Consider the following 57,671-nt stretch of genomic DNA (forward strand, 5'->3'; position numbering starts at 1 on the left):
GTCATTGAATTTTGGCGAGGGCTCTGTTCAATTAACCGAGCAGTGGCAACCACGCTAACGACAAATTTCGCGACATGTACGGACTAACCATAGGGTTCTTAAACAAGATACGTTTAACTGCACAAGGTTTAGCGCTTCCATGCAGCTTTGCCGAAGACATTACTAACAACAATGCCGGGCCAAAGCACTGCAATCTCGCTTTTAGGAGAGCATAAAAATGACTTTAAAAACACGTTTCTCGGAGATGGTAGGTATCGAATACCCTATCGTTCAAGGTGGCATGATGTGGGTGGGCCGGGCCGAATTGGCTGCGGCGGTTTCCAACGCCGGGGGCTTAGGCATCATCACAGCCCTGACCCAACCCAGCCCAGATGATTTGCGCAAAGAAATTGAGCGCTGCCGAACCATGACGGACAAACCGTTTGGTGTAAACCTAACCATTCTGCCATCGGTGACCCCACCGCCCTACGCCGAGTACCGCAAGGCCATCATCGACATGGGCATCACGGTGGTGGAAACCGCCGGTCACAACCCGCAGGAGCATGTAGAAGATTTTAAAGCCCACGGGGTCAAAGTGATTCACAAATGTACCGCGGTAAGGCACGCACTTTCGGCGGAGCGCATGGGCGCGGATGCTATATCCATTGATGGTTTTGAGTGTGCAGGCCACCCCGGCGAAGACGACATCCCAGGCTTAATATTGATTCCGGCGGCCGCCAATAAAGTAAAAATCCCCATGATTGCTTCCGGCGGATTTGGCGACGGCCGTGGCTTGGTGGCGGCGCTGGCATTGGGGGCCGAGGGCATCAATATGGGTACGCGTTTTTGCGCCACCAAAGAAGCCCCCATTCACGACAACATCAAACAGTTGTTGGTTGACCACGACGAACGCGATACCAATTTAATCTTCCGTTCCCTACGCAACACCGGCCGAGTGGCGAAGACCGAGCGCTCGGATGAAGTGGTCGAAATTTTGAAAAACCCGGAAGCCACCTTCCAGGATGTGCATCACCTGGTTAAAGGCGCAGACGGCCGTACGGCGTTAGAAACAGGCGATGCAAAAGCGGGCTTAGTGTGGGCTGGACAAGTGCAAGGCCTGATTAACGACATTCCAAGCTGCGATGAATTAATCTCTCGCATTGTAGAAGAAGCCGAAGCAATTATCGCCGACCGGCTGCCAAGCTTTACTCGCTAACAAACCAGTACCAATAAAAAAACCCACCGTGTTTGGTGGGTTTTTTTACGTCTGGCAGGGCTTGCTTATTGTTAGAGTCTGAGTTTAATCGTACTCAAAGTTTTCAATATCGTTTAGCAACCCGTCTTCACCGGGTGCTAACCGACTTACTGGCTTTTTTCCGGCAGCGACTTGCTGTACCTCTTTGTTGGTGGTTGATTTTTTAGTGCTGCTGGTTTCGATGTCTTCTTCGGGCTCCAGTATCGCCCCTTCGCCGGCACGGATACCGACGTGAAATGCGGCAAAGCCCGGTTGCACCACCTGATTAACCGCCATGCCAATGACTCGGCCATCGTGGGGTGAGACAATTTTGGTTTTGCGGTTAGTAATTGGGTCTCGCACTTCGCCCAACAAATCGCCGGCATCAACTTTATCGCCCAAAACAACACTGCTAAATAAAATACCGCCTCGTTCGGCCCGCACCCACACCGATTGGTAATACACGGGCTCCGGGTCGCCCCACAAACTGAAGCGTTTCACCATGCCCATGTGATCCATCAAGGTATGAATGCCCTTAACACCATGGGCTACCGAACGCTCCTGTAAACGCATAGACTCGCCGGCCTCCAGGGTTACCGCCGGGATTCCTGCCTCCACCGCCGCTCGGCGCAAAGTTCCCTCTGCACCTGCACTTTGCAGCACCATGGTAGCGCCAAACCCTTGGGTAAGTTTAACCACAGCGGGGTTACTGATATCGGCCCGCAATTGAGGAATATTGGTGCGATAAAAAGACCCGGTGTGTAAATCCACCAGCGCATCGCAGTGGCTGATGACTTGCGTAAAAAACGAATAGGCCAACCGAGACGCAGAACTGCCTTCCGGGTTACCAGGGAAGTAGCGGTTTAAGTCACGCCGGTCGACCAAGTAGCGCGAGCTGCGGCGAAACCCCTGTAGGTTAACAATGGGAACACCAATAACGGTACCGGATAATTCGGTAGGGTCGATGTTATAGAGCACCCGGCGCACCACTTCGATACCGTTCAGTTCATCACCGTGCAAGGCGGCGGTTAAACACAGTACCGGTCCGGGCTTAACGCCGTGGGCAATCAGCACCGGCGTAGGTGTAGAGATCATTTCGAAGGACTGCTCTGGCGACCAAGACAAGCGCGTGGTTGTGGACGGCGGCACTTCGGTGTTGAGAATAACCAGTGCTTTAGCAGCGGATACTTTATCGCTAGCCGGCGCCGGCTTAGGTGCAGTAGCGGTACTGTTGCTTGGCTCAGACTTTGGTTCTGCTACTGCAGGCTCCGGGGCTGATTTGGGGTTGAGTACAACCTCTTTTACCTCCACCGGCTCGGCCAATTGAATGCTTTCAGCCCTGGGCAGATTTTCGTTGGCAAGTTTATCCGCCAATTCAGCGTCTTTGGCGTCCGTTTCTGCCGCTTGTTGCTGGGCTTTCGCTGCCTCGGGCTTTGGCTCACTGCTCGTGGTGGGCTTAGCTTCGGCGCTGGCCTGTTCCGCTTTTGGCTCCTGGGCCTCGCTAGCAATAACCTCGGTACGGCCGTAACACCAAATACTCTGCGCCAGTAACAACGCTCCCACGGCCCATTTGGCGCGGTAAATCTGCTTTTGGGTCATAAAATCTTGTCTCAACTTCTGCAACATGCTGACTATCTTAAAGATCGCAGCTTGAACACCACATAAACCACCTTTTACCGCAGTTATTTCGGTTTGCATAACAAAATCCGTTGTGCAAAGCAAAAAACCTGCGAATATTGTGGATCAGTAATACAAGTTTAGAAGAGAAGCGGTAAAAGCCTAGTAAAACAAGTTGTAGGCGAAGAAACTCAGCATTATCCCTACTATTTTCAGGCCTATTATTTTTGGCGACAATGCCGGCGGAGGAAGAGTGACAGTGTCTAGGATTTTTGACCGGGCTTAAGGCCCCAATAATAGAAGCTCACCAGGCTGACAATGGCTAAACAAACCCAAGCTAATTTATCGCCCCAGCCTCCATCAGAAAACAGCGCGCTGGTCAGCCCTATGATAGTGAGCACAGCCAGCAAGATTGGCGCGCTCCAGATTGCCGTCGAAGTTAATTTCTGTCTCATGGGTTGGCCACCCTGGCAGCGCCACTGGCTACCACAGTGCCGGCCACCGAGCTGCCGGCATCAGATTCGCTGTCGTTCAACTTCAATCGATCTACGATGGAAACCTTGCGTTTTTTCCACCACAAATACACACCGCTGAGTAACACAATAATGGCCAGCACGTCCAAGATGGCCCATAAAATTTTCAGCGGCATGCCGGCGTAATCACCAAAATGCAGTGGCTGTGATAACAACAAGGTAGTGACATACCAAGGCATTTGGCCTACGGCAGAAACGGTACCGGTGCCGGCATCCACCAGCACCGGCGTCAGCAGTTTGGAGGTTAGAGGCGTATTACCCATCATAAAAAAGGTAAAGTGGTCTGGCGTACTGAATGGGTTTTTAGGAAACGCCACAAAACTGACTTCGCCCTGGGGAACCTCGTCACTCACCGCATTCAGAGCCTGCTGAAAACTGGCCGGGTTGGCTACCTCAGATAGAGGCTGCGCCGCCTTGGCCGACTGAGCCAATGCGGCTAGCTCTGTACTTTGCCAATGGTTAAATACTAAGAGCGATAAGGTATTGATGGTACCGGTTAAGCCAACCACCAGCACCCACGTTAGCGTAACAATGCCCAGTAGATTGTGGAGGTCCAACCATTTTACCCGGCTGGACTTATTCGCCCGCACGGTGCCAAATTTTAATTTCGACATAAATGGCCCGTACACCACAACACCGGAGACCAGCGACGCGGCCAACAGCAATCCCATGGCCCCTAAAAACAACATACCACTGAGCCCGGCGAACATGTCTAAATGCAGGCGGAAGAGAAAGTACATTATGCCTTGGCGCACGGGATATTCGTGGAGCAACTCACCGGTGCGAACATCGTACATATAAAACGCGGAGCCCTCGGGAGCATCAATGGCTTCGGCCATGGTTACGTGCCAAGCTTCCGGTTCGTCCGGGTCGCGGAAGAGATATTGCACTACGTCCTGGGGACGTTTTGCCTGAGCCGATTGAATAATGCTATCCACGCTCACCTGCGTAGTTACTCCCGGTAGCTCCGGCGGCTCTACAGCGTTGCCCAGGGCGTGTTCGATTTCATGGTAAAAAATTAACGGCAGGCCGGTTAGGCACAACATTAATAAAAAAAGCGTGGAGATTAGACTGGTCCATTTGTGAACTAGGTACCAGTTCTTCAGTGTTTTTGTTTGCATGCTAATTCGGTTTAATTGACGCCGCTCTAAACAAGGCGGCGTTATATGATTGAGGTTGAACGTTGGTTAATGACACTGCGACGGGGCTTACCCGCCATGGGTGATCTTCCCAATCTAAAGTCACGATTAAAAATTCAATTGGTAACTTAACTCGTAGGTGCGCGGAGCGGCATAGTAACCAATCTCGTACAGGCTGGTAATGTACTTTTCGTTGGCCAGGTTTTTCACGTTTAACTTCACCCGCGATTGACTGTTGACGTCCCAATGGGCAAAAACATCAAATACCGCGTAGGCGCCCTGTTTCACATTACCACCGGTGTAACTGTCCACTCGGCTGGTGTCATCCTGCCATCGGCCAGACAAGCCCAGGGCGACATCCGGCTGCGAGGGTAACTGCGCACTCAGGGAGAACTTAGCCGAGGTTTCCGGCACCCATTGGTAGGTGGTTTCACCCTGCTGGTTTTCAATATCCAATCGGGTTAGGCTGCCGGAGACTTGAACGTAGTCGTTGATTTGACCACTGATTTCTAACTCTACACCCTCAGAGACAATATCCTCTCCGGTGTAAAAGTACTGCCCCGTATTAGGGTTAAACCCAGCGTAAACACCCAACCCTTGCTGATCTGCTTTGAATACCGCGAGGTTGCTGATTAGGCGATCATCCAGCCAGGTGGCTTTCACCCCCAGTTCGTAGTTTTCCCCCTTGGTTGGCGCCAGGTAGTTATCGTTGGCGTTGAGGTAATCCTGTGGTTGGTAAATGTCGGAGTAGCTAACGTAGCCCATTACACGATCGGTTAAATCCACCGTAATGCCTAAATAGGGGCTTACTTCGGACTCTTTCAAATTGTTACCCAACGCGGTTGCCTCTCGGGTGAAATCGATGGCATTGACACCGGCAATGACGTTGGCAAGCCCCACACTTAACTGTAGTGCGGCGTAGGCGCGATCTAAGCTGTCATCCGTGGCGCTGCTGAACACTCGGCCCTGCCACTGCGGCCGGGGAATCGCATTTAAAGCATAGGGAAACGCCGGCAGCGGGCCGTAGGCGGGCTCGGTTAGGGCGAAGGGGTATTGGTATTGCACATTTTCGGTTTTAGCCTGGCTAAAGCCCGCGATTAACTGGTGATCCTGGCCCCAGGCGCTGAAGCCACCGCTCAGTTTAATCTCTAAGATATCGGCTTCATCTTCACTGGGCCATTTGCCCGGCCAGCCCACCAGCCCCTCGCCGGTGGTCGGGTCTAAACCGGTAGTGGTGTAGGCAAAAAACAGTTCACTGTCGGAGCTTAGTGCGCGGTAGTCGTAACTCAGCTTTAGGTTCCAGTCCTTGGGCAGGTGGTAGGTGTATTCAATAAAACCGGTTTCGTTGGTGTTGTCCCAGTAGGTCCAGTTTTGTGCCGTGGTTGCGCTGCGGCTCCATTCCGCCTGGGTACCATCGCTGTTGGTAAACACCAAGCCGCCCCACATGTTGCCCTCGGAATTTGCCTCTTGATAAGAATAACCAAAGGCTAAGGTACCATTGTCGCCCACTTGGCCATCCACCACGGCGTACACAAAGGCGCGGTCATCTAGCTTGCCGTCGATGTAAGAGCCAGACTCTTCCACAGCCAATACCACTCGGCCAGCCCAACTGGCGGAGGCGTTAAAGGGCGTTGAATAATCGGCCTGCAGGCGATAGTTATCGTAGGAACCCGCCTGCACACCCACCTCTCCTTGGGCTGAATTTAAAGGCCGCTTGCGCACATAGTTGATCGTGCCGGAGGCATTACCCACGCCGGTTAGCAGGCCATTTGCACCGCGAATAACTTCCACTTTTTCATAGCCATAGGAGTCAATTTCACCCTCCACCAAGCCCCAACTATTAGGCATGCCCACGCCATCCACTTGGGTGCTTTTGATCTCAAAACCACGAGAAAGATAATTGGTGCGGTTGGTTTCCCAGCGCTCAACACTCAGGCCCGGGGCCAAATCCAAGGCCTCGTTGATGCTGGCTGCACCGTAGTTGTCCATCATTTCACGGCTAACGACGCTGATAGACTGCGGCGTACTTTGGATATCCAGAGCCAAGCCCGTGGCACCTTCGCTGATGCGATTATCCCGCACGCCAAGTATGAACACTTCTTCTATGGCCTCCGCTTGAGCCACCGCCAGGGCAGAGAATCCACAGGAAGAGATAACGGAAGTAAGCAAAAACGCCTGTTTTAGGCTGACCTGTTTAAGGCTGAATGGGGACATGGTGGTACTCGGTTACATGGTAAGTTGCGGGTAGGAAAGCCGCAAACATACAGGTAGTGACCACCTCTGTAAATGATAATTATTATTGTTTTTATTTATGACCATTTTGTACAGGATTGTTCGGTTCCCCTCCCCGTCACTGCACTCAGACGCGTCTCACACGGCCCTAGCCGCATCCCTATTAAGGAAATGGGCTTCCGAAGCACATAAATCACAGCTGTGAGTTCGCACTAATACTTGACCTGCACTCGGAATAGGATCGTCAACTGTTCCAACCTTAATTCTACTTTCGTAAATATACGCCGCCTTCATATCTATCCCAGTCATTCTCTGTTATGCGGTAGGATCCTGCCAAACTTCTGCATAAGACGGATCAGAACTGTCACGTGCCCCGCCATACTTTTGGGTGATCGGAGTTACTGGCCTAATTTCATCTAAGTCACGAATTGCTATACGCTTGTTTAACAACCATCGCCCATGTTCTTTGGTCCAACTGTCTATATAACGGCTCCAAACCGTCATCTGCATAATTTGATTGTTTTTATTTATTCTCAATGTAGCCGTTACGTAGGATTCGCTGGCCGCTGTGTCGCCCTGGACTTCAAGCAGAATATTCGACATTTGATGGCTGTGCGTTAAAAGCTGCTTATGCTGGCTACAAATTAAATCTATGACACCTGGCCCATTACCCTGATAAAAATCGCCATAATCCGCGACCGAATTAGAGCTCCAAATAGAATATCCTAACTCTGGATCTAATCTGTCGACGCAACGGCAATACCGATACAGATTGTCTGTGATATCACTTTTGTCTAACAATTTTTGAATATGTTTAGACATGCTAATTTCTCTTTAACAATTTAAATCTCGAGCTTCAAATCTGACGTCCTACCTATTCAGAACTTTTGCTAACCTTTGCTAACCTTTGCTAACCTTTGCTAACCTCAGCCATCAACTCCTCTAGTTTAGTAATCATAGAGTGGCACAAAGCGGTGTAGACATGAGCACGCTTAGACAATGCGTCCATAGCTTCACTATCCTCAGCTATATTCTCCGCACAGTTTCGCAGTAGATTACCTACAGAGCCGATCAATTGAGCTTGCTGAACAAGCACCGCCGAATAATCGCTGGATGGCGAGTATAAAACCTTCTTGGTTCCACTAAGTGTGGTACTTCGTATATGACCAAACGCTTCCAAACCTTTCGCTGAATTCCAAGCACCGACACGGCTCATCTTCAACGCCCCGGCTATTTCATCAACGGATACCGGTTTCTGTTTCAAAAACAAAAAACCCAAAACTTTGCCTGTTGCCGGCGCCAATCCCCATGGCGCAAGCAAAGCACTAAACGCATTAACGAACTGCATTTCTGCTTCATTCAAATTGTCATTGGACATTTTCAGACACCACGTATTAACTATATTAATAATATATTGAATATTGTTAATAAAAACCAGTACTATTTACTCTTGTTACTCTTGGCTTCAAAGCAACATTAAACCAACTTATATAAAAGGGGAGTCTCAGCAGATGACAATGTATGAAAAGTATGGCCCTTGGGCCGTTATAGCCGGTGCATCGGAAGGCACCGGGCGAGCCTTCGCATCCAGGGTTGCCGCGCAAGGTATCAACTGCATATTACTAGCAAGACGGGAAGAGCCGCTGCAAGCCCTATCGATAGAAATCACACAGCGCCACGGCGTTGAGTGTGTCACGGCAAGTGTCGATCTATCTGCTCCCGACGCGACCGCATCTGTCATCGCCGCCATTGATAACCGTGAAGTAGGCTTATTTATCGCTAACGCCGGCGCTGACAGCGTAAATTCTCGATTTCTTGACGCACCGTATGAACAGTGGCAAAGCCTAATACATCGTAACGTATTAACGGTAACAAGCTGCTGTCACCATCTCGGCCAACTAATGCGACAGCGACAGAGAGGGGGAATTATTTTAGTGGGTTCGGGCGCATGCTATGGCGGCTCAAGCCATATGGCGGTTTATTCTGGCACCAAAGCATTCGATCTATGCTTTGGCGAAGGTTTATGGACAGAATTACGTCCGCATGGTGTTGATGTGCTAAATCTCATTTTGGGTCAAACAGATACTCCCGCATTTAGAGCGACTTTAGCCAAGGTGGGATTACCACTACCTCCCAACCTCGCCACCCCGGACGAAGTCGCAAAATTAGCCTTAGAGAGATTGCCACACGGGCCTGTTTGTAACTGGGGTATCGATGATAATGTAGTGGGATACGCACCCAACTCGGCTGCGCAAAGGCGGGATAGAGTCCTTCAAATTGATAAAGCCACAAGCAGCTTATTTGATCAAGGCTGATGCTTTTATGTGATGTATTCCAAACCGCAAAAGATGCTTATATATTGCACCGGAAAACATCTTGCCCTATCAAATTAACATTCACCGCGTACACCCCAGTCATTTGCCATGGGCTTGGGGCTATTTTTGAACTGGTCTCGAAATTTAGTTGGCGACTCGCCTTCCATTTTTTTGAAAAATCGAGTGAAATACGAGGGATCGGAAAACCCTAAGCGATAGCCAATTTGCTCAACACTCTTGGCCGTGAAGATAAGATCTTTTTTTGCCTCCATTAATCGGCGCTCTTCAAGCATTTCTTTCGGCGACTTATCCTCTACCGCCTCGCAGGCGGAGCGTAACTGAAAAGCCGACAAATTCAGCTGTTCGGCGTAGTTGGGAATTTTCACGTTATCAAACAAATATTGTTCAATAAGCGCTTTAAAGTTGGTGACTATTTGCCGTTGTTTGTTGCTGTAGCTGTTGAGTACCTTGCTAGCATTTTGGCTGGCGCGCTCCAATTCAACCAGGATAGACACCAAATCGGATTCGATAATCACCTCGTAGGAGGTCCCGCGCAGGGTAAGCTCGCGCTGAATATTTTCAATTCGTTTAACTAACATATCCGGTGAGCAGAACTCGTCGGATATGGGAATTACGCCTGGCGTACTGAGCAACTGCCCTAGCTGTGGTAGACGATTAACCGTCTGCTGTAAGCAATAATCGGCCAACGTTAACACCCAGCCGTCGGTGTCTAATTCGTAGTGAAAGCCGTGAATGGCGTTGTCCGGCACGATGAGCGCGCAAGGGCTGGTAAATCGAACCGACTCCTGCCCCAACATCATGGTGCCATCACCGGCCAGCACAATCATAATTTGAGCAAAATTAGGGTGGCTGTGCAGGTCGATTTTCCAGCCGCGCTCTTTGCAGCGCTTAGCCAGAATTTCGATGTTTAAAAACCAATCCACCGGCCCCTCAGAGGGCTGGCCGTAGAGCAAATAGTTTGGCACCTTCATAACACGCTACAACACTCGCTTAGTTGATTGCCCGCTGAGCAAAGCTCTAGCGGGATACTCAATTGGGCTAATCTTCGCCTGACTTTTTTTCTAAATCGTTGTCTGAATTGCTGTCTGTATCTTGGTTTTCACTGCCTGATACAGAATAGTTTATGGCAACCTGGCGCGTTTGTTGGAATTCCGCCAAGGTTTTCCCACTCATTTGCGCATAGACATCTAAATTACTTAAGCCTAATACCGCGGCCAGTTTTTCCAAACTAAAGAATATGACGCCATAGTGTATCAAACCAATCCAATCACGGGCTTGCAGCAAGTCTTGCTCCGCTTGGGTTAAGGCAAATTCTTGGTAAAGCGACTCAGGCTCGCTGATAAACCGGTGACGATGGTTAGGCTCTATCAACCGATGTAAAAAGTCGTTTATTCGATAGGCCTTATGAGCGCGCTCCAGAGTGAACGGATGGGTACCGGGAATTTCATCTACCCCCGCCAATTGCCGTTCAATAAATTGCCGGTGTTGCTGCGACGTGTCCGCCAGTGGGCTAGGTTGGTTCTCGTAAATAACCGTGGCGATATTGGTCATTGATGGCAAGTGGGTTTGCCGGTGCACACAGGCCACTTGAGACGACAAAGCACCGCGCATTATCAGCCACATTATGATCTCAGCGCCTTCCATGCCGGCCAGCTCTGCGTATTCGGCGTGGGTGTATTGCGTCAGTGCTTCAGGGTCGTGTTGCAAGGCATCCAAAAACTGCTCGTCCCATTGCGGATTGTTAAAACCGCAACGCTCACCGTGCACCTGGTGCGATAGTCCGCCGGTGGCTACCAAGGCCACGCTGATATCCTCCGGAAAACTTTCTATGGCTCGGCGCAACGCCTTACCCAATTTAAAGCAGCGTTTGGCGGTGGGAATGGGAAACTGCAACACGCCCACCTGCAATGGCACTATGGCACCAGACCAAGTATTGCCACGATCAGTCATCATCGATAATGGCGAAAACAAGCCGTGATCGATGGGCTTTTTTTGGTAAAACGAGATATCGAATTCGTCGGCAAACAGCGACTTGCCGATGTGCCGAGACAATTCCGCATGGCCTGATACCGGGGGATGCTGCCGCGCACCGCCGCCCTCATCTGCGGTCACGTATTCATCGTCCACCCCCAGCACAAAGGGCGAGTAGTGGTCGAGAAAGAACGACGTAATATGATCGTTATAAATAAAAAATAATACGTCGGGCTGTTTTTTTGCTAACCAATCGTTGATCGGCTGAAACATTTTGAAAACCTCAGCCCAGGCTGGGTCCTCGATGGTTTTGGTATCTTTTGCAAAACCAATGGTGGGCGTGTGAGAGGCAGCGATACCACCTATAATCTTTGCCATTAGTGCTTACTCAATTATTGGATGGATGAATTAGAAAATTGCGAAACAGCCAAGGCCGCTACCACCAGGGGCACAGCAAATATTACAAAGGTCCAGCCTACGGATAACCCCGTGGCCAAAATAAAGCCCGCTGCGGTGGGGCCAACAATGGCGCCAACACGGCCTGCCCCAATAGCCCAACCAACGCCGGTGGTGCGAATTTCTGTGGGGTACAAGCGCGCAGCCACGGCGTATAAACCTGTGAATCCGCCCTGCACAAAAAACATCAGAAAAAAGATTAAAACTAGAATCGAAACAACCGAAACCGAGGCATTGCCATAGGCCACACTCATAACCGCGCCGGCTATAAAGAAGGCAAATATCAGTCGTTTTAAGCCGAGCTTTTCCGATAAATAACCAAGGCTTACAGAGCCAAAAAAAGCCCCTAAATTAAGTGCAATGCCGGCGTACATCGCTTTCTCTAGCGGTAGGCCCGCCTCCACTGCCAACTTAACCACCCAACTGAACAGAAAATAGAGCGTGGCAAAGCTCATCATAAACGCCAGCCACAACACCGCCGTGGCGGATTTTAGCTCACCCACAAACAGCGCTTTAAGGCCGCTACTGGCTTGTGCAGCCTGGGACTTTTGTGGCAGTGTCTGCCAGGGTGGCCGGCCAAGCTCAAGTAAAATGCGATTGATTTTTACCAAGGCGTTGGCGGGCTGTTTACCCAACAAAAACGCCAGGGATTCAGGCAGAGCAAAAAACACCAGGGGCACAGCCACCAGGGAAATAACTCCAGCAAATATAAATAAAGGACGCCAGCCGTAAACCGGCAGCATCCATGCGGCAACAAAACCCGCAATAATTGCACCGATTGGGTAAGCAGCATGCAAGGTTAAAATTGCAATGTTGCGGTGTTTCTCCGGTGCATACTCTGAAACCATAGCCGTGAGGCTGGCCAGCATTGAACCAATGCCGATGCCGGCAATAAGCCGAATGGTGGCCAACTCATACACGCTGTCAACCAGCGCCGTGGCGAGCATACCAACAGCGATCACTGCGATACTCGCTAAAATCATTTTGCGCCGGCCAATTTTATCGGTGTAAGGCGAAATAAAAACCGCCCCAATGGCCATACCAACCAGGGCGGAACTGAAAATAATGCCCAGTCCCTGCGGGGTTATGGACCAATCCTGGGCAATCACTGGAGCGGCGAAAGAGATGGCTAAAACATCGATGCCATCTAACATATTCAATAAAAAGCAGATAATCAGCACCCGCCACTGCAGGGCAGAGAAAGACGTATTATCCAGCGGCGAATCTTGAGACATCACGCATTACTCAACATTGTCTTAGTAAAAAGAGCGGCCCATTACAGGCCGCTAAGAGAGTCAAAAGTGGTAAGTAAAGTTGGCGAAGATTACGCGGGGACGAGCGTAGGCCACCTCGGCGTAACCCGAACCCGAACTCAGCGAAGAGTTACCGGAGGTGATGTATTCTTCATCGGTGGCGTTATTCACTCCAAACACCATTTTCCAATCGGCATCGTAGTTTTCCAACGCAACCGACAAATCTAAGGTGGTGTAGCTGTCTAACTGCGCAATGGACGAGGTATTGGCGGCATCAAAGTAGACGGCATCGCTGTAAGTAATATCCACCCGCGGAGACACCAGATAAGACCCCAACTCGAGGTTGTAACCAATACCGAGGTTACCTTGCAATTCTGGCGCGAAGGGCAATTGGTTACCCTGGGCAACACCGCTGGACACGGGCCGACCTGGCACTTCAATGGCCACGGCTTCATCCACACTGGTATCCAGATAACCCAAGCCACCTTCCACAATCCAAGAATCCGATGGAATCCAAGTGAACTCCAGCTCGGCACCGTCAATGGAGGCTTTACCGGCGTTGAAGAACCACGGCGCAATAAATACCCGGTAGGTGAATTGCAGGTCGGTGTAATCTGAACTAAACACCGCACCATTAATGCGGAAATTACTGCTGACATCGGATTTAAAGCCCAGCTCGTAACTGGTGACCTCTTCCTGATTGAACAGGTGGCCGGCCTCTAGGTCTGATTCGGTGAGCGCAAAGTTAAAGGTGGAATTCCAGCCGCCACCTTTGAAGCCTTCGGAATAGCTGGCGTAGACCATAGTAAAGTCATTGACGTCATAGCTAAGATTGGCAGAGACCGTAGTAGCCGAGAAATCGGCTTCATAGCGCTGTACCGGCAGGTACTTTGCCGTTGGGTCGGCGTAATCGAATTGATCTGGTATCGATGCTTTGGTTTCTGAGGTGTAACGCACACCCAGGGTACCGCTTAGGGCATGGTTAAAGTCGTAGGTTACCTGGCCAAAGGCTGCGTAGGATTGGTTATCGGTAATATTGTTGTCGCTGTCCAAATGGCAGCGGTTGGTGCCTTCACCACAACTGAAGCCATCGCCTTTGTCGCCCACTTGCACGCTGAGAATATCGGTGACTTCTTCCTCGTAGTAGTACAAACCCGCCACGGCTTTCAGGGAATCGCCCTGGAAGTTAAGTTGCAACTCCTGGCTGAATTGGTCGCCATCGGAGGCGAAATCGGTGTGCAAAATGGTAAATGGCGTATTGTCGGCGTCTCGCTTACCGGTCCAGGACAACTCGCGGTAGGAGGTGATGGACTTTAAGACAATACTGTCAGTGACATCCCACTCAAACTTGGCCGCAACCCCCCAGTTTTCCAACGAACTTTCGATTTCGTAGGTGCCATTGGTCTCGTAGGGGCCCGCTGCCCACTGATTGTTAATACAACTGGTATCGGTATTTTCCGCTACATAACCCCGTGGGCCACCGCCATCGGTGAGCAGACCACTGATATCCAGGCCAGAGCCTACAGCAGTATCCACCGGTCGGCCGGGAGGCCCAGGCAGCGCAATCCAAGCGTCGCTACAGCCGGCGCCCACACTTTGGTTGGCGCCAAACCAACCGGGGTTGGCAGCCTGGCCGGTCTGGTTAACATCGGTATTGTTGTTATAGCCCGCAAATACCATGGGCGAGCCGTTTTCATCGGCTTCAGTGTAATCAAAGCTCAGCTTGGCGCTGAATGTATCCGTGGGGAAGAAATTTACCTTACCGGTAAACGTATAGTTGTCGGTATCGCCTAGGTCGGTGCCATCGGAAACCCGCTCCACATAGCCATCCTGTTGCTTAGCACCCAGTGAAAAGCGCGTTTTAACGCTGTCGGATACCGGTAAATCCACGGCACCAAATACCTGGCGCAGGTTGTCCTCGCCCAGGCCTGCTTTAAGTGTGCCGCCAAATTCATCGCCGGGCTCGGTGGTACTTAAAAGCACGGCGCCACCAATAGTGTTGCGGCCAAATAAAGTGCCCTGGGGGCCGCGCAATACCTGCACACCGGCGATATCACGCATCTCCATGGATCCACCCACAGACTGCCCCATGTACACGTCATCTATGTACAGACCAACGCCGGGGTCAGTATTGGCTCGCGCGCTCACCTGGCCTACACCACGAATAAACACTACAGAGGAATTGTTATTGCCGGCGAGGGGCGCATTGTTGGTGAACTGCAGGTTGGGCGTAACTTTACCGATATCGGCGGTGCTGTTGATTTGACGACGCTCCAGTCCCTCTGCGGTAAACGCAGACACCGATACCGGCACATCCTGCATGTTTTCCTCAACCTTACGGGCGGTAACAGTGACCTCCTCTAAGGTGAAACTCGACCGGCTGGCCTCCTGGCTGGCTGCCTGATGGCTAAAAGCAATCGCGGCGGATAATGCACTGACAACTGACACAAAGTAAGTGGATTTATTGGTATCCATGAATAACCCCATTTTTGTCATTTATTGTGGGTGGTGGTATCAGGAGTAGAGACTGTAAACACTGCCGGCTAGTGTGGCGGTGCGCCCTACCCCCCTTGCTGTTGAGGCCTGCACTATGGTGTAAGCACCCGCTAAGGGCCATTCACTTTTTTCAGCTTCACTGGTACTTTTTTAAAACGCCTACTGGGGTCGCTCTGGCATAAATCGACATTTATCCCGGCCAGTACCCGCGCTTACATGCTGCCCCATAGCCGCTGCCACGGGCTCACTCCTTCCAAAGTAGGATGTTTTAAAACCCGAAAACTCCCTAGAGTCACAGGCATCCGAATAACAAAAAACCTTGTGGCACTACCATGAAATTCTGCAATCTCGCATGGGCCGTGGCAGTAGCACTGTTGCCGTACCCTACCCTGGCTGAGAAAACCACCGAGATCACCGGTAACGAGTTAAGCTACGACTCTATGATCGGTAGCGATAAGCGAATGAAATGCCTGTACGGTTACGTTGCCTCCAAAAGCGGTGACCACGGCGCCGCCATCGCCATCTTTGAAGATTGCATTGACCGCTGGGACGATGTTTATTCCATGATTTGGCTAGCCCAAATGCACGAGAGCGGCACCGGCGTGCCGCAATCCGACGCCAAAGCGTTTGAACTGGTCAAACGTGGCGCACAAATCGACGATGAAGCGGGTTACGGCAAGTGGGCGCGCTACCATTACGGCAAGGCTTTGTATCAGGGCCGAGGCACCACTGCAGATCCCCAAGCGGCCCTGGAACCGCTGAAAAAAGCGGCCAAGGAAGGGGTGAAAGATGCCTGCGATTTCTTAACAGCCCACGGCTACACCTGCGATTAGAACCTCCCCCTACATTTGGCCCCACACAAAGATGACCTGTACTGTTCAGGAGCACCCCGCTTGTGGTTGATTTTGCCGCAATAGTTGGTGAGTAAAGCCATTGAGACCAATGTGGGTTGCTGTAGCATCACAGCGATGTGAAATACTACAGCCGGCGCCCATGAACATAGAGCACTTCTCCACCACCTGCGAAGACGGTGTTAGCCTACAAGGCGAGCTATTTATCCCTGAGCGGCCCCGCGCCGTTGTGCAATTCAGTTGCGGCACAGCAACGCCCACCAAAGTGTATCGCCACTTTCTCTCTCACATCGCCCAGGCGGGGTTTATCTGCGCGTTATGGGATTATCGCGGCAGCGAGATTTACCAAGAGAACCTAAGCCAGTGCCAGTACCAATACGCCGATTATGGCCGCCAAGACATGCCAGCGGTAAAGCAGTATTTAAGACAGCGGTTCCCCGAGTTGCCCCTGGTTTTGTTAGGCCACAGCGCCGGCGGCCAACAGTTTGGCTTTATGCCGGATTATTCCGGCGTTGTGGGCGCAATCAGCATCGGCGCTTCGTCGGGTTATACGGGCAATATGCCATTGTCCTACCGGCTAAAAGCCTATTGGTACTTTTACGCTTTTATGCCGGCCAGCGTCGCTTGGCGCGGCTACGTGGCGACAAAGTCACTGGGTATTATGGAGGACTTACCCACCGGCGTGGCAACACAATGGCGCGATTGGTGCAGTAAGCCAGATTATTTTTTTGATCCGCAATTCAGAGGCCAAACGCTACCGGCGGACTTATTTTGTGACATTCATTTCCCTATCCAAGTCTACTACGCCAGTGACGACACCATTGCCACGCCCCAGAATATTGATAATTTTTGGCGCCACGTACACTCCAGCGCCGGGGTAGAGATTCAGCAACTGGATTCCAAAGAGCTTAAGGTAAAACGCATCGATCACTTTGGTTATTTTAGCCGCGCACTAAAGAGCCAGTTCTGGCCGCAAATTATTGCCGACATTAACCGGTTTCTGGATTAACAAGCGCAAATCTGCCAACACCACTTTTAGCTCCCAATTCCCCGATTAACTGCTAAGCTTCGGCCAAGCCATTCATAAAACTGTCACCGTTTTCGTGTTTTATTGCGCCGACAGCGTTAACCTGGGCCGGGAGCCCATAGCCTTGTAATGAGCGTTTCGTACTTTAAGCAGTACCCCAAGCCCTGGGCAATGCTGCTGCGTTTACGCGCCAAAAAAAAGCCTGCCCCACCCCAAAATATTTCACTTTTTTTGCAACACCAATCGCCCGTGGCTCACATTGATGAACGCTATTTGTCGTTCTCAATCGACATCTCTGTGCTGGCCGGTGGCTTTTGGTGGGAAGGTTCACTGGGAATAAAACGCGGCCTGGGTACGTTAAAAATCCCCCCATTGGAACTGGACTTAAAAAAGTTGGACAAACTGGTGCGACTGCTGGCACCGGCCTACCTGCGGATTGGTGGCTCAGAGGCGGATAAAATACATTATTTTAATGCGCCAGATGACGAGCAAGACCCCCTCATTCTGACTCAAAAACAATGGGATAACCTGCACAGCTTTACCAAACGCAACAACCTGCGTTTAATGTTTACCTGCAAATACGGCCTGTTTAAACGCAAGCACCACGGACGCTGGCAGGGCGACGAATTAAGTGAGCTGTTGCGCTACAGCGCCGAACAAGGCTATGCCATTGATGTGTTCGAATTGGGTAACGAACTCAATGCCTATTGGGCATTCCATGGGCTGATGTCTCAACCCAGAGCCATCAATTTGGCCCGAGATTACGACCGTTTCTGTGACTTAATTGCACAGTTCTACCCTAAGGCGCGAATTTGCGGCCCAGGCAGTGCGTTTTGGCCTAAATTAGGGGAAGCCATTCGTCCCATCACCAACATCACTCCCAAGTTTTTATCAAATTTAAAAACCCGCATCGACATCATCGATTGGCATTACTACCCCTTCCAAAGCGAGCGCAGCCCGGTGCGTACCCGTGCCGCCCAGCTACACCGCATGCTAGACCCAGCCTCATTTGAAGATTTTCGCAATTTCAGCCAGCGTTTGTGCCGACTACGTGATCGCTATCAACCCCAGGCGGAGGTGTGGACCGGCGAATCTGGCTCAGCTCAATGCGGCGGCCAACCGGATTTATCCGATCGCTGGGCATCCAGTTTTTGGTGGGCGGATCAGTTGGGCATGGGCGCACGTTGCGGCCAGAGCGCGATGGTGCGGCAATCCTTGGTGGGCGGAGACTACGGCTTGGTAGATCGGTTAACGCTGAAACCCAGGCCAGATTACTGGGTAAGCTGGTTGTGGGGCCAAATGATGGGCCAAGCCGTGTACGCACTGGATAGCCAGGCGCCACATTTACGAGCCTACTTACACAGCTCGAAAAGCGACAACGGTTTGGTGTTACTGTTGATCAATCTACAGGACCGTCCCGTCACGGTGGCTGGCGCATTAACGCAGTTACTGAATATTCAGCACGGATATGTGCTTACCGCTAAAAACTTGTACAGCCGCAAGGTGAGGCTGAACGATCGCAAGCTTCGCTTTAACGGCGGTAAGGTCACCCTGGATGACTTCCCAGCCATCGGCTTTACTGGGGCCATCGCCCCTTTGAGTATCAGTTTTTGGCAGTGCGACAAACCCGAAGACTTAGAGCGGGTTACGTTGCAGTCCCTGGCTCGGCACTAGATCAAAAACAGCACCTGATGACCACAGGCAACGTTACGATCTTATAGCGCGCTTAAGCGAATAGCGCCGCCAAATCTTCTTGGCTAGTGGGCCTCACAACCCGCGCTTGCTCCTGGCCATTACTGAGCAAGATCAGAGTCGGCCACAGTTTTACGCCAAAACTGCGGCCCAAAGGTTTACCCTTACCATCGGCGATTCGTAAATGCTCTACAGGATGAGATGCCAAAGCTTCAGCTATGGCAGGCTGGGCAGCTTGGCAATGGCCACACCAGGGCGCACCAAACTCCAACAACAGTAGCCCGCCGGTGGCGGATACCTGTTCTAAGCTAGGTGCATCTTCTCGGTAATCGATATCCATGGCAAAACACTCCTACGATTTTCTGTTCTTGTTGTCGCTCATTGTTTTTCACTCGTTGTTTTTCACTGGTATTAGGGCCAAGTTTGCACCGCCGCACAAATTTGCCCCACGCCATTAAGGAGGTGTAGATTTAAAACGTTTAAGTAGCACCATAAGACCTACCGCCGGCCGAGTTCAAGAGAGGTACTCGACGGCTAACTGAATGAGAGACGATAACTATGGCAAGCAAACTTGCACGCATAGCAGTACCGGCCCCTGCTCTACTAGCCCCTACACGATTGACTTCGGTTCTGGTATTGGCACTGGCGCTAACGTCACAACCGGTCTGGGCGCACGCTAAAGCGGCGCAACAATCAGAGCCTGAAGAACCTACCGCCCTGTTAGATTACCAAGATACCTTCAATTTAGAATACGCCACACACCCGTTTTTTAGCCCGGACGGCAAACACCTGTATTACCAGCGCCGCTCGGCAGACATCATGCACGATCGTACCCACACTAGCCTGTGGCAGTATAACCTCGATACCAAAGCCACATTACCCGTAATGGCCGCGGATGAATCCATTGCCAGCCCGGTGCTGTCGCCGGATGGTAGCCGGTTGGCGTATATTGCCAAAGGCCAGTTATATGTACGCTATCTCGCCTCCGGCGACACCGCCAAACTGACCAACCTAACGGAAACACCGCAAAATGTGGTGTGGTCCAACGATGGCCAAACCCTGGCTTTTACTCTGTTTACCCCGGCCAAAGCGCCCAGTCTTTTTACAGATATGCCCAGCAAGCCCGAGGGCGCAAAATGGGCCAAAACAGCCAAATACATAGAGCAAACCACCTACCGTTTTGACGGTGCAGGCTATTTGCCCAGCGGCTTTGATCAAGTTTACTTGCTGCCGGCCACCGGCGGCACGCCGCGACAACTTACCCAGGGCAATTATCTCTACGAGGGGCCACTGAGCTTTAGCCCGGACGATCAATCCCTGTATATCACGGCGCTGCTGGAAGAAAACTTTGATTTAAAACCGCTGGAAAAAAATATTTATCGCTTGGCCATCGACACCGGCGAGCTCACCGCAGTGACGGAATCACCAGGGCCTGAGAACGACCCTCAACTCAGCCCTAATGGCAAGTGGCTGGCGTTTTTACACACCAATGATCGCAAGCTGGCCTACCAAAACGATGTGCTTAAGCTTCTTAATTTGGAAACGGGCAAAGAGCGCACACTCACGACGGATTTAGACCGCACCATTGGCGATTTACAATGGCAAGATAACAATAATGGTTTGGTGATTTCTTACCTGGACCACGGCCAGGTGAAATTAGCCCAGGTCAGTACCCAAGGAAAATTCAGCCCCCTGGTAGCTCAACTGGGCGGCACCACTTTGGGCCGGCCCTACACCTCCGGTAACTTTGCGCTGAGTTCCGCCGGCGACATTGCTTACACCGCCTCAACTCCCACACAACCTGCGGATTTGGCATTGCTGCGGGCGAGTAACGGGTTAAAAGGCAAAGGCGAACTGGTTACCCAGCTGAATGCCGATGCTCTTGGCCACAAAACCCTGGCCCAGGTGAAAAAGCTCAGCGTAACCAGCAGTGTCGATCAGCGCCCTATCGACGCCTGGATCGCCTACCCACCCAATTACGAGCCTAAGCAAAAGTACCCATTGGTGCTGGAGATCCACGGCGGCCCACACGCTGCCTATGGTCCACACTTTTCCATGGAAATCCAGCTAATGGCAGCCAAGGGTTACGCCGTGGTTTGGTCTAACCCCCGGGGCAGTTCTTCCTACGGCGAAGACTTTGGCAACTTAATTCACCACAACTACCCTTCGGCGGACTACGATGATTTGATGGATGTGGTAGATGCGGCGGTTGCCCAGGGCTCGGTGGATAGCGACAACCTGTTTATCACCGGCGGCTCCGGCGGTGGCGTGTTAACCGCGTGGAGTATCGGCAAAACCGATCGTTTCAAAGCTGCGGTGGTGGCTAAGCCGGTCATTAACTGGATGAGTTTTGCCTTAACGGCGGACGCCTACCCGTTTTTTACCCAGTACTGGATGCCTGGCATGCCCTGGGATAACGCCGACCACCTTTGGCAGCATTCGCCGTTATCGTTAGTGGGCAACGTGAAAACCCCCACCCTGCTGCTCACCGGTGAAGACGACTACCGCACGCCCATCAGCGAGTCCGAGCAGTTTTACCAGGCCCTGCGTTTACAGGGTGTGGATGCCGCTATGGTTCGTATACCCGGCGCCTCCCACGGCATTGCGTCTCGCCCCTCACGGTTGATTCAAAAGATCGGCAATGTCATCGCCTGGTTCGATCGCTATAAAAGCGCTGACGAAGAGGAACGTAAAGCAAAGGTAGATAAAGCAGTGGAAGGTAAAGCTGAGGAAAGCCAACCACACCAACACGAGAACAAGCAGTAGTTTTATAGCCCCCGCCTTGGGGGCTATAACTGCTTCACTAATCGGCCATCGCAGGCATAGATGGCGGCATAGAGGTTGTCACGGTCTAAGTCGTCTGAAATAACCATGCGGCCGGCCTCGGATGCCTGCACCAACTCATTAAAGCTACGCTCTACGTCGTCGGTTTCAATATCGTAAACCGCCATAAACTGGTAAGGCGCGTTTTGGGCCATGGGGTGTGCCAGGGTAAAACGCTGGGCCGCGATAAAACTGGGCAGTTTAACCACATCGTCCAGATGGGTTTGGCGGTACCAGCGGTCACAGACCTCGTACTTTCCAGGTTTTGGATTACTCAGTACGACCATTTTATAGGCGGCCATGAATCCTCCCAGCCGTGGTTATTATTCTTTTTTCAGCATGGCCGCCACTGCGGCCTGATGATCCGCCTGGCGCATGCTCACTGCCTCATAGGCCAAGCCGGTATCCAGCAAACTGTGCGTTACCCGTTTCAGCTCTTGGTTGAGCAATATTTTAGTCCAACGCACGGCGTTGGTGGAGTTAGCCAGCACTCGGGAACAGTAAGCCTGTACCGCCTCATCTAATTGCTCAGCCGGTAAGCAATGGTTGATTAAGCCAATCTCCGCCGCTTTTTGCGCGCTGAGTAACTCGCCACTCAACAAGTACTCTTTAGCCCGGCACAGGCCCACCAACTGCGGCCAAATAATCGCTCCACCGTCGCCGGCCACTAAACCCACAGCCACGTGTGGGTCGCCAATTTTGGCTCTTTCTGAGGCAAAAATAACATCGCAAAACAGCGCTACGGTTGCCCCCAAACCCACGGCATGGCCATTCATCCGGCATACCAAGGGTTTGTCTAAATCGAGCATGGCAAAAATAATTCGCTTGGCCAAGCGGACTTCTTCATCAAATAAATCGGGGTTATTGGCGTTGTTTTGAATATGCTCTAAATCGCCGCCGGCGGAAAACGCTTTGCCAGCACCGGTTATTACCACCAAATCACTGTGCTTATCGGTGGCGGCAAAGTGAAACACCTCGGCCAACTCTTCATGCAGAGCGAGATTTACAGCGTTAAGGTTATCCGGCCGGTTTAACGTGATGGTTAATACTCTTTCGTTTCGCTCCAATAGAAGCGTGCGATAGGTAGGGCATTCAAAAGAATCTTGGGACATAGCGTGATCTTTATTGAGTTCGTGGTCTTAATTGATTTACTGCCAGCTGCAAAATAAAGCGCAGCCTTGTATGGCTTTTTATAGCGTTGTTATAAAACAATGGCAAAGGGTTGCCAAGGTCAGCAACCCTTTGTTTTTTCTTCGTTACTGCTTTTTTGCTTTAAAAGCCCATATTATGAAAGCCTTGGAATAACTTGCTCCATAATGCGCTCTGCATTGGCGGCGATAGTAAGCGATGGGTTAGCCGCCGCCGTGGATCCAGGCATCAATGCCCCATCTACGACAAATATATTTGGCAGGCCGTTGAGTTGTCCATTCATACCACAGGCTTGCCCCATCACGGTACCGCCTAATGGGTGCCAAATTCCGGCAGAACTACCGATGGCAGAGCCGGGAATAACGCCGTTATCCAGATGCTGCATTTTACTTAGGCTCTGGTAATGGGCCTGGCGATCAATTTCATTGTCGGCGTATGGGTACTGAATAATGGCCCCATCCGTATTGGCATCGTAGCCGATACTGCCCGTGGCATTGGGGGTACTCATAGCCATGTGCAACTGCATTCTAACGCCATCTGGCAACCCCTGGCTGCCATTGGAGGGGGAATGCATAAAACCGACTGGCTTTATACTGTTGTTTAAATCGTGGGCCGCTACACAGGGCGGTCCGCCTTGAATCGCACTGATATCTGGCTGATAGATCAGCCGGCCCATTAACTCATCACCGTTGCCAGCAAAACCTTCGCCAACGGCGTCGTTAAGATTTGATAGATCACCAAGCGCTTTAGATTTTAACAACAGCCGAGTTGTATTAATGGCACCAGCAGCGAGAAAAACATAGCGGCTTACAAACACCTGCTTATACTGTAATTCGCCAAATTCGTTGAGCACATCACAATGGGTGCGAAACAAACGATCCGATACCTGCTCAATAGTTTGCACATTATGCAAAGGATGAACACTGACATTCCCCGTGCTTCTAGCGTTGGCAATGTAGTTTTTATCCAGTGTATTTTTCGCATTGCTATTGCAGCCATACACATATTCGCCGATGGATGCAAAAGGAGAAATCTCGCCATTAATTTCTCGTCTTATGACATTCCAATTAAAACCAACGTCACTTTCGGTAATATCGAAGCCCGCTTGGGCTGCATTATTAATGAACGTTCTTACGGCACCATAGTTAGGGCTTTCCAAAATATCCCGCGGAATTTTACCACCGCTGACCATTGCCAGAACTCGTGGATAATAAACCGAGTCCATCATGTCGTAATCTAACTGCGGGAATACTTCGTTAAAGATATCTCTTCGCGGCTGCAATAACACACCGCCGTACACCAGAGAACCGCCCCCCAAACCTGCACCCACCACAGAGGGAACGGTGTCACCCTGAATGCGCTCCAGCATTCCGGTGTATTTCGAAACCGGATATTGGCCGGTGGCTCCATCCATGTCACCCAACCAAGTGGTTCGGCCATCGGCTTCGGTGGCGGCTGCGGCCACCAACGGAAAGGTATCTTCACCTTGATATTGCCAGCTTTTGCCACGCTCTATTAATGCTGTTGCGATGCCCGCTTCGCCGAGACGAAGTGCTGCCACCGAGCCACCAAAACCCGATCCAATCACCACGCTTCTGCGATAGGTATACAGAGTGGGGGCTAGCCATTGAGCCTTGGCCAAACCTGTACTAAATGCGCTTGCCGCCGCTCCCGCAGCCAAACCCGACTTGACAAACCCGCGCCTGTTCATTTTTTTCATTGTGCGACTCCTAATGTTTTAAATAACTGCAATTACTACCGTGTGTAACGGTGGAAAATGTACAGCCAAACATCAGAAGAAATTGGGCACTATTCGCAAGCTAGATCTTTTACGTGAGATCGATTTCTCACCAACGTAAAGTGTGCCGATTCGTGCAAACCGATTTAATAGACAATTAAACAGTCGAATAATTACTGTTTAAATAACGACAATCAATGTGTCCGAACAAACTATAATTTTTTAGCGGTTAACTCAAAACACTCCAAATACCATCGCAGTTACCGATCACCCGCTCGTTGGTTTGAATAACGCCTCGCACAAATAACAGCTTTTTCTTTTGACTAACGATTTCTGGCTCACAAAAAACAAAATCACCAACTTTAGCAACAGAAACAAACTGTGTATTTAAAGCCGTGGTTACCGCTTTAAAACGCTCCTCCCCCAGGCTGGCCACCACTGAAGAACCTAAGGCCATATCGGCAAAGGTCATCAAAGCGCCGCCGTGAAGCGTACCAATGTGATTATTAGTCTGTGCTTCGGTGACAAAAATGCCCATGGCTATTGGGTGACCTTGCTCATTAAACTTACGCCACAAGGGGCCGACACTTACCGTAAAGCCCGCCAAATTATCGAAGCACTGCCAGCCTTCGGCCAGCAGTTGTTCTTGCGTTATTGTTTTTGTCTCTGCCATTTTATAAAAACTTCACCTTAATGATCGGCCAATTACAACGAGCTAAAACAAGCCTCGCCCACGGCCTGGGCATTGCCCGCTCGGCCGCCTAATTCACTCATCAGCGCTTTCAGACGATAGGTCCAAAGGTGCAAATCCATTTCTAGGGTCATGCCCATGGCACCGCTCATTTGATGCACATCGTAAATTACGCGGGTAGCGCTTTCTTGGGCGTGCAGTAACGCCAAGGCAGCGTCGCCGGCGTCACTGGACCAAGCCGCTTTAAATGCCAACCAGCGCACGCCACCGGCCAGTACCGCGCATTCACTTAACCGATGCCGCAAAGCTTGGAAAGTGCCAATAGGGTGGCCAAATTGCTTGCGCACGCTGACATGTTCAACAGTTGTAGTGATAGCAGCCTGAATTAAACCGGCCATTTCCGCCGCCGTAGCAACGCGCAACGCCGCTTGCACTCGCTGGGCGTCGCTGTCGTTTAACCAGTGAATATTAGGGGTTTCAGGAATGCGAGCCATTGGATAGGCATAAAGCGAATCTGGCAGTGGTTCGGCAAGTTTTTGGTCAGGTTGATCGCTACTGGCAACGCCAACTTTTTCGCCATCGACAAAAATAAGTGTTTTTGCTGTGGCGGCAAAACGGCCAGGCCGCTGGTTATCGATGACAGTGAAAGGACGTTGTATTTCAACCGGCAACGCCAACTCATCCAGCACCGGCCCCACCAACATGGAAAGAGCCACCTCGGCGGTATACGGCAGCTGTGCTAAACGGTAGATGGCATCGGCGGCGGACAAGGGCCCCATTTCTGGCACCGCGGCAATGTCAAAGTAACCGCCCTCTTCCAGCTCTTGCTGTAGGGTTTCACTCACCAACGCAAAGCCGTGAAAATCCACCGGGGAGCTGGCAAATTGCTCGGCCAATTTATCAATGGCTCCGGCCACCGCTAACTGATCTTCGTTTAACGTTAAGTCCATTAGCGCGGCTCCCTGGGTAATTCTAAAAACTGCGTAGCGATAATATTGAGTTGGATCTCGGCGGCACCCGATGCGATACCGGCAACAATGCCGCGCTGATGGTGGGCCAATAACATGGGGTGTACGCCACTGATGGCTTCTGGCACATGCTCCACCACAAATTCCGACACCAAACGCTCGCAAATGACGGTAGAGAATCGACCAACGCTGGCCTCAGGCCCGGTGGTTAAATTCTTCGCTCGCTGATCGATAATCTGATAACTGTACCAACGCGCCGCTTCGCAGGCCGCGTGAGCCTTGGCGGCTTGCTCCACCACACCGGCGCTGAAGCGGTTTGCTTGTTTCAGGAGTCGAATGGCGTCTTTTAATGTTTTAGAGGCCAAAGAAAAACGCGGGATACCCACGCGCTCCATGGACAACGCTCGGCCAACGATCTCCCAGGCTTGGCCTTCTTCGCCCAGGCGCCAGCGTTGATTCACTTCGACATCGTCAAAAAAGACTTCGTGAATATCGCCCTCACCGATAATACTGGGAATATCTCGCACGGTGATCCCCGGAGTATCCATGGGTATTAGAAAAATAGAAATACCATTTTTACCATCGGAAGTACGTGCCAAACAAAAACAGGTATCGGCGTCACCAGCGTAGGACGTCCAGATTTTTTGACCATTAATTTTGTAGACGTCACCGTGTTTGTTGGCTCGGGTACGCAACGAGGCTAAATCCGAGCCGGACTCTGGCTCAGAGAACCCCTGGCACCAAAGGGTTTCACCCCGCGCCATGGGTAAGATGTGCTTTTCTTTTTGCTCGTCGGTGCCGTACAACATCAACGTGGGGCCAATCCAGTTGACATTCATATACTGACCGCCACGCGGCTCGCCCGCCATCCACATTTCTTCGGCTAAAATAAACGCCTCCCAAGGGTCGGCATCGCGCCCCCCCCAGGCTTTAGGCCAATGCGGCACCAGCAACCCTTCCTCTGCTAGCGCTGCGCAGAACTGCTTTGCGAAGGCGGTTTGTTCTTTGGAGGCTGGGCCATGGGCCACGTGTTCCCAGTCCTCAGGCAGATGTTTTGCCAATACAGTGCGAATGGTTTCCCGAAACGCCTGCTGTTGGGCAGTCCAATTAAAATCCATAGATTTACCGTCTCAGGTTATTCTTTATTGTCTTTGCCGGCGAAGTTTTTCATGTATTTTTCGATACCGGCAATGTAGTTAGGGTTGAGCATCAACGTACTATTGGCCATACGTTCTATATTGCGGGCTTGGTCTCGACCAAGCTCGTGACATAACTCTATGGCCAATTTTGCCGCGCCCATCTGTTCGCCGTGCTGCTCGGCTAAATGACGGCAGAAATCCATAACGTCGTCTTCAAAGGTTTCATCGCTAAACACTTCATGGGCCAAGCCCATCATCAGTGCGCGATCAGCGTCTGCGGGCTTGTTAGCCATAATTAAATAGCGAGCCCAGTGCGGGCCAACCAATCGTGTTAAACGGCTTACACCATTGGACGCGGGCAATACACCAAACTTACCCTCTGGGAAGGCGTAGCTGGCGCTCTTAGCCGCCAACCGGAAATCGCAAGACATGGACATTTCTAGGCCACCGCCAACGCAGGGGCCCTGGTGGGCCACGACGATGGGTTTTTCTACGTGCTCCATCTCATCGTAAATACGATGCATACCATGCAGTTGCAAACGGTGCCGTTCTCGAATTTCCACGCCGGTGCGCAATATCTTTTTCGCCTCCGGTGAGCTATCACTTAGATCTGCACCGGCACAAAAATAGCGACCGGTGGCGCGAATCAACATAACTTTTAGCTCAATGTTGTCTCTTAACTCGTGCACCGCCTCTTCAAACAGGCGCATGGTTTCGCCGCTCAGCGCGTTGAGCTTCTCCGGTCGATTAAGGGTGCAAATAAGAATAGCGCCCTGCTGTTCTACCAATAAATGGGGAGCATCGGTCATTGTTATTCTCCTTTTTATCCACGCGTTCGCGGTAAGCCCAGAGCTTTCTCGGCGATCATACTGCGGTGAACTTCACTGGTACCACCGTATATGGTAGTACCGTGGGCATGTCGATAGGCGAGGTTAAGTTCACCTGCGGCACCGTCTCGTTTTGATAGCGAGTAAGGCGCGGTCAGGTCGAGCAAATCCCGTGCATCGGATTGGAATTTCTCAGATGAAAACATTTTTGTCATCGGCCCGTAGGCTTTGCTTTCTTTACCGGTAACGCCAACCCACAAGGCTCGGTCGCCCAGCATTTCAGCAATGTAGGTGTGGGCGCGTGTTCTGGCCAGACGCTTTTGTGCATCCACATCCTGGATAAGCGGCTTGCCTTGGTAGGTTATTTCTGCGCACATCTGCTCGGCGGACTCAAATAACGCCTGTTGGCTTTTCATAAAACCGCCACCGTGTTCCAGCGCCAATGCAGCCGACATCACTTTTAACCCGCCATCCACTTCACCCAGGCGATATTTATCTGGTACACGCACGCCATCGTAGTAGGTAATATTGGTTCGTTCATCCTGGAAGGTATGCACAGCCTGCACTTCGATGCCTTCGGAATCCATTGGCACAACAAACATGGTTAAGCCTTTGTGCTTAGGCACATCCGGATTAGTACGCACCAGCATAAGTACGTAGTGGGCAATATTGGCACCACTGGTCCACATCTTAGAGCCATCAATGCGCCACCAGCCGTCACCATCGGGGGTGGCTTTGGTTTTCGCCGCGAACACGTCTGAACCACAACCAGGCTCGGAATAGCCCAAGCTACAGATGGCTTCACCGGCAATAATTTTAGGCAGCACATCTTGCTTTAGTTCGTCGTTACCACACTTGCGAATCATGGTGCCCACCATGCCTGTGGTACTCACTGGGTGGCTGGTCCAACCGTGGCTTTCCCACACGCTGCGCAACGCGTTAATCACGTAGGGTTCTGCCTCGCGGCCACCGCTGTCTTTTGGCCACTCAGGGAACAAGAATTTATGTTCCGCTAGAGTTTTGTGTACACCGGCATCGAAGCCATCAAAAGAGTAATGGGCTTTGGCGCGCAACTCCGGCGTTAAAATGCGATTGAATAAATCGTCTAATTCCTTCGCCATGGCGTTGGCCTCGTCGCCCAGGTCAAAGTCGATATCCACTTGGCCAACATCTGGCAAGGCCACTGCTTCACCAGCGTACAAACGCCGACCGGCTTCCTCCAACACTCGGCTTGGGTCGCCGTACACCAATGGCCAAACCTTAGCGCGCAGGTTGTATAGGTGAATATCGTATTCGGTGGCCAAACCGTAGCCACCAAAGGTGTGCAACGATTGGGTCACCGCGCGGGCAGCGGTATCCGCCGTCCACCATAACGCCATGGAAATTTGCGCACCGGCATCGTCAATGCCCTTGCTGATATCGTGAATTGCCCGCCAGGTTAAATATTTGCCGCCATCCACATCGACAATCAAATCGGCCAAGGGGTGGGAAATGCCTTGGTAGGCGCCAATCAGCTGGCCAAATGCCTCTCGCTCACAAGCGTATACCGAGGCCAAACGGATAGCCTCACGGGAAAGACCAGACAGCGCCACCGACATCAGCAACTTCCACTCTTCCAAGCCCTGGGCAAACACCTTCGTCGCCTTATCGCCTTCGCCTAAAACAATGGATTCTAAGTTTGCGAAATCCAGCTCGGCGATGGCGTTATCTGCCATGGTTGGTTCACACTGTACGGCGCCCTGGGGAACGCTTACCAAAACTACTTGGTTGCCCTTTCGGGCGATTACCGCTTGGGCTACGGCGCCGCCGGCTACCCACTGTTTTGGCTGGGCAGAAATATCGGCATAGGCGATAGAGGTAACGGTTTCGCCCGTGAAAATTTGTTCTAACAACTCGGCTTGATCACTGGCCGCCAGTAGGGCTAACACCCTCGCCGCTACCAAGGTTTCAGCCACGGGGCCGGCAGCAATGGTTCTGCCAACTTCTTCCATTAATACAGCCGCATCCATCACGCCTAAGCCCAAGCCGCCCTGGTCTTCCGGTACTCGCAAGCAAAATGCCCCGAGCTCGGCCAAACCACGCCACATGACGGCATCGAACCCCTGGGTTTCGGCCGCTGCGCGGACTTTTTCTGTGCTGCTGTTTTCGTCTAAGTAACGGGCGAAAGACTCCAGCATCATGCGCTGGTCATCGGTCAGGTCAAAATTCATGGTGAACGGGCTCCGAGATTTATCCAGACAACGGCTAGGCCGATTAGACGTGCTGGTCTCTACTAGACCGCATAGGCTCCGTCGACTGGGTTTTATTGTTATCTACCAAAACAGGCGGGCCATAAGCCTGGCTACCGCACTCTTGATGGGCACCCTTCGCTCAATTGAATTGGCGAGTACGGGGTGCTAATCCATGCATTCAAGGGTACAATGCGCCCCACAATTTAGTCAACAATGCTGTTCAATTGAGCGCATCCAGCCGAACGATAAGACCGTACATTAGATGTGGCGGGCCGAAGTGGCCTACCGCAGCGCTAAAAGTAATAGAAAGCCAAAAGGAGTCGCCATGAATTTTGCCCTCACCGAAGAACATATCCTGATCCAGGACACGGCGCGGGAGTTTGCGAGCAAAGAACTGGCCGCTAACGCCGAGGCACTAGACGCGGGTGTTGCGGCTGCCGAATCCGTATTTTTTAACAATTTGAAAAGCTTGGCGGAGCTTGGGTTTATGGGCTTAAACGTTGATCCAGAATACGGCGGCTCTGGTGTGGGTACTACGGCATTCAGCTTGGTAATTACCGAGCTGGCCAAGGCTTGCGCTTCCACCGCAGTGACTGTATCGGTAACCAATATGGTGGCGGAGGTGATTCAATCCGTGGCCAACGAACAGCAGAAACAACGCTATTTGCCGCTTATATGTTCGGGCAGCTACCCGGCTGCCGGTTTTTGCTTAACCGAGTCCAACGCCGGCTCCGACCCATCAGCCATGAAAACACGCGCAGTAAAAGACGGTGATGATTGGGTTCTCAACGGCGGTAAGGTGTACATCACCAGCGCTGAGTTTGCCGGCGTGTTTGTGGTTTGGGCGGTAACCGACCCCGATGCGCCCCGTGGCAAGGGCATTTCTTGCTTTTTGGTAGAGCGAGAAACTGCGGGCATTACCATCGGTTCGGCGGAACACAAAATGGGCCAGAAAGGCTCTAAAACCAACACCGTTTTCTTCGACGATTGCCGCATTCCAGACAGCGCTCTGATGGGTGAGTTAAACCGTGGTTATCAAGTAGCATTAGGCGAATTGGCAGGAGGTCGCATCGGCATTGGCTCACTGGCACTGGGCATTGGCAAGGCTGCTCTGGAATACGCCCGAGACTACATTAAAGAACGCGAGCAATTTGGCCAACCGCTGGCCAATTTTCAGGGTTTGCAGTGGATGCTGGCCGATGGTTTTACTGAAATGGAAGCGGCACGACTGCTGTTAATGCAGGCGGCCGGCATTAAAGAGGCTGGCGGCGACTATGCCCAAGCCGCCTCCATGGCTAAGCTCTACGCCAGTGAAGCTGCTAACCGCGCCTGCTACACCGGCCTGCAGCTACTAGGGGGCAACGGCTATGTGCGTGAATATCCGCTGGAGCGCATGGCCCGGGATGTGCGCATCACCTCTATTTATGAAGGCACCAGCGAAGTACAACGCATGATTATCGCTCGCAATCTGCTTAAGTAACGCCCGTCTTAATACACCCACGGGGCCTGCCTTTAGCAAAGCCCCGCACTCTCCTCCACTACCGCTAGATCGCAACGCAGGGTGATTTCCCCACAGGCTCTGGGACAGTTTCCCGAGTCTAGTGGTTACCTAGCCGACCCGTTGCAGGTAAAATCGCGCCCGAACCACACACATTCGCACACAGTAGTACCTTATAATCATGAAAAACGCCCGTATTTATAAAACCGCAATCTTAGTTGGTCTCATTTCATCAACTCAACAACCCGCATTAGCAAAAGGCAGCCTGGATGAAATTTTTGTCACGGCCCAGCGTTACGAAACCACCACTAGCAACTTCGCCGGCAGTGTATCCATCATCGACAGCGACGCTCTTGCCGAAACCGCCGCCACCCATATTCAAGAAAGCTTGGCGGCGCTACCCGGGGTGAACCTGCACCGCAACAGTGGCCAGGAATACCTGCCCGCCGTGCGCTCACCGGTTCTAAGTGGCGCTGGAGCCTGCGGTAGTGTGCTGATGGCGGAAGATGGCATTGCCCTGCGGCCGGCCGGTTTTTGCAATGTTAATGAATTGTTTGAATCCAACTGGCAGCAGGCCCAGCGCATTGAAGTGATTCGCGGCCCCTCGTCGGCGCTCTTTGGCTCCAATGCCCTACATGGCGTAATCAATGTGGTAACCCCGAACGCTGCGGATAACAGCGTAGCCGTAGAAGTGGGCAGTTTGGACTACTACCGCACAAAAATAAGTGCCGGTAACGATTCCACGGCCGTGTTTTTTACCGGCACCACAGACCAGGGGTTCCGTGACGATTACGGCGTGGACGAACAAAAGCTCACCCTTAAACACCAGCAAGCCCTGGGTGATATCAACACCCTAACGGGCTTAACGGCGGTCAACTTAAACCAAGAAACCGCCGGCTACATTGTGGGCACAGACGCCTACAAGGATAAGGATATTGTCGAAAGCAACCCTAACCCCGAGGCCTATCGCGACGCCAAAGCCGTGCGCCTGTGGACTCAATTGAGTAGCCAGGAGAGCGATCGAAGCTGGCAAGTGACTCCTTATCTTCGCTACAGTGACATGGCTTTTTTACAGCACTTTTTGCCTGGCACGCCACTGGAAGAAAACGGCCAAAAGAGCTTGGGCGTACAGACTTCCTACAAAATAAAACAAGACAACAGCCAGTTTATCCTAGGCTTGGATGCTGAATATGTGGACGGCTGGCTAAAACAAAGCCAAGCCCAAGCAACACAAGGCTCCGCGTTTTTGGTGGCGACTATTCCAGCGGGTATTCAATACGATTACGAGGTAGAAGCCATTCAAGTTGCGCCCTTTGCTTTGTGGAAGCAACAGCTCAATGATCAATGGGCTTGGTCTGCCGGCGTTCGTTATGAGTGGATGCAATACGACTACGATAATCTTACGCTGGACGGCCGCACCCGGGACGACGGCACCGAATGTGGATTTGGCGGTTGCCGCTACAGCCGACCGGCCGACAGTACCGATTCGTTTTCCAACCTAAGCCCTAACCTCGACGTCAGTTATCAAATTGACGATCAGCAACGTGTATTTTTGGCCTTGGCGCAAGGCTTTAGAGCGCCACAGGCAGTGGAATTGTATCGTTTGCAGCGAGAGCAACAGATTACCGATTTAGACCCTGAAGAATTACAAAGTATTGAGTTGGGCTACCGTTGGCAAAGTGCTGGCCTGCGGCTTGAGCTTAGCGCCTACGATATGCGCAAAGATAATGTGATTTATCGCAACAGCGATTTCTTTACCATCGCCGCAGGTAAAACCCGTCACCGCGGTATAGAACTGGCGCTGTCAGCGCAATTGAGTGAACAGTGGCGTGTCGCGCTGGCCGCAACCCAAGCCAAACATACCTACGACCACAACGATACTGAATCTGGCATCGTGAAAGGCAATTATGTCGACACGGCTCCAAAACATTTTGGTAACGCCAGCGTACATTGGGAACTCAACACTCAACTGGGTTTAAGTGTACAGTGGCAGCATATGGGCAGTTACTTTACTGACCCTGCGAACGATCACCGTTATTCCGGCCACGACATTATAAATTTGCGGGGCCACTATGAGCTATCGGATGCGATCACCCTGCGGACGCGGGTAGTCAATTTAACAGACAAGCGCTACGCCGACCGCGCCGATTACTCTGGCTTTACCGGCGATCGCTACTTCCCTGGTAGCCCACGCGCTGCGTTTGTGGAAGCGCAGTTTAGTTGGTAACGCATGCACCGGCCTTACTAAAAGTAAGGCCGGAGTATTGAACTATTTTCTTAATTTGGGTTTTATCTTTTTAAACTTCTTTTTATTGATGGCAGGCAACTGCAACAAGGCTTTCTTTTTACGATAAGGCCTGCCGGCAATAATTCTTTGCGCCAACTTCTTGTTAATGCCTTTAACGGCGTGCAAATCTTCGTAGCTGCCACTGTTGATAGACACTTTACTTACCGTCCCGGCCGTCTCTTTACTATCTTCAGATGCCTCAGCATACTGCCCGGCCAGTTCAGCATAGCTGATCGCGCTCTCGTTTGGGTTGGCGGTGTCATCGTTGGAGCTCGACTCCACCGACAGAGTAACGTAGTCCTGGGTAACGTAACCTTCGTCACCGGCCCATTCGCGCAGCATTAAACAAACCTCTGCCTGGACAAACTCCGCCGGCTGGTAATTCAGTTGATAGCGGCAGTTAGACAAACAATGCTGCCCTTGCAACTCGCCGATGGTAGTAGAGGCCAACACCTGCCCCTGGAACTCTCCTCCCTCGTACGGTTTCTTTAGAGCCCACAATTCGATGGCCAGCGTGCCACTTAGATTGTCGTTATCGCGATTATTGGCGATCTCATTGATGCTTATCACCACTTGCGGGCCTTCCAGCACGGACTGACATAGGCCGCGCATTGCCAACTCTTGTTGATGGTCTGAAGCCATGGTTCGTAACACTTTTGTCACACAATTCTCACTTTTATAAATGGTTTTTATTGGTTTACTCACGCAGTAACCCTACGGCTGATGAGTCTATCGCGGTGGTTGGGGTTTTGTAACCTCAGCCAAACCATCTTTTTATATAATCGCCGCACCTAGGTTAAACGCTCCGTCTATAGTAAAAGCATCACGTATGTTAAACACCCAAACTGGCTGGCACATCGGTGCTGGATGCGCATTAGCTGCAAGGATTGTACTCCTTACTTTTGGCAGTTAAAACATCACACACACACAAACACCAGCAATTTGTTGATTAGCTCCGACAGCAGTATTGACGCCGGTAACCACGCGATTTCGTCTAATTAACCTACCGTGTGGAAACCGCCGCCGTTTTTTCATTGGCTGGCCTTTAAAAAACCAACGGTTGGTCGAACACCTATTTAGCGCCCCAGACAAAAGCACGCCAACGTTGGCTATATCAACCTGCAACTCTCTGCGAGCACCGCGATACGGCGATATACCACTTCAGGACGAAGGGGAATAAATTAAGCAACCCAATCCCTGACAGATAGGAACAATTTAAGCACCATGAGCCAGTTGTCTTTCACACAAAAATTGTTGGCACTCGTTTTAACGCCGGTATTGGGCCTGATCTTTTTTACCTTATCCATTGCTTCGGGCAAGTTAAGCACGGCCAGCAGCGCAAAAGATGTCGCCTTGCTGGTGGAGCTTTCGGCGAAGAACAGTGCTCTAGTACACGAGTTACAGAAAGAACGGGGCTTAACCGCGGGCTTTTTAGGCGCCGCTAATGCCGGTAACGACACCAACAACCTACAGACTGCTTTGCAAAAGCAACGTACAGACGCTGACCATGCATTGCAGCAGCGTGCCGACTTCCTGGCAAAAAACGGCGACAGCATTGATGACTCGCAAGCCCTATCTCTATTACAAAAAGCCGATGAACAACTCAATGAGCTGGCCAACACTCGCAAGCAAATTTCAGCGGTAAGTGTCGCCACGCCTATTGCCATTGGCTTCTACACCAAACTCAACAGCCTGCTATTGGATGCGCCACTGACCGCAGCCAAAGAAACCCAGTCTGCAAGTAATGGGCAAGATCTACTGGCTTACTATAACTTTTTACAAGCGAAAGAACGCGCCGGCATTGAGCGTGCGGTACTGAGCAATACTTTTGCCGCGGACGGTTTCGCCCCTAACATGCACCGCAAGTTTATTGCCTTGGTCACCGAACAAAATGCTTATAGCAGCACTTTTTTAAAAATTACCAACTCCGCCAACCAGCAGCTTTTTTCTGAAGCCATGCAAATACCTGCGGTAAAAGAGGTAGAACGATACCGTGATATCGCCTTTAGCAAAGCCAACGACGGTAATTTCAACGTACGCGCAATAGACTGGTTTAACGCTGCCACACAAAGAATTAACCAATTAAAATTGGTAGAAGACGCACTGACTGACCAAATATTACAAGCGGCACAAAAGACTACCAGTAGCGCTTACAGCCAGTTAACAATCACCCTGGTGCTAGCCGCTGGGATCATTGCTGCAGTGGTGGGTGTTAGCTATACCATTTGCGATAAGATCAAACGCCAATTCAATACTTTATCGAAAGCAATGGCCAGTGCAGATAGCGACAGAGACCTGTCAGTTAGGGCGCAAGTAGTGAGCTCGGATGAACTCGGCATAATTGCCAAGCGCTTTAATAACATGGTGGAATCCATTGCCAATGCGTTGCGGTTGTGCCTCGATTCCAGCGAGCAACTGAGTGCTCGCGCCAGCGATACTGCGGCCGCGGTGCATCAAAACCAAACTGCGTTAAAAGCCCAGGGAATGGAAACCACTCAGATTGCGTCAGCGGTGGTAGAAATGGCCTCATCCGCCGAAGAGGTAGCGCGGAACACGAACGATGTAGCAATTACAGCATCACATGTAGGTGAAATAACTACCTCGGGCAGCCAACTAGTGAACACGACGTTGACCACTATGCAACAGCTAGGAGAGGAAATTAATGTCACCAACAATCATGTTAAACAGCTTCGCGATCGCAGTAACGACATCAGTTCGCTACTAGCGGTGATAAAAAATGTGGCGGAGCAAACCAACCTGCTCGCTCTAAATGCCGCAATCGAAGCCGCCCGAGCTGGTGAGCAAGGCCGAGGTTTCGCTGTGGTTGCAGATGAAGTCAGAACTTTGGCTCAACGCACACAACAGTCCACTTCAGAGATAGAAAACACTATTCAATTATTTCAGGATTCAAGCTCTAAAGCCTCCGATTCTATGCAGACCTGTGTAGCAGAATCCATCAGTGCCTTAGAGAATACTTCAAGGCTAAAAGAAGCCCTGACCGAAATTTCAACGGCGGTGATGCAGCTCAATGGCCTGACGCAACAAATTGCCTGCGCTTCTGACCAACAACAGGCGGTATCGGAAGAAATCAGCCGTAACATAAACAACGTTAATGATAAGGCGTTGCAGGCCGCTAGCGGAAGTGAACAGATTTTAATTAATGCTAAGGATAACGCCGAGCAAGCGGAAAACCTAAAACGTTTAATTGGCGAATTTAGATTGGGTTAAAGGCTATTTTTAAAGGGCAGACGCGCCACAGAGTTTCTTAACCCAGCGGCTAAGCCGCATTAAAAAAAGCCATTTTGCAAACAATCACAGGCGCGATCCTTTGGAGCGGCTAAACATCCATTGCGGCAAACTCAACCCTAAGAATATCGCACTAAGCCGTAACACTAAAATCACCAACATGGCCGCCAGGGCATACCACTGCGCCAGCCAACCCCAGCTGCGTAAAATCAAAAATACCACGCCGCCGGCAATTACCGCAGTGGCGTAGATTTCTCGGTGAAAAATCAAGGGTACGTCATTACACAACACATCACGTAATATGCCCCCTGCCACCCCCGTCATCACCCCCATTAACAGCGCAATTTCACCAGAATGCCCCAAGGCCACCGCCTTTTGCATACCGGCTACCGCAAAAAAAGCCAACCCGATGGCATCACAAACAGCCAAAGTGCGCTGTGGAATATCAATCCAACGAGCGACTAAAAAGGTTACCACTGCGGCGCCAATGCCGGTGATTAAATAGGATGTATTGGCTATCCATATCACCGGGTGCGCATCTAGAGAGACGTCACGTAGGGTACCGCCGCCCAACGCGGTAATCAAGGCAACAACGATGACGCCAAAAATATCAAAACGTTTTTGGATGGCAGTTAGCGCACCTGCCACGGCAAACACCGCAACGCCAAAGAAATCCAGAAACTGGGCAGTAGATATGGCCATAGAGCTTTTACTGATAAATATTAACGATGCCAACAGTGTACTACTGTTGGCCTGAGGCTGTAGCCATAACGTCGAAGTAGCAACCAGGTATCGCCAAACTGAAAACAGCCGATAATGTTGATAAGGATTGAGACGCTCTAGGTGTGCGGATATCACAGAGGGGTCGTTAGGGTGGCGACCCAATCCAGCCACACCCCGGCACACGATGTCACTACTACCGTTGCTCCCTTCCGGGCCTGGCGGGGTTTATAGTTAATCGTTGCGAGGGGACCGAAAAGGGTCACCATAACGAGCGCCGCATTATGGTGGGTTTGAGGTGCCATTGCAACCCTGAAACAGGCCATCTGCACAAGCCAGCCCGCCACTTGCTAATGAGCCGGCAATTTGCCTAGTTTTCAGCCAGCCCAGCCCATTAATTGCTCTAAAATTAACCTATACTGGTGGCCAGGGTGTGATACCATGCGCGCCTATTTTTTTTTGACAGCCCCCAGCGTTAACCCAACACCATCCAAATACAGCACCTACTATGTACCTATTTGTCGATCAACTGACCAACGTCGATTTCAGCTTTTTGGACGCCGACCGAGGCATGGTGGGAGAAACCTGGCTTGCCAACTTTGGCCTGGGCGGCTCTTTGGATCACACTGGCATGATCTGCGATTTCAGTGCTGTGAAGCGCCATTTTCGCGAGTGGTTGGATGAGTATCTAGATCACCGGTTGGCGGTACCTACCCTATCCCCAGCTCTCAGCTACCGCCAACAAGGCGGCCAAATACACCTTACGTGGAAAAGCGCCGTTGGGGTGATCGAAATGTCCGCTCCGGAGCAAGCTGTAGCCCTGATACCAGTTTCCGAAATTACGCCGCAGTCCTGCGTTAATTGGGTTACCAATGCAGTGATAGCACTAATGCCGGAACAAGTCAGCCAAATAGACCTCGAATTCACAACCGAAGCAATCCCTGGAAGTTACTATCACTACACCCATGGCCTAAAGAAACACCACGGCAACTGCCAACGCATTGCCCACGGTCATCGTTCCACTATAGGTATTTGGCACAACGGCGAAAAATCTCCACAGTTGGAGCAGCAATGGGCACAGCAGTGGCAGGATGTTTACATCGCTACCCGAGAAGACATTCAAGCCGAAACCGAGCAGGCCTATCAATTTGGCTACACCGCGCCCCAGGGCGACTTTGTACTGACCATGCCCAAAGCCAAATGCTATTTGGTGGATACGGAAACCACTGTAGAAAACATAGCCACGCACATCTACAGCGTACTAAAACAACGCCACGCCGACGCCAACCTCAAAGTAAAAGCCTATGAGGGATTTGGCAAAGGGGCCATCGCCCAAGATAGATAGGAGGGGCCATCGCCCAAGATCGTTAGGAGGGGCCATCGCCCGAGATCGGTGAAAGCGGCCATCGCCCAAGATCGGTGAACTAGCCGTGGCTTTGGTTGAAACCAGCGCAATAACAGCAAAGCGCCATTAAACTGACCTCGAGGTTACTTTGCGCAGTTCAGACCACATCCCGCTATCGCCCTAAACCTGCAGAGGTTACAATAACGGCTTCACTCCCCTACTTCTGCTAAGAGACCATCTCGTTGCTCTCGTTCGATGTTTTTCAATTTGCGCTGGGCATTACTGCACCCATTTTTATTTTACTGGCCATCGGCAACCTGCTGAAAAAAAAGGGCGTTCTCACCGACGAATTCGTCACTACCGGTAGCCAACTGGTATTTAATATCACCCTACCGGCACTCCTGTTCGTGAATATTGTGGCGGCCAAATTTAGCCTAAGCGACAGTATCGGCCTGTTAGGTCTGGGTGTTATTGGCACCATCGCCGCATACTTGATCTTAGAGCTTACTATCCCCTGGTTGGTGCAACCGGCGGCTGATCGCGGCGTGGTGATTCAGGGCGCGTTTCGGGCCAACATGGGAATTATCGGTCTCGCCTACTGCGTTAATGCCTATGGCTCTGAGGTGTATTCAGTGGCCGCGGTGTATTTGGCCATGGTCACCATTGTATACAACGTGCTGTCAGTGATAACGCTGGTGCGCTGGCTATCGCCGGGCAGCTCAGCCAAGCAACTGTTGGCTAAAGTATTTTTGGGTGTGGTCAAAAATCCGCTGATTATTGCCATTTGCGCCGCCTTGTTGATCAACGTAAGCCACCTACCTGTACCCGAATTTTTATTGCAAACCGGCGAATATTTTGCCCAGGTTACCCTGCCCTTGGCCCTGCTGTGTGCCGGTGCCAGCCTAAATATCAAACGCGACAAAAACCTTGGCAATGCCATGATCAGCACTGCGCTTAAGTTGATGATTATTCCGGTGTTCTTAGTTGGGGTGGCAGCTTATCTGGGGTTTTCTGGAATGGAATTGGGCGTACTGTTTTTAATGTGCTCAGCGCCGTCGGCCTCCGTGAGTTACGTTATGGCCAGGGCGCTGGGAGGTAATGCCGTGCTGGCGGCCAACATTATTGCCATCACCACGGTGTTGTCCGTGATTAGTACCAGCGTGGGCATTATCATTCTGCGCAGCTTGGACTTAATGTAAGCCGTTGGAGGCTTGGTGCATACCTAACACAGCGTCCACCGCTTTGCGCCAGCCTTGCAGGTTTTGCTCCCGCGTCGTTTCCTCCATGGCTGGCAAAAACTCGCTGTCTTTTTGCCAGCGCTCGGCCAATTCACTGGTGGATTGATACAACCCCAGCTGCAAGCCTGCCAGATAGGCCGCGCCTAGGGCCGTAGTTTCCAACACCTTGGGCCGATCTACTTCCAAGTTAAGAATATTGGCCAAACATTGATTTAACCAATCGTTAGCCACCATGCCACCATCTACTCGCAGGTTATTGATGGCAATGCCGTCTTCTCGCACCGCTTGCAGTAAATCGTAGGTTTGGTACACCACGGACTCCAGCGCCGCTCTGGCCAGTTGTGCCGGCCCGGTAGCTCGGGTTAGGCCAAAGATGGCTCCACGAGCATCCGGGTTCCAGTGTGGCGCGCCCAAGCCGGTAAGTGCAGGCACAAAGTACACGCCCTGGTTACTATTAATACTCTGCGCCAAACGCTGGGTTTCACTGGCGTTATCGATAATGGATAGGTTATCGCGCATCCATTGCACCGCCGCACCGGCCACAAAAATAGAGCCTTCCACGGCGTAATGGGTGGTGCCTTTAATCGAATAAGCTACGGTAGTCAGCAACCGGTTATTGGAGGTAACCATGGTTTCGCCGGTATTGACCACCACAAAACAGCCGGTGCCGTAAGTGCTTTTAATACTGCCCGGTTCAAAACAACATTGGCCAACGGTGGCCGCCTGTTGGTCGCCGGCCACACCGAGAATGGGCACGGCCTGGCCTAGTAGGGTTTCGCTCGCGGTGCCAAAATCGGCGGTGCAGTCGAGCACCTTAGGCAGCATGCTTGCAGGCACCTTGAATAATGCCAGCAAGTCATCGTCCCACTGCTTTTTCACGATATTAAACAGATTGGTGCGGCTGGCATTGGTAATATCGGTTACAAAACTTTTGCCCTCGGTTAAACGCCAAATTAAAAAGCTATCCACGGTACCAAACAGCAACTCGCCCTGTTCCGCTTTTTCCCTGGCACCTGCAACATTGTCGAGTATCCAGGTGATTTTAGTGGCAGAAAAATACGGGTCCAACAATAACCCAGTACGGGCTTGCAAGTCCTGCTCGCTATACTCTTGTTTTAAATCACGGCAGAACTTGGCAGTGCGCCTGTCTTGCCAAACGATGGCATTGTACACCGGCTCACCGGTATTTTTATCCCACACCAAGGTGGTTTCGCGTTGGTTGGTTATGCCAATAGCGGCGACAGTGCTGCCTCGCTCTTTAACCCAATCACAAGCCTCTTTGGTCACAGCCAGCGCCGTTTGCCAGATTTCTTCGGGGTTGTGTTCTACCCAACCATCCGCCGGATAAATTTGGGCGAACTCTTGTTGGGCCGTAAATAGTATAGCCCCGTGTTCGTCAAACACGATGGCACGGCTGGAGGTGGTGCCCTGGTCTAGGGCAACAATGTAAGTAGAAGTCATCGCAATAATTTTAATAATTTTTCCGCGGTGGAATAATGGCTAGTAAGTTTTCCGCCGTATATTGAGAGAATTCTCGGGTCATTGTCGTCATCCTTGTGGAAGATGGTATCCCGAGATCGTTTAAACGGCGAAGCCTCACTGGAGGGCAGTACTCTCAACCCGGCCCAGCTACTGATAACGTCGGTTCTTTCTACCGGGTTATCAGGAAAGTAATAATTAAAAATGGTTAGCAAATAGCTTTCTTCCAGCATAGTTGGCTTAACCTCGGCCGGATCTCCTCGGTACACAGTTTCTGTGGTACCAAACAGAATTTTACCGTACCAAGGCATAGCAAAAACGGCGCGCTTATCCTGCGGCGCCTCAAAATAATAGATGCCTTTTTTAAGTTGGCCGGGCAACTCAAGATGAGTGCCCTGCACTAAGTCTACGGGCAGACCTTCTACGCTGGGTTTACATTTTGCCAAGGTATCGTTCACCCACGGGCCAGTGGCATTGATAAAATGCCGACCATGGGCAACCACTGGCACGTCTTCCTGTAGATATTTAACGCGTAACTTATCACCATTACGCTCGCACATTTCTACGCTGGCGTTAAATATCACCTCCGCCTTAGGGCCTTTATTGGGCGCCTGCGCTTCCTGTAACAATCGGCTGGTCAATTTGGCGTCATCGGTTTGCGCATCCCAATATTGATAAACGGCCAGCAACTCGTCTTGCTTAATGCCATCCAACGCGTCCCAATCTTTTTTGGGTATTTTTCGGTGCCGGCTGTATTTACCGCCGGCGCCTAGCAGGCCGTACAGGGTTAAACCCGCGTTAATGGTAAACCGACTGCGGTTAGTGTTTTTGTAAATGGGGATAAAGAAACGCCGCATACGAACAAGATCCGGGTATTGCTCTAGCAGCCGTTGACGATCCAACAGACACTCTCTTACCAACTTAAAGTTAAACGATTCTAGGTAACGCAAACCACCGTGGATTAACTTAGACGACCTACCTGAGGTCGCTCGCGCCGCCCGATCGTACTGTTCCAAAACCAACACACTGAGCCCATTACTCACGGCTTGATGAGCGATGGCTGCACCGTGAATGCCGGCTCCGGCGATGATCAAATCGTATACAGTTTTGTCCGTCATGCGTTACTACCTAGGGTGGTCCTCGTCATTGAAGCGTTCTCCAACAGCGTATGAATGCGTTGGCTAGCGACTTACGCAACTCCATTGGGCTCAGTTCAAATCTAATAATTAAGGGGATGGGGACTATTGTCGCAGCCGAAAAGGCGCTTAAATGTCAACGCTTGAGGGAAAATAGACACAACTCCCTCTGCAAACCAGTACTTAATCACGTGCTAATCTAGACCACGATACACGCATTAGTTCAATAGGGCCAAGTAACCAGAGAGTGGTCTGTTCTCATATTTTATCGAAAGAACAATAACTTATGGCCGACACTTAAACGTAAAAACAGCACAGGTAAGCGGTTAGGAGAAGCTCGCTGACCACAACCGTTGGGCCAGCGAGGTGTAGAACTACTGCACTATTTCGATGGGATAAACGGAGGCTTTGCCGCTAGCAGGCATGAGCTCTCGCATTTCGGGCCCCAGGGAAGATAGCGCTTTTTGTCGGTTAGCCGGCGCCGGGTGCGTGCTCAGGAACTGCGGTGGGCCATTGCCGCCGACTTCAGCCATCTTCTGCCACAGGCTAACTGCCGCCTGCGGGTCGTAACCGGCTAGAGCAGCGATTTCAATGCCAATGCGGTCGGCTTCGGATTCCGCCGTGCGGCTGTTGGGTAGATCTAACGCCAATTTGGCGGCCATGGCGGCACCAGAGAGAACCAAGGCATTGTTATCCGATGCCGCGGCCGTAGCCGCCACACCAACGTTTATTGCCATGGCGCGAGACATCTTTTCCGCTGAATGGTTAGCAACTGCGTGGGAAATCTCATGCCCCATAATCTGCGCCATTTCGTCGTCGGTGAGCTTCAGCTTGTTAATGATACCGGTGTAGATGGCCATACGTCCGCCGGCCATACACCAGGCGTTGATGGTATCCGGGTCATCAATAATGGCCACGCTCCATTCCCAATCTTTGGTGCTGGGGTAAAGCTTTATGGCCTCGGTAACCAAGCGTCCAGTAACGGTTTGCACGCGCTTCACCACCGCCGGGTCGCTGACTAATTTAGAGTTAGCATCCAGCTCTCGCACGGTGCTCAGATAGGCCTTTTTGGACTCAACAATCGCCGCTTCCGGAGAGATCAACATCAGCTGCTGGCGCCCGGTTGGGCTAGTGGAACAAGCGCTCAGCAGACTGGCCGCCGCCGCTAGTAGAAGTAAAGGTACTCGCATAGTTATAACCATTATCAGAATCAGTGGGTGGATTATAGGGCTTTTTTTGTTTTTGCGCTGCGCGCTGCCCACGCCACCCAAATCGTCGACCAACACTGAAGGCTTTACCCCTTGCATCGTCATAGCGAGCAACGCCGAGAACAGTCACGCCCATGAAACTGCCCAACTTGCACCTGTTGCTCAGCCGCTCTTTAGTCTGCGCTGTGTTTGCCTTCACTATTGCCTTCACGATCACCTTCACAGTGGCACTCACCGCCTGTAGCAACGTGCAGCCCGCAGATAGCGGCGCTTCTGAACTCACAATGGCCATGGACGACTATTGGCAACACTCGCTGGAGCAGGACACGTTTGTAGCGGGCAGCAGCCACCCGTACATTACCAAGGCCAAATTGCCCGACCTGTCACCGGATGCATTAGCAGCGCATCAGGCCTTTTACCAAGCACTCTTGCAACGCGCTAAAGCAATTGCCAACCAGGGCCTAAGCGCCGAAGAAAGCACCTCAAAAGCACTGCTGATTTACGAATTGAATAATCGTTTGGACAAGTATCGCTTTGGCGAACACCTTACGCCATTTACCTCGGAAGGCGGGTTTTGGTTAAACATTGGTCGCCTCCCCTCGCGGTTGGACACCACCATTGATGCCGACTTAGCTATTTATCTTAAGGCCCTAAAGCAGAGCCCCCTGTACATACAGCAACAAATATACTGGTTGGAGCAGGGTTTAGCCCAGGGCATAACCCACCCCCAAACTGCCATCGGCCACACACTACAAACCATCTCCAGCGTAAGCCAGCCGGAGCACTACTTACAGCCCCTAGCCCATTTGGACAAGCGCAGCGAGCATTACCTTGCGGCAAAAGCCACCATCAATGAGGAGCTGATACCGGCCCTAAAGGCGCTGCACCGATTTATGGCAGAGCGTTATTTACCCAATGCACGAACCAGCATTGGCCTTAACCAACTACCCAACGGCCAGGCGTGGTACCAAAACCGTGTCACCCATTTCGTTACCAAACCTATTACCCCGCAAGAGGTTCACGCCCTGGGTCTGAGCGAAATGGAACGCATACAGCAGGCGATGCAGGTAATCCTCGCAGAACTGAAATTCGCCGGTTCGCTGGCAGAATTTTTGGATTTTTTACGCAGCGACCCACAATTTTACGCCACCAGTGAAGCCCAGCTCCTTAAAGAAGCAGCCTATTACGCCAAACGGGCCGATGGCATTCTGCCGTCGTTATTTAACACCCTGCCCCGCCGGCCTTACTCGGTGGAACCCGTCCCCGCCGCCATTGCGCCAAACTACACCACCGGCCGTTACTATAGCCCGCCCGGCAAACACAGCGCTGGCCAATATTGGGTAAACACCTACAACTTGCCGAAACGCCCGTTATACGAGCTGCCTGCCCTCACCTTGCACGAGGCCGTACCCGGGCACCACCTACAGATATCGCTAAGCCAGGAGAAAACCGATTTACCCACCTTCCGCCGCGAGGGGTACATCAGTGCCTTTGGCGAGGGCTGGGCACTCTATTGCGAATACCTGGGTGAAGAAGTGGGCTTTTACCAAACACCCTACGAGCGCTTTGGCCGACTGATCTATGAATCCTGGCGGGCCGCACGCCTGGTGGTAGACACCGGCTTCCATTGGTATGGCTGGAGCAGAGAACAAGCCATGGACTACATGGCCGCCAACACAGGCCTTAGCCTGCACAATGTGCAAACAGAGGTAGACCGTTACATTATTTGGCCGGGGCAGGCGCTATCCTACAAAATGGGAGAGTTAACCATTCGGCAGCTACGGGAAAAGGCGCAACAGGCATTGGCAGGTGATTTCGACATTAAGGATTTCCACGATGCCTTACTGGCCAAGGGCGCGATCACCCTGGATGAAATGGCAAAGGTCGTGGAGGGTTACATTACCCAGGTGAACACCAACGAGTGATTTAACCGCCAGCCATTAACAGGTTATTTAAGCCTCTCGCCTCCGCCTCCCCACCCCCGCGCAAAAACCTGTGTTTGTGAAAGGACATTTAACCGCTCAAAACCAGCCTACCGGTAATAACAGCTTGTTATTTTACTCAAAATGAGTACATTAAAATGGCTTTACCAAAACATTGCTTGCGCAATACAAGCTATAGGAATCTCTGAATAACCTCGGATGACTTCTGGCTCCCAGAGCTTTTCGAGATCGCGGCAACGTTTTGAAGGCATACTGGCCGTACGTCAAAAAACGTTAACAAAGATATCGGGAAGCTCTGGAAGCCCCGCAGGGCGCGGCCTCAAAGCCCATCTGACTGCGTTGATTTTCTTGTTAAGGACGACGGCCATTAACTGCGAAAATCGCCTTGCCAGTTGAGCTTTGAGGACACGCGCAGAAGCGACCGAGGTTAATCAGAGCTTCCTAAAATTATCTCAAGTGTTATAAGCAGTAACATAAACCTGCGCAATCAATGAAAAGCAGTAAAAATACCAGCAGTAAAAATAATAATTAAGCAGCAATTCGCACCTGTAAAACCAATACGATAATTTAATCAACTAGGTTACCAAGTGCGAAAATAGTTTTGGCTCCGAGTCTGAGAAACCGTAGTAGAAGTGCCTGTTAAATGAGAGTAAGCGCAGCCCCGTGAACTGCGCTGCAGTGGCGAACCTAGTTACACCGGTTTATAGCATCGATTAAAACATCGAATTACACATCCGGTGCAGCACCGCAATGAATATCCGTGGATATAGGCCGCCGCTCTGGGCATCGCTCAACGAACACTTGAGCCAGGCTAGCATCGTCTATGATGTTACATGCTGTTGTTGCCTGGAGGAATCCGTGAAACCTACCGACATCAGTAACCCCGACTACTTTCACAAAGTGGTTGATTGCCAATACGCCTGCCCTGCCCACACCCCAGTGCCAGAATACATTCGGTTAATCGCCGCGGGACGTTACGACGACGCCTATATGCTGAACTGGGAATCCAATGTCTTCCCAGGCGTGTTGGGTCGCACCTGCGACCGGCCCTGCGAACCCGCCTGCCGGCGCGGCCGGGTTGAAGATCAGCCAGTAGCCATCTGCCGGTTAAAGCGCGTCGCCGCAGACCACAAACAGGACGACACCATCACCGCTGCCATGCCAATAATTCCGCAGCAAAAAAACGGTAAAACAGTAGCGCTTATTGGCGGCGGGCCCGCCTCACTCACCGTGGCCAGAGACCTCATGCCTTTGGGTTACAACGTCGATTTGTACGACGACCAACCCGCCGGCGGTGGCTTTATGCGCAGCCAAATCCCCAGTTTTCGGCTGCCCGAATCGGTACTCGACCAAGAGGTGAACTACATCACCGATATGGGTGTGGCCACGCATTACAACTCCTATGTCGACAGCCTGAAAAGCATCTTGGAAAAACAATACGATGCGGTATTTATTGGCACCGGCGCGCCACGGGGGCGAGACCTCAACCTACCCGGCCGCGAACAAGCCGACAACAATATACACCTGGGCATTAATTGGCTCGGCTCCGTCGCGTTTGGCCACACCAAAAAAATTGGCAAACGCGTTATTGTTTTGGGAGGCGGCAACACAGCCATGGATTGTTGCCGTACCGCACTGCGCCTGGGCGCCGACAGCGTTAATTGCGTGGTGCGCAGCCCACGCTCTGAAATGAAAGCCTCTCCTTGGGAAATTGAAGATTCCGAGCGCGAGGGCGTCACCATGTTCGAAAACCACACGCCCAAAGAATTTATCGTCCGAGAGGGTAAATTGATTGGCATGCGCTTTGAAAAAGTGCGCGCTGAATACGACAGCTCAGGCGGCCGCAGTTTGATTGCCACCGGCGAGCCGGATGTCACCATGGAATGCGACGACGTTTGTATAGCCGTAGGCCAAGACAACGCCTTCCCGTGGATTGAGCGCGACCTGGGTTTGGAATTTGGTAAATGGGATTTGCCCATCTTAGATGAAACCACCTTCCAGTCCACCCTACCCAAGGTATTCTTCGGCGGCGATGCAGCCTTCGGCCCCAAAAATGTGATCACCGCCGTCGCCCAGGGGCACCAGGCTGCTATTTCCATCGATTTATTTATACAAGGCGCAGATCTACGCCAGCGGCCGGAGCCCGGCACAACATTAATTAGCCAAAAAATGGGCATCCACGAATGGAGCTACGACTCCCCCGTGGCAAACGATCAACGTTACCAAGTGCCCCACGAAGACGTGGCTAAGTCAGTGAAAGATCGCAAGCTGGAGGTTGAAATCGGCTTCGATGCCAGCACAGCATTACAAGAAGCCAGCCGCTGCTTAAATTGCGACGTGCAAACGGTGTTTGAAGAAAAAAATTGCATCGAATGCGACGCCTGCGCCGATATATGCCCCACCGATTGCCTAACATTTATTGCCGTTGACAGCAGCACGACGGAATCGGATCTGCGCGGCCAACTGAAAATGCCCGCCAACAACACCGAGCAATCGGTGTATGTCTCAGATAACCTCGCCACCGGCCGCGTCATGGTAAAAGATGAGAATGTTTGCCTACATTGCGGCCTGTGCGCCGAGCGCTGCCCCACCGCTGCCTGGGATATGCAAAAATACTATTACAGCGTTACCAAGGCTGGGCAGATGAACTACTACGAACCCAACTCTAAGGCGGAGGAAACGCCATGAGCCATAAACTTCATCGCCAAGCCAAAGTAAACGATTTAGTCGTTAAATTTGCCAACGTCAACGGCACCGGTTCGGCCAGCGCCAACAACCTATTTGCCAAAGCGCTGTTTCGCATGGGCTTGTCGGTTAGCCCCAAGAATATCTTCCCCAGCAATATTCAGGGCTTACCGACTTGGTACGAAGTACGCTGCAACGATAAAGGCTACCTAGCCCGGCGCGATGGCATCGATATTATGGTATCGGTCAACCCACAGAGCATGGCTAAAGACATTAAAGAAGTGGTGCCCGGCGGCTACTTTATTTACGACAACAGCAAACCTCTAGACCTGCGGTTGATGCGCAATGACATAGAGTTTATTGGCCTGCCCCTAACGCAGATTTGCTTAACCGAATACAAAGACGCTCGCCAACGCCAATTGTTTAAAAACATTATTTACGTGGGCGCGCTGGCGGCATTAATTAATATTGAATTTGATGTTTTAACCGGATTAATCGCCGATCAATTTAAGGGCAAAGAAAAACTCATCGCCCCCAACGTTCACGCCCTGGAGTTGGGTTTTCAATACGCTAGTAAGCATTTTAATTGCCCATTGCACGTTACCGTAGAAAGGCGCGAAGCCAATAACCAAATATTGATTGATGGTAACGCAGCGGTGGGATTGGGTGCGGTATATGGAGGCGCCACCATGGCCGGCTGGTACCCGATTACGCCGTCCACCTCAGTGGCAGAGGCCTTCGAGCGCTATTGCAAACGCCTGCGAATAGACCCCGGCACGGGCAAAAAGAACTTTGCCATTGTGCAAGCAGAAGACGAACTCGCCGCCATAGGTATGGTGATTGGCGCGACTTGGAACGGTGCCCGCGCCTTCACCGCCACCAGCGGCCCCGGCATATCGTTGATGAGTGAATTTTTGGGGCTGGCCTATTTTGCCGAAATCCCCGCCGTGTTGGTGGACGTACAACGTTCCGGCCCCAGCACGGGTATGCCAACTCGCACGCAGCAATCCGACGTGCTTGCCTGTGCCTACGCATCCCACGGCGATACAAAGCACGTTTTAGTGATACCCGCCACGCCCAAAGAATGTTTTGATATGAGCGCCCAGGCATTTGACCTAGCGGACCAACTGCAAACCCCGGTTATTTTATTAACCGACTTAGACCTTGGCATGAACGACAATATGTCGGAGCCCTTTGAGTGGGACGACGGGCGACAATACCAACGCGGCAAGGTATTTACGGCACAACAACTGGAAGAAATGAGTGAGCGCTTCGGCCGCTACCTAGATGTGGACGGCGACGGCATTCCCTTTCGCACCTACCCCGGCACTCACCCAACCAAGGGCGCGTTTTTTACCCGGGGCACATCACGGGACGAATACGCGGTGTACACCGAGGACGGCAGCGCCTACGTACGCAACATGGAACGCCTACTTAAAAAATGGCAAACCGCTAAAAGCTACGTTCCCGAGCCGGAAATTTTCGACCAGGGCCACAGCATTGGCATAGTCCACTTTGGTACATCCATGCACGCCACCTTAGAAGCCGCCGAACAGTTGGCCGAGGAAGGCGTTGCAGTGGATACCTGCCGCATTCGCGCTTTTCCTTTTAACGACGACATCCACGCGTTTATTGAGCGCCATGAAACCGTTTTTGTGGTAGAGCAAAACCGCGATGCACAAATGCGCTCGCTGTTGGTGAACGAATGCGACATCGACCCCAAACATTTACGTAAGGTTTTAAATTACGACGGCATGCCGTTAACCGCGCGCTTTATTATGGATGCCATAAAACACCAAATGGGCGTTAACACCAACAACGTAAAACCGTTACCCAAACGCGCCAATAACGCCGCCCTTTAACCGCTGAATTCGGACATTTTACATGAGCTATTTAAAGCCGGATTTTCGGCACCCAGAGCTTCCCACTAATGACCTTGGGTACACCAAAAAGAATTACGAAGGGGCCATCTCCACGCTCTGCGCTGGCTGCGGTCACGATTCCATCAGTGCCGCCATCGTCCAAGCCATCTTTGAGATGTCCATTGAGCCCCATAAAATCGCCAAGCTATCCGGCATAGGTTGCTCCTCGAAGACCCCCACCTATTTTTTAGGCAATAGTCACGGCTTTAACTCTGTGCACGGGCGCATGCCGTCGGTTGCCACCGGAGCCAATATGGCCAACCGTGACTTGATTTACGTTGGCGTCTCCGGTGATGGCGACAGCGCCTCCATCGGTATGGGCCAATTTTCCCATGCCGTGCGGCGCAATTTAAACATGATGTACATCGTGATGAATAACGGCTGCTACGGCCTTACCAAAGGCCAGGACTCCGCCACCTCGGATGTCGGCTCCTACAGCAAAAAAGGCGAGCCCAACCCGTTTGAGGCCATCGATCTGGCCTCGGTGGCACTGCAGCTGGGGGCCACCTTTGTGGGTCGCAGCTTCTCTGGGGATAAAGCGCAAATGGTGCCTTTGATTAAGGCCGCTATTTCTCACCCGGGGTTTGCCTTTATCGATATCATTTCGCCCTGCGTCACCTTCAATAACAACCCTGGTTCGACCAAAGGCTACGAGCACGTACGCGATCACCTCGCCGCCACCGGCACCGTAGACTTCGTACCCATGCGGCAAGAAATCAGCACTGCCTACCCTGACCGCACCTCACAGGAAGTGACCCTGCATGACGGCTCGGTTATCCACCTAAGCAAAATGGACCAACAACTGGATGTGCGTAACCGCAATTCAGCACTCAACCGAATTGCTGCTTACAAAGCAGAGGGCAAAATATTAACTGGGTTACTTTATATGGACCCAGACTCATCAGATTTGCACGACAGCCTGGATACCACCAAAAAGCCCCTGCGAGAAATGGACGAACAAGAACTCTGCCCCGGCTCCAAAGTACTGAACAATATTAACGATAGCCTGCGCTAGTCCTGGCTGGCAGTCGCCTCGGCGATGGCCGTGGCGGGGCTGGGCAGCACGGTTTTTTTGGTCCGTTTTTTACCATTAAACACCACAAACACCAGGGCAGACATCAACAAGCACGAGCCCAACCATTGTAGCCAGGTGACCTGTTCACCCAAAAAGACAATTCCGCTGACTAGTCCTACCACCGGCACCCCCAAGGAGAAAGGCGCAACCTGGCTGGCTTGATATTTGGTGAGTAACAGCGTCCACAAACCGTAGGCCACGCCCGTGGAGAACAGGGCCAAATAAAGTACCGAGAGCCAAGCCAAGGGGCTGGCTTGCAGCCACTGCCAACGGGTTTCTGGGGCATCAAATGGAATCAGTACCATAAACACCACGGCGGAAACCAAACTGCTCCACGCCAATAGCGACAGCGGTGAATAGCTGGCGCCCGTTGATTGTACCTGTCGCACCACAATATTGGACGCAGCCCACATAGACGAGGCCGCCAAGGTTAGCAGTAAACCCGCCACGGTAACGTCCTGGGTGCCGGTAACGCCCAACACGCTGATGGCGAAACAGATCAATCCCAAGGCGGCCATGCCCATACCAATCATCAGCGCTTTGCTGAGCGTTTCTTTTAATATAACAAAGGCAATGATGGCGGTAAAAAAGATCTGGCACTGCATCAAAACCGAGGCTAATGAGGCCGTCATACCGAACTTTAACGCCACAAACAGTAAGCTAAACTGCCCTACTCCTTGGGTTGCGCCATACCAAACCAACCATTTGGTGGGTATTTGTGGCCGCGCAATAAAAAACACCGCTGGAAAAGCCACCAATAAAAAACGGGCGGCACCGAGCTGGTTGGGGGTAAATTCCCGTAATGCGATTTCACTAGGAACAAAGTTAAACCCCCAAATGATGACCACGGCCAAGAGGGCCAGGAAGTCTTTGGTGGTCATGGTGGCGGGCTGAGAAAACATAGCGGTGGGCCGTTTAAAAGCCAAGATTGTAGCAACCTGTGGCATCCAGTTATACCAACAAACTGGCCAAAACACGCTAATAATCTACCTTCAAAATACCAAACGAGATGAAATCCTCCTTGTTGGTTTGCCTAATTTTGTAACCAATGGGCAAAAAAAGCCCTAAACCAATTCGTTAGGGCTGCAAGGCTACTAGTTATCTGTTCGGCTTACTGCGCTGGCTTAGCCTTCGCTGGGCTCGCCTTTTTAGGCTTCTTCCAACCGTCGCCAGAGTCGTAGGTGCCAAACATCCAGTCATAGAGCAAAGAGATGGTGGCAAAATTTCCGGCGGTGAAGCGCGCATGGTGCACGTGGTGCATGTAAGACATGTATTTCAGGTACTTAAACGGGAAGCGTTCTTCCTCTTGTAAGTCGTGGTTATGCTGGTTGATCTCAGAAAAGGCAATCCAAGTAATGATGATGGTCACCACATGGAAATCCCCCATCATGGCGGCCAGGGCGGCAATGCTTAGTCCGTAAAGGGCCAAACCCATGCAGGTTTCTATGGGGTGCAAATACGCGGAGTCGCCTCGGCAAGGGTTGCGGCGCTGGTGATGCACCGAATGCACCCACATTAACGGCCCAGGGCCGAAGCCACCATCGTGGAATAAAAACCGATGGGTTAAGTAGTAGAAAAAATCGTAAAACATCAAAATGATGAATATATCCAACGGCATCTGCCACCAGGGCTGCGGTTGTGCAGTCATGCAAAATGGCAAGATAAAGGCAAATATTGCCAGCTGGGTAGCGATACCCCAGGAAGCCGAACGAATAATAATCGGCTTGTAGTAGCTGAGTTTTTTGCGCTCTTGGGCAGCCTCTTTATTTAACCGAGCTATGTCTTTACAGCCAGGCACTACTCGCTTCAACACTAACCCTATCAACTGAGGGATGGCCACCACGGCTACCAACGCCATCAGCGACAATTGCCACTGATAGTTTTCGGCGGAAAAAAATGAGGGTTCCATTAACTGCGTCCTCTTGTGATTGTTATTAAATGCTGACCCAGCGCGTTAGCCCCGGTCATTCCCAACTCATCTATCATCATCTGCGATAGCTGCTGAATTTTTTCTCGCAGCACATTGGCGCTGTCGTAATGCTTGGCCACAGCCAAATACATGTGCTCTAGGCCGGTTTCCAATGCATCGAATTCTCGTTCCGTCAGAAGAGCTCTAATATCGGCTTCGGTTTGGCTGACGTTCTCCTGGGAACGCTGCATAAGCAGCTCACCTTTAGCCGTGAGCACCAACAGAGTTTGGCGTTTATCGTTACTATCGGCTTGCCGCTCGATATAACCCTGGGCCTCTAACTCTTGCGCCGAAGCGGCCACAGCTTGCTTGGATATGCCCAACACCTGCGCGATAAACTGAATGTGTTTCGCCTCTCGGCTGATCATCCCCAGCACCGGGCCAAAGCTGTCTTTTAGCCCGGTAAAGCCCTGGTCGAGCACCGCTTGCTTGGCCCGCCCACGAATAAATTTATCCAACTTAGGTAAGAACAAATTCAACTGGGCTGGTTGGATATCGGCTTCACCCACAGCGGTTGATGGCAAACGCCGCAGTTGCGCCGTGGCCAGGTTTAATTGTTCGCAAACTCGCTCAAGCGCCCGGTTTAAAGCCTGCATGGCGTCACTACCCAACTGTTTATGGAGGCCGTTGTAGATTTCCAGAGTTATCGCGATGCCCTGCCGTATTAAATGCAGGCCCTTCTCGCTGGGTGAGATGAAGCTAGAGCGACTGTCTTTCGGATTCTTACGCTTTTCAATCAGCCCCTGGTCCTGTAATTCACGAATAACCTTACTGCACGCCTGCTTGCTCACAGACAGCACCGCCGCTAACTCACCTGGGGAGCAATCCCGCTGCGCCAACAGGGCCATATAGCCCACGTATTCCAAGCTGAGCTTCGAGTAGTCGGCTGATTGCTGTAACCGGGCTAGGGTCTCGCGTTCGAAGTAATGGCTGATCACCATTAAATTGGTGGCAAACCCCTGGGCCAGATTGCCGGGGACGATGCCCAGAACCGGGGTTACATTAGCGCTGCTTTGATCATTGTTGTTAGCCATAGGACAATAGTAAACCATGATTGTCTTTTTCGACAACACATAATTACCAAATCGCATTGCCGGCATAAATACGCGACCAAAGGCGCCAATTGAATAGCTCTACTAGGAAATGATAATTAGGCGGTAGCGAGAATTGAGAGGGGAAAGCCCCTGCCAAGTCGGCAGGGGTGCAACGCCATGGCCTAGAGGTCGTAGCCGCGTTCGTTATGAGAAACCGTGTCCAAACCTTCGGTTTCCTCGTCTTCAGACACACGCAAACCAGTGATAGCGTCCAATAATTTCAACAGAATAAAGGTCACCACAGCGGTGTAAACGCCGGTTGCCAGAATACCAATGACCTGCACAGTAACCTGGCCACCGATGGTCACGCCCTCGGCCAAGCCTTGGCCACTGAAGATCCCCAGCGCATCGCTGGCAAAAATACCGGCCAAAAATGTACCCAAAATACCGCCCACACCGTGCACTGGGAACACATCTAAAGAGTCATCGATTTTGAGCTTCTGCTTGATCCACAAGGTAGCAAAGAAACACACCACGCCAGCGCTGATGCCAATCACCATAGCGCCCGCCGGCCCAACAAAGCCCGAAGCAGGCGTAATGGTACCTAGGCCTGCAACCATACCAGTCACTGCGCCCAGTGCGCTGGGCTTACCGTATTTGAGCCACTCGATGGTCAACCAGGTAAATGCACCGGCAGCCGCCGATAAATGGGTCACCAGCATGGCCATGGCAGCGTCACCATTGGCGGCCAGAGCACTACCGCCATTGAAGCCAAACCAACCTACCCAAAGCATGCCTGCCCCGGTAATGGTCATGGTCATATTGTGCGGCGGCATGGCAACTTCGCCGTAACCATTTCGGTTGCCCAACACCAACGCGGCAACTAAGGCGGCTACACCGGCGGTAATGTGCACCACGGTACCACCGGCGAAGTCCAGCAGGCCCATTTCGCCAAGCCAGCCGCCACCCCATACCCAATGGGTCACAGGCGCGTATACCACCAGCAGCCAAACAGCCGAAAACAACACCACCGCGGAAAATTTCATGCGCTCGGCAAAGCCACCCACGATCAACGCAGGCGTAATAATGGCGAAGGTCATTTGAAACAGAACAAACAGGGACTCGGGAATATCGCCACTGAGGGTTTCTTCCGCAACACCGGCCAAAAAGGCTTTGCTCAGGCCGCCCATTAGGCTGGTGCCTTCGCTAAAGGCAATGCTGTAACCCACAGCAAACCAAAGAATGGAAGCAACACAGGCGATGGTAAAACACTGCATTAATACGCTTAGAACATTTTTAGAGCGAACCAAGCCGCCGTAAAACAGAGCCAGGCCAGGCAAAGTCATAAACAGTACTAGCGCAGTGGACGTAAGAATCCAACCAGTATTTGCACCGTCTAGTGAATCGGCAAATCCGAGCGAGGGAAAACAAAGCAAGAGTGATAGCGCCAAACAGCGCCGAAGAAGTAGAAGCATGCAAATAATCCTATTGAGGTAGGTAAGTTGAATCTAATTATTAGTAGGTACTTAAGCTGGCTTACCGGTACTTTATAAATCGTTAATATTGAGCAACTCCAGCGACCGCGGCCATTATAGGTATGCCCATACTATCGAGGGAAGAGGAAATTAACGAAGGAATGCGGCCTGTAGGTGAGGTGGATTATTGGGTTTGTACCAGCGGATTGTACCTGCAGGACTTACTAAGGGATAGACCGCATACACCTAAGGTTTATTAACCGTCTACTTAAGGTCTCACTACAGTTGATCGAAGCAAGGGAGAAGCTTGTCTTCGACTGAAGCTAGACCCTCTAAAAAGGAATTAACCAACACTTACTTTTAAATAACCATCAATCAAAGGGAGGTCTTCTACTAATAGAGTTCTTACTATTGGTCTTCATACGAAGTATGTTTCTTCAATAGAGTTATACTATTAGAAATAGACTAAAGTTATATCCAATTACATTGGTTTTTACTCTAATAATGAATTGAATGAATGGTATTGATTGTTAGAAGTTATGTGTTACCCTAAAACACCTTAAGTAATCTATAGGTTAGACTCTAGGTAAACCTTAAGACACTAAAGAATTCTATTATAAGAGTTAACTAAAAGACTGTTTCTCTTTGGGAGTGCAGAGGGCCTTTCTCTTTATTCGGCCCAACTAATTCACACCCATTTCCAGCCTCAGATCGCCTTTAAGGGCAAACCTAAGTCCTGCCAATACCCCTATACGCTCCTAAGAAGCCCTCTAAGGCCCCTCAAAGCCCAAAGTAAGGCCAACGTACCGGGTCACCCCCAAGAAGCCATCAGAGAGCCTTACAGAGCCTTGCAGGATTTAACCACCTCAGACCTGAATCTACATATAGATGAAGGAAGACTCTGGAGGTCATCTGTGGGTGTCACTAAGGCCGCATCAGGCTCACTAAGGGTGATTCTGCGGTGATGACCTCCGAAACACTGCGGTCTGCTCTTTCGGATAAACGGTAGAGGGTATCTGCGGGTGAATT

42 protein-coding genes and 1 other RNA gene are annotated in these 57,671 nt (G+C 51.5%); 15 read left to right on the plus strand and 28 right to left on the minus strand.

Annotated elements, in window-relative coordinates:
- The first annotated feature begins 217 nt into the window (after positions 1-217).
- Positions 218-1,195, plus strand: a complete 978-nt coding sequence (locus ACGHM3_RS15195; RefSeq protein WP_345422928.1) for a nitronate monooxygenase family protein — start codon at positions 218-220, stop codon at positions 1,193-1,195.
- An 84-nt stretch (positions 1,196-1,279) separates the two neighbouring features.
- Here the strand turns inward: ACGHM3_RS15195 and ACGHM3_RS15200 are convergent, their stop codons facing one another.
- From ACGHM3_RS15200 to ACGHM3_RS15220, 5 genes are all read right to left on the minus strand, one after another.
- Entirely contained in the window at positions 1,280-2,911 is a 1,632-nt protein-coding gene (locus tag ACGHM3_RS15200) for a succinylglutamate desuccinylase/aspartoacylase family protein (protein WP_345422930.1), read from the minus strand.
- 370 nt (positions 2,912-3,281) lie between these two features.
- The gene (locus ACGHM3_RS15205) at positions 3,282-4,484 is read right to left on the minus strand and encodes a PepSY-associated TM helix domain-containing protein (RefSeq protein WP_345422936.1); all 1,203 of its coding nucleotides are present in this window, start codon (positions 4,482-4,484) and stop codon (positions 3,282-3,284) included.
- A gap of 126 nt (positions 4,485-4,610) precedes the next feature.
- Complete coding sequence (locus ACGHM3_RS15210) at positions 4,611-6,716, minus strand: TonB-dependent siderophore receptor (RefSeq protein ID WP_345422939.1); 2,106 nt, start codon at positions 6,714-6,716, stop codon at positions 4,611-4,613.
- Between the two features lie 333 nt (positions 6,717-7,049).
- Positions 7,050-7,556: a nuclear transport factor 2 family protein gene (locus tag ACGHM3_RS15215; RefSeq protein WP_345422942.1), complete on the minus strand. Its 507-nt coding sequence runs from the start codon at positions 7,554-7,556 to the stop codon at positions 7,050-7,052.
- Positions 7,557-7,644: 88 nt separating this feature from the next.
- Positions 7,645-8,112, minus strand: a complete 468-nt coding sequence (locus ACGHM3_RS15220; protein ID WP_345422945.1) for a hypothetical protein — start codon at positions 8,110-8,112, stop codon at positions 7,645-7,647.
- Between the two features lie 133 nt (positions 8,113-8,245).
- Here ACGHM3_RS15220 and ACGHM3_RS15225 point away from each other — a divergent pair, with 133 nt between their 5' ends.
- Entirely contained in the window at positions 8,246-9,049 is an 804-nt protein-coding gene (locus tag ACGHM3_RS15225) for an SDR family NAD(P)-dependent oxidoreductase (RefSeq protein WP_345422948.1), read from the plus strand.
- Between the two features lie 74 nt (positions 9,050-9,123).
- On the opposite strand, the gene ACGHM3_RS15230 is transcribed toward ACGHM3_RS15225, so the two are convergent.
- From ACGHM3_RS15230 to ACGHM3_RS15245, 4 genes are all read right to left on the minus strand, one after another.
- Positions 9,124-10,041, minus strand: coding sequence for a helix-turn-helix domain-containing protein (locus tag ACGHM3_RS15230; protein WP_345422951.1), 918 nt, complete (start codon positions 10,039-10,041; stop codon positions 9,124-9,126).
- A gap of 67 nt (positions 10,042-10,108) precedes the next feature.
- A complete protein-coding gene (locus tag ACGHM3_RS15235) occupies positions 10,109-11,419 on the minus strand; it encodes a gallate dioxygenase (RefSeq protein ID WP_345422954.1) in 1,311 nt (436 codons plus the stop codon).
- A 14-nt stretch (positions 11,420-11,433) separates the two neighbouring features.
- On the minus strand, positions 11,434-12,732 hold the full coding sequence (locus tag ACGHM3_RS15240) for an MFS transporter (protein ID WP_345422957.1): 1,299 nt from the start codon (positions 12,730-12,732) through the stop codon (positions 11,434-11,436).
- Positions 12,733-12,792: 60 nt separating this feature from the next.
- Positions 12,793-15,225 carry a TonB-dependent receptor gene (locus ACGHM3_RS15245; protein WP_345422960.1) on the minus strand — a complete coding sequence of 811 codons (2,433 nt, stop codon included), beginning with the start codon at positions 15,223-15,225 and terminating at the stop codon, positions 12,793-12,795.
- 353 nt (positions 15,226-15,578) lie between these two features.
- Here ACGHM3_RS15245 and ACGHM3_RS15250 point away from each other — a divergent pair, with 353 nt between their 5' ends.
- The 3 genes from ACGHM3_RS15250 to ACGHM3_RS15260 all read left to right on the plus strand — a co-directional run bounded on the left by ACGHM3_RS15250 (position 15,579) and on the right by ACGHM3_RS15260 (position 18,798).
- Positions 15,579-16,079 (plus strand): hypothetical protein, encoded by a 501-nt coding sequence (locus ACGHM3_RS15250; RefSeq protein WP_345422963.1) that lies wholly within the window; start codon positions 15,579-15,581, stop codon positions 16,077-16,079.
- 160 nt (positions 16,080-16,239) lie between these two features.
- Entirely contained in the window at positions 16,240-17,106 is an 867-nt protein-coding gene (locus tag ACGHM3_RS15255; RefSeq protein WP_345422966.1) for a serine aminopeptidase domain-containing protein, read from the plus strand.
- A 147-nt stretch (positions 17,107-17,253) separates the two neighbouring features.
- Positions 17,254-18,798, plus strand: a complete 1,545-nt coding sequence (locus tag ACGHM3_RS15260) for a glycoside hydrolase (RefSeq protein WP_345422969.1) — start codon at positions 17,254-17,256, stop codon at positions 18,796-18,798.
- Between the two features lie 52 nt (positions 18,799-18,850).
- On the opposite strand, the gene ACGHM3_RS15265 is transcribed toward ACGHM3_RS15260, so the two are convergent.
- Positions 18,851-19,156: a thioredoxin family protein gene (locus tag ACGHM3_RS15265; RefSeq protein ID WP_345422972.1), complete on the minus strand. Its 306-nt coding sequence runs from the start codon at positions 19,154-19,156 to the stop codon at positions 18,851-18,853.
- A 218-nt stretch (positions 19,157-19,374) separates the two neighbouring features.
- Between ACGHM3_RS15265 and ACGHM3_RS15270 the strand changes: the two genes are divergently transcribed.
- A complete protein-coding gene (locus ACGHM3_RS15270; RefSeq protein WP_345422975.1) occupies positions 19,375-21,582 on the plus strand; it encodes a S9 family peptidase in 2,208 nt (735 codons plus the stop codon).
- A gap of 23 nt (positions 21,583-21,605) precedes the next feature.
- Here ACGHM3_RS15270 and ACGHM3_RS15275 read toward each other — a convergent pair whose 3' ends face one another.
- From ACGHM3_RS15275 to ACGHM3_RS15310, 8 genes are all read right to left on the minus strand, one after another.
- A complete protein-coding gene (locus tag ACGHM3_RS15275) occupies positions 21,606-21,941 on the minus strand; it encodes a hypothetical protein (protein ID WP_345422978.1) in 336 nt (111 codons plus the stop codon).
- Positions 21,942-21,962: 21 nt separating this feature from the next.
- Positions 21,963-22,751: an enoyl-CoA hydratase/isomerase family protein gene (locus ACGHM3_RS15280; RefSeq protein ID WP_345422981.1), complete on the minus strand. Its 789-nt coding sequence runs from the start codon at positions 22,749-22,751 to the stop codon at positions 21,963-21,965.
- Positions 22,752-22,924: 173 nt separating this feature from the next.
- Positions 22,925-24,508 (minus strand): GMC family oxidoreductase N-terminal domain-containing protein, encoded by a 1,584-nt coding sequence (locus ACGHM3_RS15285; RefSeq protein ID WP_345422984.1) that lies wholly within the window; start codon positions 24,506-24,508, stop codon positions 22,925-22,927.
- 247 nt (positions 24,509-24,755) lie between these two features.
- The gene (locus ACGHM3_RS15290) at positions 24,756-25,199 is read right to left on the minus strand and encodes a PaaI family thioesterase (RefSeq protein ID WP_345422987.1); all 444 of its coding nucleotides are present in this window, start codon (positions 25,197-25,199) and stop codon (positions 24,756-24,758) included.
- Between the two features lie 32 nt (positions 25,200-25,231).
- Complete coding sequence (locus tag ACGHM3_RS15295; RefSeq protein ID WP_345422990.1) at positions 25,232-26,167, minus strand: acyl-CoA dehydrogenase family protein; 936 nt, start codon at positions 26,165-26,167, stop codon at positions 25,232-25,234.
- Positions 26,167-27,303, minus strand: coding sequence for an acyl-CoA dehydrogenase family protein (locus ACGHM3_RS15300; protein WP_345422993.1), 1,137 nt, complete (start codon positions 27,301-27,303; stop codon positions 26,167-26,169). Before ACGHM3_RS15300 ends, ACGHM3_RS15295 begins: the two co-directional genes overlap by 1 nt.
- Positions 27,304-27,320: 17 nt before the next feature.
- Positions 27,321-28,133, minus strand: coding sequence for an enoyl-CoA hydratase/isomerase family protein (locus ACGHM3_RS15305; RefSeq protein ID WP_345422996.1), 813 nt, complete (start codon positions 28,131-28,133; stop codon positions 27,321-27,323).
- Positions 28,134-28,147: 14 nt separating this feature from the next.
- A complete protein-coding gene (locus ACGHM3_RS15310) occupies positions 28,148-30,361 on the minus strand; it encodes an acyl-CoA dehydrogenase (protein ID WP_345422999.1) in 2,214 nt (737 codons plus the stop codon).
- A 346-nt stretch (positions 30,362-30,707) separates the two neighbouring features.
- On the opposite strand from ACGHM3_RS15310, the gene ACGHM3_RS15315 reads away from it, so the two are divergent.
- Both ACGHM3_RS15315 and ACGHM3_RS15320 read left to right on the plus strand, forming a co-directional pair.
- Positions 30,708-31,862, plus strand: coding sequence for an acyl-CoA dehydrogenase family protein (locus ACGHM3_RS15315; RefSeq protein ID WP_345423002.1), 1,155 nt, complete (start codon positions 30,708-30,710; stop codon positions 31,860-31,862).
- Between the two features lie 199 nt (positions 31,863-32,061).
- Positions 32,062-34,107, plus strand: a complete 2,046-nt coding sequence (locus tag ACGHM3_RS15320) for a TonB-dependent receptor (protein ID WP_345423005.1) — start codon at positions 32,062-32,064, stop codon at positions 34,105-34,107.
- 42 nt (positions 34,108-34,149) lie between these two features.
- Here ACGHM3_RS15320 and ACGHM3_RS15325 read toward each other — a convergent pair whose 3' ends face one another.
- Positions 34,150-34,830 carry a helix-hairpin-helix domain-containing protein gene (locus ACGHM3_RS15325; RefSeq protein WP_345423008.1) on the minus strand — a complete coding sequence of 227 codons (681 nt, stop codon included), beginning with the start codon at positions 34,828-34,830 and terminating at the stop codon, positions 34,150-34,152.
- Positions 34,831-35,391: 561 nt separating this feature from the next.
- Between ACGHM3_RS15325 and ACGHM3_RS15330 the strand changes: the two genes are divergently transcribed.
- Positions 35,392-37,395 (plus strand): nitrate- and nitrite sensing domain-containing protein, encoded by a 2,004-nt coding sequence (locus ACGHM3_RS15330; protein ID WP_345423011.1) that lies wholly within the window; start codon positions 35,392-35,394, stop codon positions 37,393-37,395.
- Positions 37,396-37,479: 84 nt separating this feature from the next.
- On the opposite strand, the gene ACGHM3_RS15335 is transcribed toward ACGHM3_RS15330, so the two are convergent.
- Complete coding sequence (locus ACGHM3_RS15335) at positions 37,480-38,115, minus strand: trimeric intracellular cation channel family protein (protein WP_345423014.1); 636 nt, start codon at positions 38,113-38,115, stop codon at positions 37,480-37,482.
- 179 nt (positions 38,116-38,294) lie between these two features.
- Positions 38,295-38,391: signal recognition particle sRNA small type (gene ffs, locus ACGHM3_RS15340), an RNA gene on the minus strand.
- Between the two features lie 250 nt (positions 38,392-38,641).
- Between ffs and ACGHM3_RS15345 the strand changes: the two genes are divergently transcribed.
- Both ACGHM3_RS15345 and ACGHM3_RS15350 read left to right on the plus strand, forming a co-directional pair.
- Complete coding sequence (locus ACGHM3_RS15345; protein WP_345423017.1) at positions 38,642-39,478, plus strand: 6-carboxytetrahydropterin synthase; 837 nt, start codon at positions 38,642-38,644, stop codon at positions 39,476-39,478.
- Positions 39,479-39,720: 242 nt separating this feature from the next.
- Positions 39,721-40,677 (plus strand): AEC family transporter, encoded by a 957-nt coding sequence (locus ACGHM3_RS15350; protein ID WP_345423020.1) that lies wholly within the window; start codon positions 39,721-39,723, stop codon positions 40,675-40,677.
- Here the strand turns inward: ACGHM3_RS15350 and glpK are convergent.
- From glpK to ACGHM3_RS15365, 3 genes are all read right to left on the minus strand, one after another.
- Positions 40,669-42,177, minus strand: a complete 1,509-nt coding sequence (gene glpK / locus ACGHM3_RS15355) for a glycerol kinase GlpK (RefSeq protein WP_345423023.1) — start codon at positions 42,175-42,177, stop codon at positions 40,669-40,671. The genes ACGHM3_RS15350 and glpK overlap by 9 nt on opposite strands.
- The gene (locus tag ACGHM3_RS15360) at positions 42,174-43,313 is read right to left on the minus strand and encodes an FAD-dependent oxidoreductase (RefSeq protein WP_345423026.1); all 1,140 of its coding nucleotides are present in this window, start codon (positions 43,311-43,313) and stop codon (positions 42,174-42,176) included. The genes glpK and ACGHM3_RS15360 overlap by 4 nt, the downstream gene beginning before the upstream one ends.
- A gap of 392 nt (positions 43,314-43,705) precedes the next feature.
- Entirely contained in the window at positions 43,706-44,521 is an 816-nt protein-coding gene (locus ACGHM3_RS15365; protein WP_345423029.1) for a M48 family metallopeptidase, read from the minus strand.
- A gap of 152 nt (positions 44,522-44,673) precedes the next feature.
- Here ACGHM3_RS15365 and ACGHM3_RS15370 point away from each other — a divergent pair, with 152 nt between their 5' ends.
- From ACGHM3_RS15370 to ACGHM3_RS15385, 4 genes are all read left to right on the plus strand, one after another.
- Positions 44,674-46,464, plus strand: a complete 1,791-nt coding sequence (locus tag ACGHM3_RS15370) for a DUF885 domain-containing protein (RefSeq protein WP_345423032.1) — start codon at positions 44,674-44,676, stop codon at positions 46,462-46,464.
- Between the two features lie 876 nt (positions 46,465-47,340).
- The gene (locus ACGHM3_RS15375) at positions 47,341-49,170 is read left to right on the plus strand and encodes an FAD-dependent oxidoreductase (RefSeq protein WP_345423035.1); all 1,830 of its coding nucleotides are present in this window, start codon (positions 47,341-47,343) and stop codon (positions 49,168-49,170) included.
- Entirely contained in the window at positions 49,167-51,029 is a 1,863-nt protein-coding gene (locus ACGHM3_RS15380; RefSeq protein ID WP_345423038.1) for a 2-oxoacid:acceptor oxidoreductase subunit alpha, read from the plus strand. Before ACGHM3_RS15375 ends, ACGHM3_RS15380 begins: the two co-directional genes overlap by 4 nt.
- A 22-nt stretch (positions 51,030-51,051) precedes the next feature.
- On the plus strand, positions 51,052-52,104 hold the full coding sequence (locus tag ACGHM3_RS15385) for a 2-oxoacid:ferredoxin oxidoreductase subunit beta (RefSeq protein WP_345423041.1): 1,053 nt from the start codon (positions 51,052-51,054) through the stop codon (positions 52,102-52,104).
- Here the strand turns inward: ACGHM3_RS15385 and ACGHM3_RS15390 are convergent.
- The 4 genes from ACGHM3_RS15390 to ACGHM3_RS15405 form a co-directional block, all read right to left on the minus strand.
- Positions 52,101-53,066 carry an EamA family transporter gene (locus tag ACGHM3_RS15390; RefSeq protein ID WP_345423044.1) on the minus strand — a complete coding sequence of 322 codons (966 nt, stop codon included), beginning with the start codon at positions 53,064-53,066 and terminating at the stop codon, positions 52,101-52,103. The two genes, ACGHM3_RS15385 and ACGHM3_RS15390, sit on opposite strands and share 4 nt — an antisense overlap.
- A 209-nt stretch (positions 53,067-53,275) precedes the next feature.
- Positions 53,276-54,073 carry a sterol desaturase family protein gene (locus ACGHM3_RS15395; RefSeq protein ID WP_345423047.1) on the minus strand — a complete coding sequence of 266 codons (798 nt, stop codon included), beginning with the start codon at positions 54,071-54,073 and terminating at the stop codon, positions 53,276-53,278.
- Positions 54,073-55,167, minus strand: coding sequence for a MarR family transcriptional regulator (locus ACGHM3_RS15400; protein WP_345423049.1), 1,095 nt, complete (start codon positions 55,165-55,167; stop codon positions 54,073-54,075). Before ACGHM3_RS15400 ends, ACGHM3_RS15395 begins: the two co-directional genes overlap by 1 nt.
- 182 nt (positions 55,168-55,349) lie before the next feature.
- Positions 55,350-56,642, minus strand: a complete 1,293-nt coding sequence (locus tag ACGHM3_RS15405) for an ammonium transporter (protein ID WP_345423052.1) — start codon at positions 56,640-56,642, stop codon at positions 55,350-55,352.
- Positions 56,643-57,671 lie beyond the last annotated feature (1,029 nt).

This window comes from Halioxenophilus aromaticivorans, assembly GCF_042850945.1.
Classification (GTDB): Bacteria; Pseudomonadota; Gammaproteobacteria; order Pseudomonadales; family Cellvibrionaceae; genus Halioxenophilus; species Halioxenophilus aromaticivorans.

Excerpts from the sequence above, each read along its gene's own strand:
- ACGHM3_RS15225 (WP_345422948.1), top strand. The coding sequence starts at position 8,246 with ATGACAATGTATGAAAAGTATGGCCCTTGGGCCGTTATAGCCGGTGCA.
- ACGHM3_RS15380 (WP_345423038.1), top strand. The coding sequence starts at position 49,167 with ATGAGCCATAAACTTCATCGCCAAGCCAAAGTAAACGATTTAGTCGTT.
- ACGHM3_RS15240 (WP_345422957.1), bottom strand. The coding sequence starts at position 12,732 with ATGTCTCAAGATTCGCCGCTGGATAATACGTCTTTCTCTGCCCTGCAG.
- ACGHM3_RS15290 (WP_345422987.1), bottom strand. The coding sequence starts at position 25,199 with ATGGCAGAGACAAAAACAATAACGCAAGAACAACTGCTGGCCGAAGGC.
- ACGHM3_RS15390 (WP_345423044.1), bottom strand. The coding sequence starts at position 53,066 with ATGTTTTCTCAGCCCGCCACCATGACCACCAAAGACTTCCTGGCCCTC.
- ACGHM3_RS15345 (WP_345423017.1), top strand. The coding sequence starts at position 38,642 with ATGTACCTATTTGTCGATCAACTGACCAACGTCGATTTCAGCTTTTTG.
- ACGHM3_RS15405 (WP_345423052.1), bottom strand. The coding sequence starts at position 56,642 with ATGCTTCTACTTCTTCGGCGCTGTTTGGCGCTATCACTCTTGCTTTGT.
- ACGHM3_RS15220 (WP_345422945.1), bottom strand. The coding sequence starts at position 8,112 with ATGTCCAATGACAATTTGAATGAAGCAGAAATGCAGTTCGTTAATGCG.
- ACGHM3_RS15210 (WP_345422939.1), bottom strand. The coding sequence starts at position 6,716 with ATGTCCCCATTCAGCCTTAAACAGGTCAGCCTAAAACAGGCGTTTTTG.
- ACGHM3_RS15195 (WP_345422928.1), top strand. The coding sequence starts at position 218 with ATGACTTTAAAAACACGTTTCTCGGAGATGGTAGGTATCGAATACCCT.
- ACGHM3_RS15320 (WP_345423005.1), top strand. The coding sequence starts at position 32,062 with ATGAAAAACGCCCGTATTTATAAAACCGCAATCTTAGTTGGTCTCATT.
- ACGHM3_RS15280 (WP_345422981.1), bottom strand. The coding sequence starts at position 22,751 with ATGTCCCAAGATTCTTTTGAATGCCCTACCTATCGCACGCTTCTATTG.
- glpK (WP_345423023.1), bottom strand. The coding sequence starts at position 42,177 with ATGACTTCTACTTACATTGTTGCCCTAGACCAGGGCACCACCTCCAGC.
- ACGHM3_RS15260 (WP_345422969.1), top strand. The coding sequence starts at position 17,254 with ATGAGCGTTTCGTACTTTAAGCAGTACCCCAAGCCCTGGGCAATGCTG.
- ACGHM3_RS15395 (WP_345423047.1), bottom strand. The coding sequence starts at position 54,073 with ATGGAACCCTCATTTTTTTCCGCCGAAAACTATCAGTGGCAATTGTCG.
- ACGHM3_RS15385 (WP_345423041.1), top strand. The coding sequence starts at position 51,052 with ATGAGCTATTTAAAGCCGGATTTTCGGCACCCAGAGCTTCCCACTAAT.
- ACGHM3_RS15250 (WP_345422963.1), top strand. The coding sequence starts at position 15,579 with ATGAAATTCTGCAATCTCGCATGGGCCGTGGCAGTAGCACTGTTGCCG.
- ACGHM3_RS15215 (WP_345422942.1), bottom strand. The coding sequence starts at position 7,556 with ATGTCTAAACATATTCAAAAATTGTTAGACAAAAGTGATATCACAGAC.
- ACGHM3_RS15365 (WP_345423029.1), bottom strand. The coding sequence starts at position 44,521 with ATGCGAGTACCTTTACTTCTACTAGCGGCGGCGGCCAGTCTGCTGAGC.
- ACGHM3_RS15330 (WP_345423011.1), top strand. The coding sequence starts at position 35,392 with ATGAGCCAGTTGTCTTTCACACAAAAATTGTTGGCACTCGTTTTAACG.
- ACGHM3_RS15205 (WP_345422936.1), bottom strand. The coding sequence starts at position 4,484 with ATGCAAACAAAAACACTGAAGAACTGGTACCTAGTTCACAAATGGACC.
- ACGHM3_RS15235 (WP_345422954.1), bottom strand. The coding sequence starts at position 11,419 with ATGGCAAAGATTATAGGTGGTATCGCTGCCTCTCACACGCCCACCATT.
- ACGHM3_RS15270 (WP_345422975.1), top strand. The coding sequence starts at position 19,375 with ATGGCAAGCAAACTTGCACGCATAGCAGTACCGGCCCCTGCTCTACTA.
- ACGHM3_RS15285 (WP_345422984.1), bottom strand. The coding sequence starts at position 24,508 with ATGAAAAAAATGAACAGGCGCGGGTTTGTCAAGTCGGGTTTGGCTGCG.
- ACGHM3_RS15305 (WP_345422996.1), bottom strand. The coding sequence starts at position 28,133 with ATGACCGATGCTCCCCATTTATTGGTAGAACAGCAGGGCGCTATTCTT.
- ACGHM3_RS15310 (WP_345422999.1), bottom strand. The coding sequence starts at position 30,361 with ATGAATTTTGACCTGACCGATGACCAGCGCATGATGCTGGAGTCTTTC.
- ACGHM3_RS15400 (WP_345423049.1), bottom strand. The coding sequence starts at position 55,167 with ATGGCTAACAACAATGATCAAAGCAGCGCTAATGTAACCCCGGTTCTG.
- ACGHM3_RS15315 (WP_345423002.1), top strand. The coding sequence starts at position 30,708 with ATGAATTTTGCCCTCACCGAAGAACATATCCTGATCCAGGACACGGCG.
- ACGHM3_RS15245 (WP_345422960.1), bottom strand. The coding sequence starts at position 15,225 with ATGGATACCAATAAATCCACTTACTTTGTGTCAGTTGTCAGTGCATTA.
- ACGHM3_RS15370 (WP_345423032.1), top strand. The coding sequence starts at position 44,674 with ATGAAACTGCCCAACTTGCACCTGTTGCTCAGCCGCTCTTTAGTCTGC.
- ACGHM3_RS15360 (WP_345423026.1), bottom strand. The coding sequence starts at position 43,313 with ATGACGGACAAAACTGTATACGATTTGATCATCGCCGGAGCCGGCATT.
- ACGHM3_RS15275 (WP_345422978.1), bottom strand. The coding sequence starts at position 21,941 with ATGGCCGCCTATAAAATGGTCGTACTGAGTAATCCAAAACCTGGAAAG.
- ACGHM3_RS15255 (WP_345422966.1), top strand. The coding sequence starts at position 16,240 with ATGAACATAGAGCACTTCTCCACCACCTGCGAAGACGGTGTTAGCCTA.
- ACGHM3_RS15200 (WP_345422930.1), bottom strand. The coding sequence starts at position 2,911 with ATGCAAACCGAAATAACTGCGGTAAAAGGTGGTTTATGTGGTGTTCAA.
- ACGHM3_RS15300 (WP_345422993.1), bottom strand. The coding sequence starts at position 27,303 with ATGGATTTTAATTGGACTGCCCAACAGCAGGCGTTTCGGGAAACCATT.
- ACGHM3_RS15295 (WP_345422990.1), bottom strand. The coding sequence starts at position 26,167 with ATGGACTTAACGTTAAACGAAGATCAGTTAGCGGTGGCCGGAGCCATT.
- ACGHM3_RS15230 (WP_345422951.1), bottom strand. The coding sequence starts at position 10,041 with ATGAAGGTGCCAAACTATTTGCTCTACGGCCAGCCCTCTGAGGGGCCG.
- ACGHM3_RS15335 (WP_345423014.1), bottom strand. The coding sequence starts at position 38,115 with ATGGCCATATCTACTGCCCAGTTTCTGGATTTCTTTGGCGTTGCGGTG.
- ACGHM3_RS15265 (WP_345422972.1), bottom strand. The coding sequence starts at position 19,156 with ATGGATATCGATTACCGAGAAGATGCACCTAGCTTAGAACAGGTATCC.